Genomic DNA, 57,671 nt, shown 5'->3' with positions numbered 1-57,671 from the left:
CTCCTGGCCGGCGACGTCGACGTGCTCGTGCGCAATTCGAGCTGGACCATCACGAACGACACGCCGCCCGGCCTGCTCTTCACCAACGTCAACTATTATGACGGCCAAGGCCTGATGGTGCGCCGGAAGCTCGGAGTGATGTCGGCGATGCAGCTTGCCGGCGCGTCGATCTGCGTCCAGCGGGGCACGACGACCGAGCTCAACGTGGTCGACTATTTCAAGACCAACAATCTCAGGCACACGATCGTCGCCTTCGACACCGGCCCGGAAACGCTCAAGGCCTATGATGCCGGTCGCTGCGACGCTTTCACCACGGATGCCTCGTCCCTCTATGCCGAGCGCATGAAGCTGACGGCACCGGACGACCACATGGTTCTCGTGGAGATCATCTCGAAGGAGCCGCTCGGCCCTTTGACGCGCGATAACGACTCGCAATGGTTCAAGCTGGTGCGGTGGGTTCACTTTGCCATGCTGAATGCCGAGGAACTCGGCGTGACCAAGGCCAATGTCGACCAGATGCGGGGGTCGGCCAATCCCGAAATCAGGCGCCTGCTCGGCGTCGACGGCAAGTTCGGCGAGGGCCTCGGCCTAGCCAACGACTGGGCCTACCGGATCGTCAAGCATGTCGGCAATTACGGTGAGAGTTTCGAGCGCACCGTCGGCAGTCGCTCGGTGCTGAGGATGTCACGCGGCCAGAACGCGCTGTGGACCAAGGGCGGATTACAATACGCGCCGCCGATCCGGTGAGATTCTGTTAGTGTCTGGGCCGTTGCGGTCGGCGCGATCGTTTCGTCAGGCAAAGAAAGAGGAGAATGCGGCCGGCGGGGACTGGCCTGGAGCTTGCTAGCAAATCGAGAGCGGGAGAACCCGTTCCGCCAAACAGGGGACAGAAAACAACCATGAAACAAGTCATTGGGGCGGCGCTCATCGCCGTCACCGCTGCCATATGCGCGAGCGGAGCACTGGCCCAATCGCCCACTCTGGCGCAGGTCAAGAATCGCGGCATCTTGCACTGCGGCTCCGGCACCGGTCTCGCTGGTTTCGGCATCCCTGATCAGCAGGGTAATTGGGCCGGCATGGACGTGGACATCTGCCGCGCCGTCGCTTCGGCCATCTTCAACGATCCGGCCAAGGTCAAGTTCATTCCGCTCTCGGCCAAGGACCGCTTCACCTCGCTGCAATCGGGTGAGGTCGATCTCCTGTCGCGCACCACGACCTGGACGATCTCGCGCGACACCTCGCTCGGCCTGAACTTCGCCGGCGTCAATTACTACGACGGTCAGGGCTTCATGGTCCGCAAGAAGCTCGGCGTCGATTCCGTGCTGAAGCTCGCCGGCGCCTCGATCTGCACCCAGCAGGGCACCACGACCGAACTCAACCTCGCCGACTACTTCCGCAGCAACAAGATCAAGTACGAGGTGGTCGCCTTCGCCTCCAACCAGGAGACGGTCAAGGCCTATGAGGCCGGCCGCTGTGACGCCTTCACCACGGACGCCTCGGGCCTTTACGCCGAGCGCCTGACGCTCTCGAATCCCGACGATCACATGGTGTTGCCGGAGATCATCTCGAAGGAACCGCTCGGCCCCGTTGTGCGCCATGGCGACGATGTCTGGCTCGACATCGTCAAATGGTCGCTCTTCGCCATGATCAATGCCGAGGAGCTCGGCGTCACCAAGGCGAATGCCGACGAGATGCTCAAATCCGACAATCCCGAGATCAAGCGTCTCGTCGGAACCGAGGGCAAGTTCGGCGAACCGATGGGCCTGACCAATGACTGGGCCCTGCGCATCATCAAGCATGTCGGCAATTACGGCGAGAGCTTCGAGCGCAATGTCGGCTCAGGTTCGCTGCTCAAGATCGCGCGTGGCCAGAATGCGCTCTGGACCAAGGGCGGCCTGCAATACGCGCCACCGATCCGGTGAGAACTGCCGATGCGCGGCACTCGTCGCGCATCGGGCATTGAAGCTGTCTTGTTCCGGCGAACCGGATAAGAATACGGGCAGGCAGTGATCCGAATGGATCACTGCCGGACCCTCGGTCGCCAACACTCAGAAGGGCGTCAGACGTGTCGACTACTTCCGCCGAGATCAAACCGGGCAAAGCCTCGTTGCTCTACGACCCCAAGATTCGGGGTTACGTCTATCAGTTCGCCCTGCTCGCCGTGGTCGGCTTCCTGATCTGGTCTGCGGCCTCGAACGCGATCGAGAACCTGCGAGCCCAGAAGATCGCCTCCGGTTTCGGCTTCTGGCACAACGCGGCCGGCTTCGACATCAACCAGAAGCTGATCCCCTTCAGCGCATCGGGCAGCACCTATGGCCAGGCCTTCTGGGTCGGCCTGCTCAATACGCTGCTCGTTGCCTCGATCGGCATCGTGCTCGCGACCTTCCTCGGGTTCTTCGTCGGCGTCGCCAGACTGTCGAGCAACTGGATCGTGTCCAAGATCGCGATGATCTATGTCGAGGTCATCCGCAACGTCCCGCTGCTGCTGCAACTGTTCTTCTGGTACAATGCGGTGCTGAAGCCGCTGCCCAATCCGCGCCAGTCGATCGAGCTTCCGGCCGGCTTCCTGCTCAACAATCGCGGCCTCTATGTGCCCGATCCGCAATTCGGCCCCGGCGGCAACCTGATCATCTGGACGCTGCTGATCGGCCTGGTCGCGACCTTCGTCTTCCGCTTCTGGGCGCGCAAGCAGCAGGCCGCAACCGGCAAGCAGTATCCGGTCGGCCTGATTGCCTTCGGCCTGATCATCGTCCTGCCGCTGCTGGTCTATTTCGCCACCGGCCGGCCGATCACCTTCGTCTATCCGGAGCTCGCCGGCTTCAACCTGCGCGGCGGCATCCAGATCTTCCCGGAGTTCGTCGCACTGCTGGTCGGCCTCACGACCTACACCGCCGGCTTCATCGCCGAGGTCGTCCGCGCCGGCATCCTCGCCGTCTCGAAAGGGCAGACCGAGGCCGCCAATGCGCTCGGCCTGCGGGCGGGGCCGACATTGAAGCTCGTCGTCATCCCGCAGGCGATGCGGGTGATCATTCCGCCGCTGACCTCGAACTACCTCAACCTGACGAAGAACTCGTCGCTTGCGGTCGCGATCGGCTATCCCGATCTCGTCCAGGTCTTCACCGGCACGGTGCTGAACCAGACCGGCCAGGCGGTCGAGGTCGTCGCCATCACCATGGCGGTCTATCTGACTATCTCGCTGGTGACGTCGTTTTTCATGAACATCTACAACAAGCGCATGGCGCTGGTGGAACGGTGAGGGCGCCCCGATGACAGACGCAACCACCGAAATGGCTCCCTACGCCTTCGTCCGCAGGGAAACGCTCGAGCAACAGCCGGCGCCGCTCTCCGTCGCCGGGCCGCTGGCCTGGGTCAGGGCCCATCTGCTCTCCAGCCCGCTCAACATCGCGCTGACGCTGGTCTGCCTCTACCTTGTCGTCGACTCGGTGCCGGGGCTGATCCGCTTCTACTTCCTCGACGCGGTCTGGACCGGCACCAGTCGCGATGCCTGTCTCGCCGACAAGGTCGGCCGGCCGGTCGGCGCCTGCTGGGCCTATATCGCCGATCGCTTCCAGTATTTCATCTATGGCTCCTATCCGATCAGTCAGCGCTGGCGCGTGAACATCGTCTTCGTCATGTTCGCGCTCGGCGTCGTCTGGCTGCTCTGGAACCAGGCGCCGAAGAAGAAGCTCGGCATCTTCTTCTTCTTCGTGCTCCTGCCGATCTCGGCCTATGTGCTGCTGCTCGGCGGCCCGGGCGCCGAGCGCTTCCTCGGCTTCTGCCTCGCGGTGACACTTGCGCTCGCTGCGCTCTATGTCGTGCTCTCCTTTGTGCCGCAGCTGGTTCGCTTCAACATCGGTGACGCTGGTCTGGCGGTTGTGCAGCAGTTGCCGATCTGGAAGCGCTTCTTCGGACCGAAGCAGCTGGTCCTGTTCGCCCTCGCGATCTTCGTCTTCCTCAGCCTGCTGGCGAATAGCCCAGGTCTGCCCAGGGTCGACACCGGCCTCTGGGGCGGCATGACGGTGACCTTCCTGATCGCGGCGGTCGGCATCGTTTTCTCACTGCCGCTCGGGGTCGTCTTGGCGCTGGGGCGTCGCTCCAGGCTGCCGATCATCCAGTTGCTCTCGGTGATCTTCATCGAGTTCGTCCGCGGCGTGCCGCTGATCACCGTGCTGTTCATGGCCAACACCATGCTGCCGCTGTTCGTGCCGCAGGAGTATTCGCCTGACCGGCTGCTGCGGCCGCTGGTCGGCGTCGCGCTCTTCGCCGCGGCCTACATGGCGGAAGTGGTGCGCGGTGGCCTCCAGGCCATGCCCAAGGGCCAGTACGAGGGCGCGATGTCGCTCGGCCTCGGCTACTGGAGCATGATGCGGCTGATCATCCTGCCGCAGGCGCTGCGCATCGTGATCCCGGGCATCGTCAACACCTTCATCGGGCTGTTCAAGGATACGACGCTGGTCACCATCGTCGGCATCTTCGACTTCCTGCGTACCATCGAGGCGACCCTGGTCGATCCGACCTGGGCGACGCCGACGACCCGCGCGACGGGCTATGCTTTCGCCGCGGTTTTCTATTTCCTGTGTTGCTGGGGCATGTCGCGCTACTCGATTGCGGTCGAGAAGCGGCTCGCCGCCGGCCAGAAGCGTTGAGGGGACCAATCATGGCTATGGCAGAAACCACCAGCTCGCGCCCGACGGCGCTGAAGCAGACCGTGCTCAACACCGCGACGGCCGTCGAGATGATCGGCGTCAACAAGTGGTATGGCGAGTTCCACGTGTTGCGCGATATTAACCTCAAAGTGTCGCGCGGCGAGAAGCTGGTCATTTGCGGCCCGTCCGGCTCCGGCAAATCGACGATGATCCGCTGCATCAACCGGCTGGAAGAGCATCAGAAGGGCCAGATCATCGTCGACGGCACCGAGCTCACCAACGACCTCAAGAAGATCGACGAGATCCGCCGCGATGTCGGCATGGTCTTCCAGCACTTCAACCTGTTCCCGCATCTGACGATCCTGGAGAACCTGTCGCTGGCGCCGATCTGGGTTCGCAAGATGCCCAAGAAGGACGCCGAGGAAATCGCGATGCACTATCTCAGGCGCGTCAAGATCCCCGAGCAGGCGTTGAAGTACCCGGGCCAGCTTTCCGGCGGACAGCAGCAGCGCGTCGCCATTGCCCGCTCGCTGTGCATGAGCCCGAAGATCATGCTGTTTGACGAGCCGACCTCGGCGCTCGACCCCGAAATGGTCAAGGAGGTGCTCGACACCATGGTCTCGCTGGCCGATGAGGGCATGACCATGCTCTGCGTCACCCACGAGATGGGTTTTGCCCGCCAGGTCGCCGACCGGGTGATCTTCATGGACGCCGGCCAGATCGTCGAGACGAACGAGCCGAACGAGTTCTTCAAGAATCCGCAGCACGAGCGTACGAAGCTCTTCCTCTCGCAGATACTGCACTGATCTCCGGCAGCCAGTCTGCTGCTACTGCAACGGCGCCTTCACGGGCGCCGTTTGCATGTCGGCTGCGTCGATCGAGGCGGTCCTGCCGGCTCCCGGAGCAGCCTTTTGGAACTTTTCGTGGTGATTGCGGTTGTTTCCCTCGAAATCGGAGGAGACACCATGAAACTCGTTATCACGACTGTCGTCGCCGGATTGCTGCTCGGCAGTGCCGGCGCCTATGCCCAATCGGTCGACATTGGGCCGGGTGGGGTCAGTATCGATACGCGCTCGCCGCGTGATCGCGCGATCGACCGGGATATCCGCCGCGAGGACCGGATGCGCGAGCGTGATCGCTGGGAGCGCCGCCGGGCCTATCGCGCCGAGCGCGATTGCCGCACCGTGACCGAGGTTCGCGAGACCCCGCGCGGAGAGGTGCGTCGCACGACGCGTGTCTGTGACTGAATATGAGTTTGACTGAGTGTGAGTTGAGTTGCGTCAGGTAAGGCAAGACCGCCGCCCCCAGTCGGGAGCGGCGGTCTTGCGTTGTAGATTACTTGGCGTTGCGCGCCTTCACCGCCGCATCGGGGAAGTCCGAGAACAGCCCATCGATGCCGAGCGCCAGATAGGCCTTGTACTCGGCCGCCGGATCGCCCTTGAAGTCGGAGGCGAGGCGCTTGGGCTCGCTGCGGAACGTCCAGGTGTGGACGAAGAGCCCGACGGCGTGGGCGTTCTTCACGACATCGGTCGGCGGCAGCAGCACGCGGTCGCGCTCGTCGATCGTCCCGTCGCCGTTGAGATCGCGCGGCTTGCCGTCGTCGCCGAGCACCTGCTTGGCCGGCATCAGATAGGGCTTCCAGGGACCGACGCCGTCGGCATAGGTCTTGATCTCCTTCAGGCCCTCGGCGGTGACGAGGTCCTTGAAGGTGCGTTTGTCGCCGGTGACGGCGAAGTCGTAGGGCTTGTCGAACGGAGCGGCGAGCACGATGCCGCCGTCCTTGTCGACATCGTCCGCATCGACCAACTGGATCAGGCGCAGCTGCGTCTTGCCGCGCAGATATTTGAGGTTGGCGGTCTCGAAGCTCTGGATGAACACCGGCGAGGTCTTCTCGGTCCAGCCAGCCGCCTTGAGCTGATCGAGCAGCTTGTCCTCGATCGCAAGGCCGGTAGCCGAGTGATAGGTCGAGTGCTTGATTTCCGGATAGATGCCGATCGTGCGGCCGGTCCGGGTGCTCTCGGCCTTGGCGAGGTCGATGACCTGCTGCAGCGTCGGGATCTCGTACTTGCCGTTATGCGATTGGTCGCGGTCGGCAAAGGCCTGCTTGGCCCGCAACGTCTTGATCTCGGCGAGGGTGAAGTCGGAGGCGAACCAGTCGGTGGTGTCGACGCCGTCGATCTTGCGGGTCGTCTTGCGCGCGGCGAATTCCGGCCGGGTCGAGACGTCGGTGGTGCCCGACAGCATCGGCTCGTGACGAACCACGAGGTGGCCGTCCTTGGTCGAGACCAGATCGGGCTCGATGAAATCGACGCCATGCTCGATCGCGAGCTTGTAGGCTTCGAGCGTATGTTCCGGCAGATAGCCGCTGGCGCCGCGATGGCCGACGATCAGGGCCGGCTTGCCGTCCAGCGTCGACGCCGGGCTCTGCGCCAGGGCCGGCGCGGCCAGCGCGAGGACAAAGGTCGCCAGCATCGTGGCCGGCTGCAACAGGGGCTTCATCTCGTCCGATCCTCGTGTCCCGTGGAAGGTCGCGAAACTGCTCGGTCGATATGACAGGCCGGTGAAGGCCCGCTTGCTCCTTCGCGATGCCGGGAAACCGGCACCGCGAAGGTGTCTCTTAGGCATTCCAGGCGCTCACTTGCCAGTGGCGGCGAGCGCGGGAGGCAGGAGGCTCAGCGGCGGCCTTCGAGCGTGGTCTTGGCGTCGAGGCGCTTGGACGGCGGCGGCGTGGTGTCGACCGGCTGGGTGGCGCAGGCGGCCAGCGACAGGCAGAACAGGCCGGCGAGCGCGAGACGGGCGAAGGTGGTCATTGCAGGATCCCTAGGCGGTTGCGTTACGGAAGGAGTTGTATCGTCTTGCGCCCTGTGGGACGAGGGCGTCAAGGGTCCTTTCGCGCTTCGGAATCGTTCCAGATCGCGTCTGGGACAAGTGCCAAGACCAAGAGCAATCACAGGAACTGCCGGACATGACTCCTGCTGCCCGTATCAGCGCCGCCATCGAGGTTCTGGCGGACCTGATCGAGCGTCGGCGCCCGGCCGCCGATGCGCTGAAGGATTGGGGCCTGTCGCGTCGTTTCGCCGGCTCCAAGGACCGCGCCGCGGTTGCCTCGCTGGTCTATGACGCGTTGCGCCGCCGGGCCTCTTCCGCCCATGCGCTCGGTGAGGAAACGCCGCGGGCGCTCGTGCTTGGCATGTTGGTCAGCCAGCGCGGCATGGCGGTCGAAGAGATTTCGGAGCTCTTCAACGGGCAGAATCATGCCCCTGCGCCGCTGACCGAGTTCGAAGTCGCGGGGCTCGTTGCCTTCGATCTCAATGCGGCGCCCGGCTGGGTGCGCGCCGATGTACCGGACTGGCTCTGGCCCTCTTTCATGACCGGTTTCGGGGATGACGCGGTCGCGGAAGGGCAGGCACTGGCGGGCAGGGCGCCGGCCGATATCCGCACCAATCGACTGAAGACGGATCGCGACAGGCTGCGCGCAGCGCTCAGCCATCTTCAGCCGGAGCCGGGCGCCTGGTCTCCCGATGCCCTGCGCTTCCTGCACGGCCCCGACGGGCGCGGGCCATCGCTGCAGAGCGAGCCGAGTTTCTTCGATGGCGAATTCGAGATCCAGGATGAGGGCTCGCAGCTCGTGACCCTGCTCGCCGGCGCGCAGCCCGGCATGACAGTCGTCGACCTTTGCGCCGGCGCCGGCGGCAAGACGCTGGCGCTGGCCGCGATCCTGAACGGCAAGGGGCGCATCTTTGCCACCGACCTCGACAGCCGCAGGCTGGCGCCGCTGCACGACCGGGTCGCCCGCTCGGGCGCAGGCAATGTCGAAGTGCGCGTACCCAAGAGCCGCGGCCATGATGCGCTTGCCGATCTTGCAGGCACTGTCGATCTCGTGCTCGTCGACGCGCCCTGCACCGGCTCCGGTACGTGGCGGCGCAATCCCGATGCGAAATGGCGGGTGCGTCCCGGAGCTTTGGCCGAGCGCATTAAGGAGCAGGCGCAGGTACTCGATCGCGCCGCCAGCCTGGTCAAGCCGGGCGGGCGTGTCGCCTACATCACCTGCTCGATGCTGCCGGAGGAGAACGACGTCGCGGTCGACGCCTTCCTGGCGCGGCATGCCAGCTTCGCGCCGGTCGCGACGCGGTCCCTGCTGAACACCGGCGAAGTCGATTTCGGCCTGCTCGCCCGTTTTGCCACGCGTTTTGGCCTGCAGCTCTCGCCGCGCCGGACCGGGACCGACGGCTTCTATCTCGCTGCACTTGCCCGGCACGATCCGGCTTGAGGGCGCTGCCGCCGGCGAACGAGCAGTATCAGTCTTGTCCGTAAGGGGCGGATTTGTGCGTTCTTGCGCTCGGCCGCCCGCGCCGACACCTGTTCCCCGTACACCCTGGGGCAAAGGTGCCGACCATGAGCAAGACCGAAGAGACCTTCATTTCCATCGCCGTGCTGAAGGCGAAGGCTGGCCAGCGCGAGCAACTGCGCCGGAGCCTGCTGACGTTGATCGAGCCGACGCGAGCCGAGCCGGGCTGCCTCGACTATGTGCTGTTCGAGCTGCGCGACGAGCCCGGCACGTTCTACATGCGCGAGGCGTTCACCAGCGCGCCCGCGCTCGAGGTTCACAAGGCGACGCCGCATTTCCAGGCGTTCGCCGCGACAGCCGGTGATTTGCTGGCCGAGCCGCTGCGGCTGGTCGTGCTCGACCGCGTCTCCTCCTGAGCTGCCTGGCGATGCCGACCTGATCCGCTCTCAGCGCCGTTGCGCGCTCGCGCGCGATGGCGTAACCGGGCGCGATGAGCGCCCAGCCCCAAAACTCCGTGCCGCACGACTCCATCCTGATCATCGACTTCGGTAGTCAGGTGACGCAACTGATCGCGCGCCGCGTGCGCGAGATCGGCGTCTATTGCGAGATCGCGCCATTCCAGTTGGCCTCCGAGGCCTTCCAGCGCATGAAGCCGAAAGGCGTGATCTTTTCGGGTGGCCCGGCCTCGGTCCCGGATGAGGGCTCGCCGCGGGCGCCGCACGAGGTGTTCTCGTCTGGCCTGCCGGTGCTCGGCATCTGCTACGGCCAGCAGACCATGGCCCATCAGCTCGGCGGCAAGGTCGAAGGTGGCCATGCCGCCGAATTCGGTCGCGCCGATGTCGAGATCGTCACGCCGTCGGCCTTGTTCGAAGGCGTCTGGGAGGAGGGCGGGCGCTATCCGGTCTGGATGAGCCATGGTGACCGTGTCACTCAGCTTCCCGCTGGCTTTTCCGTCAAGGCGACCTCCGAGAACGCACCCTACGCGGTGGCGAGCGACGAGGGCAGGCGCTTCTACTCGACAATGTTCCACCCGGAGGTGGTGCACACTCCCGACGGGGCGAAGCTGCTACGCAATTTCGTCGTGACGATCTGCGGCTGCACGCCGGATTGGTCGATGTCAGCTTATCGTGCCGAGACGATCGCCAAGATCCGCGCCCAGGTCGGCACCGGCCGGGTGATCTGCGGCCTCTCGGGTGGCGTCGATTCGGCGGTTGCGGCCGTGCTGATCCACGAGGCGATCGGCGATCAGCTCACCTGCGTCTTCGTCGACCATGGCCTGATGCGCATGAACGAGGCGGACGAGGTGGTGCGCCTGTTCCGCGACCACTACAATATCCCGCTGGTTCATGTTGAGGCCGAAGAGCTTTTCCTCTCGGAGCTCGCCAAATGCGGCGCCGACCCGGAAGCCAAGCGCAAGACCATCGGCCGGCTCTTCATCGACGTCTTCGACGCCGAGGCCGCCAAGCTGGGCGGCGCCGATTTCCTCGCCCAAGGGACACTCTATCCCGACGTGATTGAGAGCGTCTCTTTCTCCGGCGGGCCTTCGGTGACGATCAAGAGCCACCACAATGTCGGCGGCCTGCCCGAGCGCATGAAGATGAAGCTCGTCGAGCCGCTGCGCGAGTTGTTCAAGGACGAAGTCCGCGTGCTCGGCCGCGAGCTCGGCCTGCCCGAGGCCTTCGTCGGCCGCCACCCCTTCCCGGGGCCTGGTCTCGCCATCCGCTGCCCCGGAGAGATCACCAGGGAGAAGCTCGACATCCTGCGCAAGGCGGATGCGATTTATCTCGAAGAGATCCGCAAGGCCGGCCTCTATGACGTGATCTGGCAGGCTTTTGCCGTGCTGCTACCGGTGCGCACCGTCGGTGTGATGGGCGACCACCGTACCTATGACCATGTCTGCGCCCTGCGCGCGGTCACCTCGGTCGACGGCATGACGGCCGATTTCTACCCCTACGACATGGCCTTCCTCGGCCGCACCGCGACGCGGATCATCAACGAGGTCAAGGGCATCAACCGGGTCGTCTACGACGTGACCTCGAAGCCGCCGGGCACGATCGAGTGGGAGTGAGAAGAGCGCCTCTCACACCCCGAAGACCATCGAGCCGCGGCGCTTCATCACCAGATAGAACCCCGTCGCGATGCTGCTCATCAGCAGCGACCAGAGCAGGCCGAGTGCCGCGACCTCGCTGAACTCGCCATTGACGGCGTGGTCGAAGATCGCGACCGCGATCGTCTTGGTGTCAGGGCCGGCGAGGATGATCGCGGTCGAGAGGTCGCGTGAGGCGTTGAGGAAGATGAAGACCCAGCCGGCCATGATCGCCGGCCAGAGCAGCGGCACCACGATCTTGAGCAGGGTCTTGCCGGGTGAGGCGCCGCAGACGCCGGCCGATTCCTCGAGCTCTTTGTGGATCTGCAGTACGCCGCCATAGGTGTAGCGCATGCCGAAGGGCAGGAAATGGATGACGAAGGCGATAATCACGATCGTCAGCGTCGAATAGAGCGGGATCGGTGAGCGCAGCGCGACATCCATCATCGCGACGCTGAGCACGATGCCGGGCAGGATCATCGGCAACGTAATCAACTGGTCGGTGACGGCGTGGAAGGCGTGGCGGCGCGCGACGAGCCAGCCGCAGACCACCATCAGCGCCATCGTCACGCTCGCCGCCGCTGCGGCCGTGATCAGCGTGTTTACGATCAGCTCAAGATAGCCCTTGCTGCTGAGCACGATGGCGAAATTGTCGAGCGTCAGCGACTTGAAGGCGGCGAGCCGGATCGGGCGGACGAAGGGCGTCAGCGCCACCCAGAGCAGGGTCAGGATCGGCAACACCAGCACGATGATGCAGTTGGCCCAGATCAGCGCGCCGCCGAGCCAGCGCAGCCGCCCGAGCGGCAAAGGCCGCGGGCGAAAGCCCTTGCCGGTCACCGTGGCGAAGCGCGAGGCGTTGAGCGAGAGCCGGCTATAGAGATACATCAGCCCGGCGACCAGCACGGTCAGGACCACCGAATAGGCGCTGGCATGGCCGACCCTGGGCGGCACTGCGGCCCGGATGTCGTCGTAGATATCGGTGGTCAGGAGCTTGATGCCGGCCGAGGTGCCGACGAGCTTGGGCACGTCGAAAGCCTGCAGCGTCTTGATGAAGATGAACAGGCCAGTCGCCAGGGCGGCCGGCGCGGCCAGCGGGATTGAGATGCGCAGCACCATGGTCAGGATGCCGGCGCCGCTCATCCGCGCCGCTTCCTCCAGCTCGGCATTGGCGGTGCGGAAGCTCGCGGCGAAGAGCAGGAACGACATCGGCAGCCAGCCGAGCGTCTCGATCGTGACCATGCCGGCGATCGAATTGACGTTGAACAGGTTGCCGCCATTGCCGGTCAGGTTGCGATAGAGCTCGTTGAGCGGGCCGATCGGGCCGAGCAGGAAGAGCCAGGCAGGGACGTAGATGATCAGTGGGATGCCGAGCGACACCACCGTCATCAGATAGGCAAGCGAGCGGTTCGGCGCGTCCGTCCGCTCCACCACCCAAGCGAGCGAAGCGCCGAAGACGAGCGAGAAGACGGTCGACAGGGCGGCGAACCGGACCGAATTCCAGGCGCTGGTTAGAATACCCTTGTCGCTGATCAAATGCGTGAAGTTGTCGAGGGTGAAGGCGCCGTGTGAGCCGTCGGCGTTCATTACGAACAGGCTGTTCTGGACGAGCGCGATCACAGGCGGCAGCACCAGGCAGGCGATGACGAGCAGCATCACCAGCGCCAGGAGCTGCGTCTGCGTCGGGCGGCTGATCAGCCCGGCACGGCGTTGCCGCGGCAAGGTTGCTGCGGCGTCGATCACCTCGGTCATTTGAAGAGCTCGTCGTAGATCTTCAGCCAGCCCGCCAGCGGCTCGCTTTCCTGCGAGGAGATTTCCGGCGCGAGCAGGGTGGAGGTGAAGCTGCCGGTCACCGGGCCGATCGAGGGGTCTTTCGGTGACACATCTGGATTGCCCGGCGGATAGCCGGCCTCGGCGATGATCTTCTGGCCGTCATCCGAGAACATGAACTCGAGGAAGAGTTTGGCGGCGTTCGGATGCGGCGCGTTCTTCACCAGCGCGATCACGCCGAGATTGGCGACGAGCGGCTCCATCTTGACCCAGGCGATCGGAGCTTCCTTGGCCCGGCTGATCACCGCGTGATGATTATAGGTCATCAGGCCGATCGCGTACTGGCCGGAAATGACCTTGTCGAGAATGACGCGCTGATTGCCGGGCTCACGCACGATCTTTTGCTTCGAGAGCTCGCGCAAATAGGCCATGCCCTTGTCCTGCCCCATGACGGAGAGGACATTGCCGATGAAGCCGGCCGGGCCAGAAATGGCGCGGGTGTCGGTCCAGACCATCTTGCTCTGCCATTTCGGGTTGAGCAGATCCTCGAAGGTCTTGGGCGCCTCGGCCGCCTTAACCAGGTCCGTATTGTAGGTCGTGGTCAGGTAGAGCGCATAGATACCGGAATAGAGTTGGCTCTGCGGCTTGAAGGTAGGCGCGTATTTGGCGAGCGCCTCGGGCGCGAAGGGCTCGATCAGCCCGGCCTTGCTCAGCGGCGGAATCGAGGTGCCGGGCGAGTCGAACAGGTCGGCCTCCATCCGGCCGGCCCGCGCCTGGCTGGTGATCTTGAGGACTGTATCGGAATCGCCGGTCGTCGTGAAACGCACCTCGATTCCATACTTGGCCTGGAATTTCTCGGCGAGCGGACGCACCACCTGGCTCACCACCATGCCGGTGTACCAGACGAGCTGGCGCTCGGCCTTGGCCTTGGCGATCAGCTCGGCAGCGGGTTGGCTCTGGGCGAAGCCGGCGCTTGGCAACAGCGCAAGCGTGCCTGCCCCGGCGATGAAGCCGCGTCTGGTCTGCATGTCCTTCCTCCCAATCCTCACGCTGCGCCGCTGCCGGCGCATGAGTTCCTGGCGGTCTGTCGCCGCCATCCTGCGCCCCGGTTGAGCGGGGAGCATGCTACGGAATCTGCCGGCCTGGCCGTGACGGGTCAAACGAGTAAACGAAACAGGCGCGTGAGGAATTCTCAACGATCCGGAGGTTGAGCGATAGCGCTTTGCACGCTGACGAAGCCGGCCCGGTTCAGGAAATCCAGGAGCGTTTCGGCGACGAGATCTGGCGTATCGATCGCCATGACGTGACCGGTCTCCAGCACCATGAATTCGGCCCCGCCGATCTTGGCGGCAACGCCTGCAACATGATCGGGCGGGCGCGCCGCGTCGTGGCGCCCGGCGACGACCAGAGTCGGGCAGCGTATCGCCGACAATGCCGCATCGAGATCGAGTCCGGCCAGCATTCGCCAGGTCGCTGCGAGCCCGGCCGGGTCGGCGGCGAGGCGCAATTCCTCGTAGCGCGAGCGCGGGCTGGCGGCATCGTCGGCGAAAGCGTGGCGGATGCCGAGGCGCTCGATCGCCGCGATACGCTGTTCGGTCGCCGGCCGCTTCGCTTCGTCCAGCACGGTCGCCGGCGCAAGCAAAGCGAGAGCGGCTATGGCGCCCGGATGGCGCGCAGCGAAGGTAGCCGCCACGGCCGCCCCGACCGCGGCGCCAACGACCGCGACCGGTTCTGCTATGGCAAGCGCGCTCAGCAGCGCTGCGAGATCATCTGCCGCCTGTCCGACCGAATAGGGACCAGGTGGCTTCTCTGACAGCCCGGCCCCGCGCTGATCATAGCGAAGCACGCCGATATGAGGTGCCAGCAGCGGCACGACCGCGTCCCAGCTCTCCAGCATGCCGCCCATTTCATGCAGCAGAACGACGGTCCCCGGCGGCCTCGATTGCAGCTCGTAGCGCAGTTGGACGCCGTTGGCTTCGATCCAGCGGTTCGCCATGAAGTGCACCTCCCGCCGCGAGCCTTGGCGTTGCCCGCTCCCCTGGTCAAACGAGGGAATCTGAGCCCGGTTTGAGGAATGCTGCGGCATCGGCTCTTGTGAGCATTGCTCAATCGCCCTTTCGGTTAAGTCGTTTGACCAGGCCACGGCCTTGCGAAAAACCTCCGAAGCGTCACCGGCGATTAGTCCAGTGCGTCTTTGCGTAGTCAGAATGAGGTTTCCGCATGACGGGTTCGCTGTCCGGGGTCGCTTCGGTGATTGGCATCGGCCAGAGCGATTGGGTCGGCGACCATGCGCGGGTCCGGGCCGGCGAGCGGCCGCACGATTCCTATGGCTATGGCGCGCAGGCTTTCCTCTCGGCGCTGGCCGATTCCGGCATCACGCGTGATGAGATCGACGGGCTGATCGTCGGTCCGACCACCGCCTATGAGCGCGTCGGCGAACTGCTCGGTCTCAATGTTCGCTGGGGCGGGCGGGCTGATGCGATGACGGCGGTGATGGAAGCCTGCATGGCGATCCATGCCGGCCTCGCCTCGGTCGTCGCGCTCGTCTACGGCAATGACCAACGCTCGGCGCAGGTGAACTATGGTGGCCCCGACGCCCAGGGCGGGGCGGCCTTTCTCGCCTATGTCTATCACGCACCCTGGGGTTTCACCTCGCAGGGCGCGCTCTACGCGATGATGGCGCGCCGCTATATGCACGAGCGCGGCCTGTCGGAAGCCGAGCTCGGCGAGGTCGCGGTGGCGCAGCGTCTGGCCGCCTCGCGCAATCCTCGCGCGTTGATGCGCAAGCCGATCGGTATCGAGGATTATCTTGCTTCGCCCCTCATCTGTGAGCCGCTGCATATCTTCGACTATTGCCTGATCAACGATGGCGGCGTCGCCCTCATCATCGCGGAAGCCGGCAAGGCACGCCGCATTGGCCGCGCGCCGGTCCCTATCAAAGGCGTCGGCCGCTACGATCTCAATCGCGGCGCCACCAGCCTCGAGCCACGCCTGCTCGATTATTATCTACCGGCGCAGCAGACGGTCGCCGCCCAGGTCTTCGAGATGGCCTCGCTCGGCCCGAAGGATATGGACGCGCTGCAAATCTACGACAGCTTCTCGCTGCATATCCCGCTCGCGCTCGAAGGTTACGGCTACTGCCCGCTCGGCGGGGCCGGACAGTTCATGCGCGAGACCGGCATTTCACTCGCCAAGGGCCTGCCGGTGAACACCAGCGGCGGACACCTCTCCGAAAGCTACATGCAGGGCTGGAACCACCAGATCGAAGCCGTCCGGCAGGTGAGGGGCGAGGCCGGGGGCCACCAGGTCGAGGGCTGCCGCCACGTCCACTACAGCTCCGACGTCGCCGGCAAGGCGATCTCGATCATCTACGGAGCCTGAGCCATGGCGAACAGCCAGCCCGTCGTCACACTCTACGACGTCCCGATGTGGCAAAGCCTCGCTCGTGAGCGCATGCAGCTCCAGTCCTGCGGCCGTTGCGGCACGCTGCGTTACCCGCCCGGGCCGATCTGCTCCGCCTGCACCAGCATGGACTATCAATGGGCCGATCTCTCCGGCGGCGGCGAGATTCTGTCCTGGGTGCGCTTCCACCGCGCCTATTTCGACGACCATCCACCGCCCTATAACGCCGTCGCCGTGCGGCTCGACGAGGGGCCGATCGTCGTCTCCAACCTGATCGGCACCGAGCCGGAGGGCGAGTGGATCGGGCGGCGCGTCATGCTGACCTATCGCCGCCACCTTGATCGCACGCAGCACGCCTTCATGCTGACGGAGCAACCCTGACGGCGAGCCGTCGCGCGGAGAAGAGCATGTTCGAAAAAGACGTCGCCATCGTCACCCGGCACGGCCTGATGCCGGCCTTCGCCGTCCGGCCCGATGGCGAGGGGCCCTATCCGGTCGTCATCCTCTATATGGACGCGCCGGGCATTCGCGAGGAGCTCCGCCATATGGCGCGCCGGATCGCCTCTGCCGGCTACTACTGCCTGCTGCCCGACCTCTATTACCGGCTCGGCACGGTGCGTTTCGATCTGCCGCGGCGCGACGAGCGTATGTCGGCCGTGGTCGTCGCCTGCCTGCGCTCGATCGACAATGAGCGGACCACCGACGACACCGCCGGCATGCTCGCCTTCCTCGATGGCGAGGCCGAAGCCAATGCCCAGAAGGTCTCCTGCCTCGGCTTCTGCATGAGCGGGCGCTACGTCGTCGCAGCCGCGGCGAAGTTCGGTCCGCGCATCGCGTCGGCCGCCTCGCTCTATGGCGTCGGCCTCGTCACCGAGGATGAGGGCTCGCCGCACAAGCTGGTCGCGAAGGTGCCGGGCGAGCTCTATTTCGCCTTCGCCGAGACCGACAGCGCCGCGCCGCCGGCGACGATCGCCACATTGCAGGAGGCGCTTGCTGCGACCGGCGTCGTTCATGATGTCGACATCTTCCCGAACAGCGAGCACGGCTACTGCTTTACGGCTGGCCGCTGCTACCAGCCTGAGGCGGCCGAGGCGACCTGGGCCAAGCTCTTTGCGCTCTGGAAGAGGACGCTGGCATAGCCATGGCCGATGCGGCGCGCCTGATGACGAAGCGATTGCAGCGATGACGGCGCGACGCCCCTATGCCGGCCTTGTCGTCGCGGAGGTCATCTCCGACGCCGCCGACAATGCGCTGGTACTTGCCGCCGGCATGGCCGGGCGCATCCTCGCCGACCTTGGCGCAGAGGTGGTCTGCCACGCAGGTCGCGAGCGTGGCTTCGAGAGCAGTACCGAGCTGTTCCTGGCGCGTGGTAAGACCAAGTTGACCGCAAATCCGGGCGAACTGCTTGACCGCGCCGATGTTGCGCTCGTCGACGGTGGGCTGCTGCGCGAACAGGGGCGGGCGGGTCTGCCGCCGGTCACGGCGGTGCTCAGCCTGTTCGGCGGGCGTCTCGCCGACAGCGACAGGCCGGCCGGCGCCTTCACACTGGCGGCACTTGGGGGATTGCTGGCGATGGTCGGCGATCCCTTGCGGGCGCCCTTGCGCCTCGGCGGGCACCAGGAGGCCTTCGCGCTCGGCCTGTCCACCTATTGCGGTGTGGCGGCGGCGCTGGCCTCGGCGCGCCCGCAGGGCGCTCCCGTCACGATCCGGGCGAGCCTGCTCGAAACCCTCGTCTGGCTGAACTGGAAAGCCGTGCCGCTGGAGGGCTACGATGTCCTGCCCGGTCGAACCGGCGCTGCCTCCGAATGGCAGGTGCTGCGCTGCGCCGACGGCTATGCCGTGCTGGTCTATCAGGAGCCGGACTGGTCGCGGTTGAAGGCGGCGCTGGCCGAGCCGGCTCTGGAGGAGTCGCGCTTTGCAACACGTGCGAACCGGCTCGCACATCTGGCCGAGCTCGCCGCGATCATCGAGCGGCGCTTCCTGACGCTGACCCGCCGGGAGATCCACGCTTTGGCGCGGCAGCACCGCCTGCCGCTCGGGCCGGTGTGGAGTCCGGCCGACGCCTTTCACGACGCGCACAATCGGGCGCGCGGCCTGTTCGCGCCGCTCGGTGCGGATCCGGAGGTCCAAGCCCCGCGCCTGCCGCTCATCTGGCTCGACCAGGTAGCGGCCCGCCGGGCCGATATCGCGGTGGGAGCAGCCTGATGAGACTGCTGGAAGGCTGCCGTGTTCTCGATCTAGGCATCATCACTGCCGGCGCCGCGACGGCCGCGCTGCTCGCTGATTTCGGCGCCGAGGTGATCAAGGTGGAATCGCCGACCTATCGCGACCCTTTCCGTGCCTGGAGTGCGCAGGACGAGCCCGATGCGATGCCGCCGCTGTTTCGTGCCACCAACCGCAACAAGCGCGCGATCAGCATCGATCTGAAGCGGCCGGAGGGGCAGGCGATCTTCCTGCGCCTGGTGCGACGCGCTGATGTCGTGGTCGAGAACTTCCGCCGCGGCGTCATGGAAGGACTCGGCCTGAGCTTCGCCAGGCTGCGTGAGGCCAACTCCGATATCATCCTCGCCTCGATTTCGAGCCAGGGCGAGACGGGCCCCGATGCCGGCCATGTCTCCTATGGCTCGACGCTCGAGGCGCTGAGCGGCCTCGCCTGGGTGACTGGCTATGAGGGTGGCAAGCCCGAAGTCTCCGGGCGGGACGTGAACTATCCCGACCAGATCGTCGCGCTGTTCGCCGCCGGGGCGATCGCGACCGCGCTGCGCTCGGTGCGGAACGGCGAGGGCGGCAGTCATCTTGATTTGTCGCAGCGCGACCTTGCCGCCTTCATGATCGGCGATCGCTTCGCCGCAGCCTCGCAGGGCGAGGCCGTCACGCGCCAGGGCAATGCCCAGCATCAATGCCCGCTACAGGACTGTTTCCTCGCGGCCGATGGGATCTGGGTGGCGCTCTCGGTGCCGGCCTCCGTGCTGCGGCTCCTGTCGGATGCGCTCACGGCTGGCGATCTCGACTGCCCGGGCGCCCTTCGTATTGCGGTCGCGGCGGCAATCGCGGCGCAGCCCGCCCGGCAGGCCGTGGATTTCTTCTTGGGGCTCGGCGTGCCGGCTGCCTTGGTCAATGACGGCAACGGCATGATGTCTGGCTGGGGCGAGACATGGCAGCACGCCTTGCAGCGCGATGAGCAGGGCCTGATCGTCAAGGGCTTCCCGCTCCAGGTCGACGAGGCGCTACTCGCGATCGATCGGCCGGCCCCGCAGGTCGGCGCCGACACCTATGCCGTTCTCTCGGAGATTGCCGGCTACAGCCGCGGCGAGATCGCCGCACTCGCCGAAGCCGGTATCGTCGAGAGCGCGGGCTGAAAGGCTCAGGCCGGCACCAGGCTCTCGCCGCCGGGCAGCCGCATATGCCGCAAAGCGGCCTCGTACTCGATCGATTGCCCGAGGATCCAGTCGCGGAACTCAAGCACACCCGGCTTCTTCACCGCATGTTCGACATAGGTGAGGTAGTAGGCGACGCCGTTGTCGTGAATGAAGTCGAACGGCGCGACCAGCCGGCCGGCGTTGAGGTCCTCCAGCACCAGCGCCATCTGCCCGATGGCCATGCCGATGCCTTCCATCGCCGACTGGTAGGCGAGGGTCGAGCTTTCGAAATAAAGGCCGCGGTCGCTCTCGATATGCTGGCCGCCGGCGGCGTCGAGCCATTCACGCCAGTCATCCGGGCGGACTGTGGAGTGCAGCAGGGTCTGATCGGCGAGGATGTCGATGCCGATCTCGGGGCCGAGCCGCTCCAGGAAGGCCGGGCTGCACACCGGAATCAGCGCGCTGCCGGCGAGGCGATGCGAGACCAGCCCCGGCCAGTCGCCGGTGCCCTGCTGGATCGCGATGTCGATATCGCCCATCGAAAGCTGGTTGATCGGCCGTGGCGAGAGCGAGGTCGCGAGCTGGATCTCCCGTTTCGGATAGAGACGATGAAACAGCGGCAAGCGCGGAACGAGCCAGCGCAAGGTGAAGGTCATGGCACAGTGCACCCGCAGCGAACTCTCGCGCTGTGCGCCCATCAGGCGTTTGGTGGCGCGCTCCATCTGGTCGAAGGCGGTGCCCAGCGCCGTGACGTAGTCGTTCGCCTCAGCGGAGATGCGCAGGTCCCGGCCGGTGCGCTCGAACAGTTCCACGCCGAGCACGTCCTCCAGAAGCTTGATCTGGCGGCTGATCGCGCCGGGCGTCACCGAAAGCTCGTCGGCCGCCTTGGTGAAGCTGACATGCCGGCCGGCCGCCTCGAAGGCGCGCAGCGCGTTCAGCGGCGGCAGGCGGCGCAGCATGGCTCGGTCAATTGATGATTTCTCACAGATGGCCTCCCATTTAGTCGATTGACGGTATTGCGCTTTTCGCGTTGCTTATTGGCCAAGGGCAATGATGGATCAAATCGCCTTCAACATCAACGGGATGAAGCATGTTTTGCCGCGATTTATCGCCGATTTCGATGCGAAGCGACGTAGCACGGCCGGGATTCGCGAGAGTGCATTCTCGTGTGATTTTTCCTGAGCCAAAGCGGGCGATGAAATGAGGCTTTATTGGTCGCCTCGCTCGCCTTTTGTCCGCAAGGTTCTGGTCGTCGCGCACGAGGCTGGTCTCAACGATGTGATCGAGCGCCTGCCGATGGTCATCCTCTCGACCCAGCCGAATGATGGGCTGCTCGCGCTCAATCCGCTCGGCCAGATCCCGACGCTGGTCACCGAGGAGGGCGAGGCGATCTACGATTCGGCGGCGATCTGCCATTATCTCGACGTCGTGTGCGGCGACGGCCGGCTGCACCCGGCAGCGCCCGCGGCACGCACCGCTGCTCTCCGGCGCCAGGCCCTCGGCGACGGCCTGTCGTCGTTGCTGCTCAATTGGCTGAGCGAGCGCTCGCGCCGGCAGGGCGAGCAATCGGCCATGCGCATCGCGGCCGTGCACAAGAAGCTGCCGCATATCTTCCAGGCACTCGAGGCGGAGGCTGGGGCGACGGACGCCGCATCCTTCGATGTCGGTCACGCCGCGATCGTCGCGGCGCTCGGTTATCTCGATTTCCGCTTTGCGCCGGATTTCCTTTGGCACGAGCGCTATCCGCGCCTCGCGCAATGGTGGGAGGCGGCGCAGCAGCGCCCATCCGTCGCGGTGACGGCGCATTACGACGAACTCGCGACGGCCGGCTCCGCCCTGTCGCGCCAGAAGGGCAGGGCATGAGTATCAACGGACAAGCGTATATCGTCGGCGCCTACGAGCATCCGCTGCGCAAGGCGCCGGACAAGTCGCTGGCGCAGTTGCACGGCGAGGTCGCGCTTGGCGCGCTCGCCGATGCCGGCCTGAGCAACGACGATGTCGACGGCTATTTCTGCGGCGGCGACGTGCCGGGAACCGGCCCGTTCTCGATGGTGGACTACCTCAATCTCAAGGTCCGCCATGCTGATTCCACCAATATCGGCGGCGCTTCCTACATCCTGCACGTCAATCATGCGGCGCAGGCGATCGCGGCGGGGAAATGCGACGTGGCGCTCATCACGCTGGCCGGCCGCCCGCGCAGCGAGGGCGTCCCGAAGGGCGGGCTGAAGCGGGCCGACAGCCCGGTCCAGCCGGATTATGCCTGGGAAACCCCGTTCGGCATGACGATCCTCAACGTCTACGCCATGTGCGCGATGCGCCACATGCACGAGTTCGGGACGACCAGCGAGCAATTGGCCTGGGTCAAGGTCGCCGCCTCCCATCATGCCCAGCACAATCCCAACGCCATGCTGCGCGATCTCGTCACGGTCGAGGACGTGCTGAATTCGACGCTGGTCGCCGACCCCTTGCACAAGCTCGATTGCTGCATCGTCTCGGATGGCGGCGGCGCCGTTATCGTCACCCGGCCGGAGATCGCCCGCAGCCTCAAGCGCCCGCTGGTGCGTATCCGTGGCGCGGGCGAGGCTGTGAAGCACACTGCCGGCGGCGCGATCGACCTGACCTATTCAGCCGGCCGCTTCAGCGGTGCGGCCGCCTTCGCCGAGGCCAATCTGACACCGGCGGATGTCAAATACGCCTCGGTCTATGACAGCTTCACCATCACCGTGATCGTCCAGCTCGAGGATCTCGGCTTTTGCGCCAAGGGCGAGGGCGGTCGCTTCGTCGCCGACGGCAACCTGATCGCTGGTGTCGGCCGCCTGCCGGTCAACACCGATGGCGGCGGCCTCTGCAACAACCACCCGTTCAATCGTGGCGGGATGACCAAGATCATCGAGGCCGTCCGGCAATTGCGCGGCGAGGCGCATCCGGCCGTCCAGGTCGGGAATTGCGACATCGCGCTGGCGCACGGCACCGGCGGCATGCTCGGCACCAGGCACGGCGGCGCCACCCTGATCATGGAGCGGGAGTAAGGCCCATGTCGACATTGCGTGAGGCGCTGGATCACCAGCCCGAGACCAGGGCGTTCTGGAGCGAACTCGCCGAGGGACGTTTCACATTGCGCCATTGCCGCGCCTGCGACCGGGCGCACTGGTACCCGCGCGCGATCTGCCCGCATTGCGCCAGCCCGGAGACGGAATGGAGGGCGGCGAGTGGGCAGGGCACGATCTACTCCTACAGCATTGCCCGCACGGCGGCCGAGCCCTTCGCCATTGCCTATGTCACCCTCAAGGAGGGGCCGACCATGATGACCAACATCGTCGGCAGCGACTTCGCGGAGATCGCGATCGGCAAGCCGGTCGAGATCGCCTTCGGCCATAAAGCCGAGGACGGCATCACTTTACCGGTCTTCAGGCTCGCCTGAGGCGCTCTCTCCGCCTGACCTATTTGCGCGGCGTGCTCGATCACACCGCGCGCGACCACAACGATATCAGAGGAAACGACCATGCCGACAGCCTTGTCACGCTCGCTCGCCGGTTTCGCCTCCGGCTTGCGCTATGAGCATTTGCCGGCCCGCGCGCTCGAAGCCGTCCGGATCGGCATGGCCGATACGGTTGGCGTCATGCTCTCGGGCGTCGACATGCCGGTCTCGCGTCATGTCCTCGCTAGCCTCGGCACGCGCGGCCTGAAACACGAGGCGCGCATCCAGCTCGGCGCCGAAACAGCTTCGGTCGCCGATGCGACGCTGGTCAACGCCGTGACCACGAGCAGCGTCGTCTTCGACGACGTCGCCTTCGCCGGCTGCCATACCAGCACGGTGCTGATGCCTGCCTTGCTGGCCGAGGGCGAGCGGATCGGCGCCAGCGGCAAGCAGGTCGTGCAGGCCTATGCCGCCGGCTACGAGCCCTGGGCGCGGCTCGCCGAGCGCGATCCCGATAGCTATTCGAGCAAGGGCTGGCATGCGACCGCCTGCTTCGGTCCATCAGCTGTGGCGCTGGCGCTCGCCAATCTGCGCGGCTTTGACGAGGCAACGACCGTGCGCGCGCTTGGCATCGCCGCGTCGATGTCGGGCGGCATTACCGCGAGCTTCGACACCGATGTCGGTCCGTTCCAGATCGGGCGCGGCGCCGCCGGGGGCGTGCTGGCGGCACAGCTCGCCGAGGCCGGCATGTCGGCGCCGGCCGATGCGCTGGAGCGTTCCGGGCGCGGCATGCTGGTTGCGCTGTCGCCCAAGGGCGCCGTCGATCTGGAGAGCCCATTAGACGATCTCGGCCGCGCCTGGCGCCTCGAAAGCATCGGCATCAACGTCAAGCAGTACCCGTTCGGCAATATAGCGCAGCGGGCCGTGGACGGCGCGCTCGATCTTGCGATTGCGAATGACGTCAAGCCGCAGGAGGTTACCCGGGTCGAGCTGCTGATCAGCGAGGCGCAATATGCGGTGATCTCGAAATCGCCCTCGGTGCTGCATTTCGTGCCCTCGCACAGCGTGCCGCTTGCGGTCGTCGCGGCATTGTTCGAGCGGCGCGTCACCTTCGATGCGCTCGATGAGAGCTTCTATGGCCGCCCCGAGGTCCAGGCGCTGCTGAAGCAGGTCGAGACCGTGGCCGACAGCCGCGTTCCGGCCGACACTCAGCCCAATCTCGGCTTCAGCGGTGGCGTCCGCCTGCATCTCAACGATGGGCGCGTGCTCGAGAGTCCCAGCGTCGACTACGCCCGCGGCCACTGGACGCGGCCGATGAGCGAAGCCGAGCTCTGGCAGAAGTTCTGGTCCTGCAGCGGCAAGCAGCTCGCCCAGCCGCAGGCGGAAAAGCTCTTCGCCAGCCTGATCAGGCTCGACGAGGTCGCGAACGTCGGAACGCTCAATCGTTGAGTGATCGCGATGGTGAGCGGCCGCAAAGAGCGGCAGCATCGAGCTTTCGATTGAGGAAAGCTCACTCGATCGCGCCGTTAACTCGTTTGACCGGTCATGGCGTCGGTCCTACCTCGACTGCAGTCAGCGTTTGATCCGGCGGAGAGACTAAGATGGTCCCCGACACCCCATCGCTACGGTTCAGCCAGACCGGTCATGTCGCGACCATCGTGCTCGACCGGCAGCAGGTGCTGAATGCGATCGACCCCGAGACCGGAGCGGCGCTCGCGGCCTGCTTCGAGCGGATCGCGACCGATGACAGCATCCGCGCCGTAGTTCTGACCGGGGCGGGCGAACGAGCCTTCAGCGCCGGCGCTGACCTCAAGAAGACGGCCGAGATTACCGGCCCCTACGCAGCCCAGGCCTTTGGCGGGGGCGGCGATCACAGCTTCGCCGCGGCGCTCGATTGCGAAAAGCCGTTGATCGCCGCGGTCAATGGTTTGGCCCTGGGCGGCGGGCTGGAGCTTACCCTTGCCTGCGATATCAGGCTGGCTGCGCCGCAGGCGCGCTTCGGCCTGCCCGAGGTCAAGGTCGGCACGATCCCGGGAGCCGGCGGTACGCAGCGGCTGCCGCGCAGCATCGGGCAGAGCGATGCGATGCTGATGCTGCTTTCGGGCGAGATGATCGATGCAGAGGAAGCTCTGCGCCTCGGGCTGATCAGCCGGATCATTCCCGCGCCGGACCTGCTGTCGGAAGCACAGGCGCTCGCCGCCCGTATCGCGGCGAATGCCCCGCTCTCGGTCCGGGCGATCAAGCGCCTCGTCCGCAGCGGCGGCGAGTTGCCATTGCCCGAGGCGCTGCGACTGGAGCGGCTGGTCTGGGGCATGCTGCGAGATACGCAGGACAGGGCGGAGGGCCGTCGGGCCTTCGCCGAGAAACGCCCGCCCGTCTTCACCGGGTGCTGAGACGAGAAGTGAGAGGTCTATGATCGACAAGCAGGTTCCGGACATGGCCGCGGCGCTGGCGGGCATAGGCGACGGCGCCTCCGTCCTGGTCGGCGGCTTCGGAGCGGTGGGCCAGCCCAACGCGCTGATCGACGCGCTGGCACTGAGCGGCGTGCGTGGCCTGACGGTGATCGCCAACAATGCGGGCTTCGAGCCGCAGACTGGGCTCGGCAAGCTGATCGGCAGCGGCGCCGTGGCGAAGCTGATCTGCAGCTTCCCGCGCGGTTCCTCCGCCTTCGATACGCGTTACGAGAAGGGCGAGATCGAGCTCGAGGTCGTGCCGCAGGGCACGCTCGCAGAGCGGATCAGAGCGGCCGGCGCCGGGATCGGCGCCTTTTACACGCCGACGGGAGCGGGCACGCGTCTCGCCGAGGGCAAGGAGACAAGGCGGATCGGCGATCGCGACCATGTGCTCGAATATGCGCTGGCCGCCGATGTCGCCCTGATCCAGGCCTACACCGCCGATCGCTGGGGCAACCTGACCTACAAGGGCAGCGGCCGGAATTTCAATCCGATCATGGCGATGGCTGGCAGGCTCACCATCGCCCAGGTCGCGACCGTTGTTCCGCTAGGCGAGATCGAGCCCGATATCGTCGTTACCCCCGGCATCTTCGTGAACCGCGTGCTGCAGGTCGAGGGCGGCGATCCGCCCTTGGCGACAACCGCCGCGAGCAAGGAGGGCGCCCGATGAGTGCCGCACTGGATCATGCCCCGTTCAGCCGCAAGGAGATGGCGAGCCGCGTCGCGAACGACATCGCCGAGGGCTGGTACGTCAATCTCGGCATCGGCCTGCCGACGCTGGTCGCCGATCACATCCCCGCCGGGCGCGAGGTGGTGCTGCATTCCGAGAACGGCATCCTCGGCATGGGGCCGGTGCCGGGCCCGAACGAGGCCGATCCCTGGCTGGTCAATGCCGGCAAGGAGAACGTCACCTTGGTGGCGGGCGCTTCGCTGTTCCACCATGCCGACAGCTTCGCCATGATCCGTGGCGGCCATATCGATCTCTGCGTGCTCGGCGCCTTCGAAATCGGCGAGACTGGCGATCTCGCCAACTGGTCGACCTCCGGCAGCGATCGCACGCCGGCGGTCGGCGGCGCCATGGATCTGGCGGCGGGTGCCCGCAATGTCTGGGTGATGACCACCCATGTCACCAAGTCGGGCGAGCCAAAGCTGGTGCGCCAATGCCGCTATCCCTTGACCGCGGCGCGGGCGGTGAACCGCGTTTACTCTGATCTCGCGGTCATCGACGTGACCGAGAGCGGCTTCGTGGTGCGCGCGATGGCGCCGGGGCTGACGCAGGCCAGGCTGCAGGAATTGACCGACGCGCCCCTCGCATTTTCGCTGAGGTGAGCGCGTGTCGCGGGAGGATGGGGTAATGACGGTGGAAACGACCGCAGCGATCGAGGTCAAAGGTCTCGAGAAGATCTTCTTCAACACGCAGGACGGTCCGGCCGGCGGCGTCCGCGATGTCGCGTTCACGCTCAAGCCCGGCACGTTCTTCACGCTGCTCGGGCCGAGCGGCTGTGGCAAGACCACGACTTTGCGCTGCATCGCCGGACTGGAGCAGCCGGACCACGGGCTCATCCGCGTCGGCACTCAGCCGCTCTTCGATGGTGCCGCTGGCGTCAACGTGCCGCTCAACCGGCGCAATATCGGCATGGTCTTCCAGTCCTACGCGATCTGGCCGCATATGAGCGTGTTCGAGAACGTCGCCTTTCCGCTGCGTGTCTCAAAGGACAGCAATTTCGACCGGTCGCAGATCGAGCGAATGACCAACGATGCGTTGAAGCGGGTCGGTCTCGATGGCTATGGCAGCCGCTCGGCGACGCGCCTTTCCGGCGGCCAGCAGCAGCGCGTCGCGCTCGCCCGCGCCATCGTGCGTCAACCGAAGCTGCTGCTGCTCGACGAACCGCTCTCCAATCTCGACGCGACCTTGCGCGAGGAGATGCGCACCGAGCTGAAGCGGCTGCAGCAGGAGGTCGGCGTCACCACGATCTACGTCACGCATGATCAGGCCGAGGCGCTGGAAATGTCCGATCTCGTCGCGGTCATGGATCGCGGCCGGATCGTCCAGCTCGACCATCCGCGCGAGATCTATTTCCGGCCGGCCAATCGCTTCGTTGCGGGCTTCGTCGGCGCGACGAACCTGCTCGACGGCACGCTTGCCGCGGGGCCCGATAGTCGTGGCATCGCCCGGGTGAGTCTCGGCGCAGCCGGCGAGGTCGGCTGCCTGCTGCAAGGCGGCGTCACTGTGGGCCAGCCTGTCGCCGTCTCGATCAGGCCCGAGGCCTTCGCGCTGCGGACGCCGCAGGAGCCGGTGGCGGACGGTTCGAGCCGGCTCACCGGCACGGTCGAGCTCTCCGGCTTCCTTGGCAACATGATGCGCTATCGCGTGCGGGTGGCAGGCGGTGTGCTTCAGGTCAGCGCAGGCGCCGAGACGGTGTTCGACAACGGTACCATGGTCTGCCTCGACGTGCGCGACGAAGCGGTGCTGGGCCTTGCCTCGGAAGCACGAGCCGAGGCCGCCTGACGGGACCAGGGAGATGCTGGCGAGCCGTGTCGGGCTCGCCGATGCTTTCTCAGATTTGAGTTTTGATCGCCTCTCGATGAGAAAATTGGCATGGATGCAGAGTAGATAATTTGCATTGATTGCCCTTGTGATTGTCATAACAAGAAGAGGGCGGCCATGATTTCTAACGATAACGTTTCTGCGGGCGACCAGCAGCCATGTGTGCCGGCTCGGCGGAATATTCTGCGGGCCGGTGCTGCCCTTGGTCTGGCTGCGTTCGCTCTGTCTCAGGCGAGCGGTGTCGGTGCGGCGCCCGCAAATGCGGACCAGGGTGTAAAGCCAACGCCGCTGCCGGCCCCGATCAAGGCCACTGAAGGACTGGTGGAGGTCGGGGACGGCCACAGCCTCTGGTACTTCGACACCGGCGGCGACGGCGTGCCGGTCATCTTCCTTCATGCCGGGACGGGCAGCGGACTGGTCTGGCCCTACCAGACGCCGGTCTTCGCCAAGGCCGGGTATCGCGTCATCGGCTATTCCAGGCGCGGCTATCACGGCTCGGTCGTCGGCGATAAAGCCAAGCCGGGCACCGGGGCGGGCGACCTGCTCAAACTGGTCGATCATCTCAAGCTGACGAAGTTCCACCTCGTCGGCACTGCGGCCGGCGGCATGGTCGCGACCGATTTCGCCGTGTCGCATCCGCAGCGCCTGCGCAGCCTCGTGCTTTCCAATACGATCGTCGGCATCCGCGACGAGGACTACCGCGCCATCTACAAGCTGATCTGGCCGAAGGAGTTCGACGACCTGCCGCACGATTTCAAGGAACTCGGCCCGTCCTATCGCCATCTCGACCAGGAGGGCCGCCGCCTCTGGAACGAGCTGGAGCACAAGGCCAAGACGACGAAGATGGAGAGCCAAGCCTACGAGAACAACGTCACCTGGAAGTCGATCGCAGCATGGCGCATGCCGGTGCTGGTGACGACCGGCGATGGCGACCTCTACACGCCGCCCTCGATGGCGCGCCTGGTCCATTCCCGCATCCAGGGCGCGGAGTTCAGCCTGATCCCCGATTGTGGCCACTCCGCCTATTGGGAGCGCCCGGAGCTCTGGAACGATCTGGTGCTGGGTTTCATCGGCAAGCACAATTCCTGAGCGCGAAAGATTGTCTCGGGAGCCGGGGCGGTCCTGGTTCCCGAGTCTCGGCCCGTTTTGAAAGACCGCGTGCTCGCCACTATGTCTAATCGACGCTGGGCATCGGGATTGGGACACTCCGGAAAAGCGGAGGAACACCAGGAAGGCTCGCACCGCGCGCGATCCTGGCCTCAGGCGGGCGCAACGTCAGCTGGATTGTAGCCCGTTCTGTAACGGGAGGCCGGCGAGCGACGGATTGCAGCCGCCGAGAAAATCAAGGCAAGAAGGAGCGTACTGAATCGTTCGAGCTTGTCGGATTGCCGAGCTGGCGGTCCGGCGGGCGACTGGATGTTCTGATGGTTACACGTGTGGAGCTCGTGGCACGGCTGGAACGGGCGTTCCTCGACCATGGCTACGAGCACTTGACCATGACCGGCCTCGCCAAGGCCGTCGATGTCACGCGGCGGACGCTTTACAACTACTTCAGCAGCAAGGAAGAAGCCTTTCGCTTCCTGATCCTGAACGTCAACGCGCAAGCGGTCGAGATCGGGATGGCGGCCGGGCGAGAGGCTCTGGCAGACGGGCGGGACGCCGTCGCGATTCTGGCGACCATCCTCGATACGCGATACGGCAATACGCGCCGGCGCCTGGCGACATCGCCCCACGCCATCGAGATCAACGATCAGGCTTTCCGGCGCTGCCGCGACATCATGATCGCCTCGGCGGTCGGGTTTCAGTCGGAGCTCGCGAGCTTCATCGTCGAGCTGGAGGGGAGAAGTCTCTTGCGGGTCAAGCCGGATGTCGGCCCCGAGGCCCTGGCGCAATTGCTTGCCGATGGTGCGCGCGGCACCAATCAGAGCCTGCCTCCGATCGATCCAGCCAAGCTCCACCAGCGCTATCACGGCATGGTCCGGGCGCTGCTTCACGGAGCGACGCGGCCCGCCAGCTGACGTGGCGGGCCGATTGGCCGGGACGTTGCGACGAAGACACGGCTGCGGCGCGAAACGCGTCTCGCTTCGCCCTGTTGTGAACAGCGGTTCAAAAGGGCCGGCAGCGAGGCCTCCGGCGCCGGCTGCGCGGCTGTACTGCACCTTGCCGAGCGAACAATAATGGCTCGGCGTGCGAGCGCAGCAGGCGGGGGATCGGATGCAGACGCTGGAAGCGGAGATCGAGCGGCTGCTCGCCCAGCCGCTGTTCGATCGCGCCGCGCATCGCCTGGCCCAGGGATTCTTGGCGGTGCAGACCGCGGCGCCCCGGCTGGCCTCGCAGTTCTCGACCCAGCAGCGCTGGCTGATGTCGCATGCGGCGCTGTCCCGCTATTTCCGTGGACTCGACCTCGGCCGGCCGGGATTGTCGCAGCGCGAGTTCGTCGAGGAGGTTCTCGCTCACGGCCTAGCGAGCCGAAACACCGCTGCCTCCTTCTTCACCGAGGCGCTGCAATACGGGCTCGTCCAGCCGACCAGGATGCATGCCGGTTTGGCGGAGCCTGCGCCCTCGACCCTGTGGGCGCTGACGCAGTGGTACGCCATTCATCTGACCGCGCTCGATTCACTAGATGATGGTGCCAGGACCTCGCGGTTGCAGGCCGCGGACGGTGCTCTCCTGAAGGGGATCGAGCCTGCCACCGTTGATGCTCTGCTGTCGTCCACGGTGATCCGCGTGCCGCCGCCAGGATATGCGGTGTTCGCCTCGGTCGACGAGGGCGGCAGCCTGATGGATCGGCTCATGGTGGGCGTAGACATCGCCGCAGCACGCGACGGGGAGAGGGCGTTGACTGACGTAAGCTCCATCTCTGCGCTTGCCCGTCCGTTCAACCTGTCCCGGACACATGCCGGCCGGACGCTTGCCGCAGCGGCGGCAATGGGCAATCTCGGCTGGAGCGGCGTGCGCGGGCGCTCTCCGATCTGGCTGTCGCGAGGCTTCCGCGACGAATACGCACGGTTTCAGGCGGCGAAGCTCGCGATCATCGGCGCAGCCTTCGCGCAAGCCGTGGCGACCGCGCCGCTAGAATTTCCGGACGAGAGCACCGCGGCGGGAGCTGTTCGCGAAATCTCGAACAGCCCGGCATGCTGACCAGGGCGGCAGACGCAAACGCGCCGGCGCGGGCGATTGCCGAGCGGCTCGACGCCTTGCCGTTATGCCGGCTGCGGCTTGCGCTCTTCGGCGTCCTGACGCTCGCACTCTTCGCCGACATCGCCGAGGTCGCACTCGGCAACGCCTTGGGAGCGGTGTTCCAGGCGCCGCCCCGCGCCATGACGCAGGCCGAGCTGTCTCTCTTCCTCGCGGCGATCTTCGCAGGCGGCGCTGTGGGAGCCCCCATCTTCGGCATGCTCGGTGACCGCTTCGGCCGCCGGCTCACATTGCAGGTCGCGCTGGTCGTGATCGCAGTTGGCTCGCTTGGCGCCGCTGCGAGTAGCGATCCCATTGCGCTTATAGGCTTCCGCTTCCTTTCGGGCCTCGGGATCGGGGCCTGCCCGCCGCTGATCGCTGCCTATATGGCCGATGTCATGCCGCCGCGCTGGCGCGGTACCCTGTCATGCCTGTGTGCCGGCCTCGCCTTTCTCGGTGCGCCAGCGATCATCTTCCTGATGCGCGCGACTTCACCGACGCTGTTTGCGATCGAGGGCTGGCGCTGGGCTCTCGGCTCGGGTGCGCTCGTCGCCGTCGTCGCCGCGGGCTTGCTCGCGCTTTTGCCGGAATCGCCGCGCTGGCTTGCCGCCGCCGGCCGCTTCGCCGAGGCCGACGCTGCGCTGCAGCGCTTCGGTATGCAAAGCAAGGTGCCGTTGGCCGCTCCGGAAGGAACTGGAGCGGCATCCCAAACGGCGCTCGATCGCCCGCAGATCGATCTGGGGCGCAGGTTGCTCCTGCTCTGCGCTCTCTACGCGCTCGCCCCCTGGGCGACGATCGGCTTTCCGCTGATGAGCGGGGCAGTGATGGTGGCAAAGCAGTTCAGCATCGGCGATTCCGTCATAGCGGCCGGCCTGATCATGTTCGGACCGGCGCTCGGCAACCTGCTCGTTGCGTCGGTGATCGACCGGATCGGCCGCAAGGCCAGCCTGATCGGCGCCGCGAGTGCGATGGCTGTGCTGGGCCTGGCCTTTGCCGCCGCCACCACCTTCCTGCCACTTGTCGCCCTTGGCATCGCCTTCGCGCTGGCCAGCGCCATCTATGCCAGCGTCCTCGCCATCTACGCCGCCGAGATCATCCCGACCGAGCTGCGGGCCTCGCGGACATCCATGGCGTGGGGGGTGGGCCGCTTCATCTCCATCTTCGTGCCGTTGGTCTTCTTCGCGCTGATCCACCAGGTCGGAGCCTGGAGCATGTTCGTGCTGATTGCGGCAGCCTTGGGTCTCAGCGCGGCGCTGGTTGCGGTCGCCGGACCGCAGGGCCGGTCGCAGCAGGCGGTCGCCTGAGGCCGGTCGGCAGGCCAGTCCGGCGCCAAGGTGAACGGCTGTTCGCATTCGGCCCGCTGCGCATTGATCAAAAGGGCCGATCGGGCAATATCCGATATGACCATTTTTGAAACTCGTATTGCGCAGTTTCGAGCAATTTGAGAAATCTGCGGCGTTCCGAGCACAGCGATCCTCTCGTTGGGCGACACGGCACGGCCGACAGGACATTGCGGATGAACTGGTCGGGCGACCCGTCGGTGTGAGGAGCTATCGCGGGGGCGAGGCGCCGGCGGCATGATTGGGGTGGGGGCGTGACAGCAGTGCACACATTGTTCGGTCCAGCGGTGCTGGGCATGGCTCTCGCCATGGGCGCGGGTTCCGCCATCGCGCAGTCGACGGCTCCGAAAACTGCCAGTCAGCCAGCTCCGTCGTCGACGCCCGCCGTTCAGCCGGTGTCGACGGAGCCCAGCAGCACCACGGCGAGCTTTGGTGACTGGACGCTGCGCTGCCAGCGCGTCTCGGACAATCCCAAGTCGGCCCGCATCTGCGAGGTCGCGCAAGTCCTGCAGAGCCAGGGGCAGCAGGCCCCGATCGCCCAGGTCGCTATCGGCCGGGCCGCCGCCGGGGAGCCGCTGCGGGTCACGGCCGTGATGCCGATCAGCATCTCCTTTCCCAGCGTCGTGCAGATTGCCATCGGCGAGAAGGACGCAAAGCCGCTCGAGCTCGGCTGGCGGCGCTGCATTCCGAGCGGATGCTTCGCCGATGCGGCGCTTGGCGATGAGGTGGTCAAGCAGTGGCGCAAGGCGAGCGAGCCGGGCCGGATCGTCTTCAAGGATGCCGCCGGGCGTGACCTTGCCTTGCCATTGTCGACCCGCGGCCTCGACCAGGCTGTCGAGGCCCTCGCCAAGGAACGGCTCTGACCATGGCCAGGCGCCGCGACGCTCGTTCACAGACCGCCACCCGCACGGACGGGGCGGTGTTGCGCTACGTTGCGGCTCCGAGCGAGCGTCGCTCCGTTCTCGCCGCCTTGCGGCAGCGTTGCCTCGTCGGGCAGGCGATGGCGCTCGCGCTCTGGAACGCGCCCGCCTTCGCCCAGAACGTTATCACGCCGGACGGACGCACGCAGACCAATGTCGCGGTCAGCGGCAGCACGACCACGATCACGACGAAGACGATCTCCGGCGGCGCCGGCTACAACTCGTTCTCGCGCTTCGAGCAGGGCGCCGGCTCGACCGTCAACATGCACTTGCCGCAGAACACCGGCGTGCTGGTCAACATCGTTCGCGATGGGCCGGTGGTCATCAACGGCATCCTGAATTCCTACCGGAACGGCCAGATCGGTGGCCATGTCTACTTCTCGGATTCGGCCGGCTTCACCGTCGGCCCGAGCGGCGTCATCAACACCGGCCGGCTGACAGTCAATACGCCGACACGTGAGTTCCTCGACCAGGTGATCGGCCCGGACGGCACCGTCAACGAGACCATGGCCGCCAGGCTCAAGGCGAACGATGTCCCGATCTCGCCCGACGGCAAGATCACCATCGACGGCGCCATCAATGCGCGTCGCGGCGTGTTGCTGAACGGCCATTCCGTCAGCGTCGCCGGGCAGATCAAGACGAACGCTGCTCCGGTCGACATTGCCGAGCGCCGCGAGCGGCACCGCACTGCCTTTTCGCAGAGCGTCAACACGGCTGGCCTCCGCCATGGCGCGGGCATGGTCGCGCGCAAGGGCGGTGGTATCGAGATCGTCGCCGCCGGCACTGTCGTTGTCTCTGGTCAGCTCAGTGCCAACGCCACGGCACGGCGTGCCGCCGGCACCGTCACTGTCCGCTCGGGCAGGGGCACCACGATCGCGCAGACGGCGAAGATCACGGCCACGGGCACTGCGCCGGCTCCCGTCCCGGCCGGCACGGCTCCATATACCCCTGTGAATACCGCGGATGGCGGCAAGGTCTCGATCACCTCGGACGCCGCGATCACGATCGCCCGTGGCGCCACGATCGACGTCAGCGCGGCCCGCGATACGGTCGGCAAGGCCGGCTCGGCGATCGTCTTCGCCGGCACCAATCTCGATGTCGCATCCGGCGCCGTGTTCCGCGGGGTGGCGGGGACGAGCGGCGATGGCGGCTTCCTCGAGCTCAGCGCCAGGCAGACCGTCAGGCTCGGTGCCGTCGACGTCGACCTCTCGGCCCGCAACGGCAAGGCCGGCCTGCTCTATATCGACCCGACCGATATCGTGATCGGGACCGGCGGCAGCGCCAACATGATCACCAACGGCACGAACGTGTCGTTGCAGGCGACCAACACCATCACCATCCTCGGCGACGGGATCATCGATACCCGTAACTTCAACCGCTCTGCCAATGGCGGGGCGCTTTCGGTTGCGAACCCCTCGCTCGGCAACTCCGGCAGCATCACGCTGGAGGCGCGGCAGATCAACGTCGCCGGTCAGCTGCTGGCCGGCGTCAGCGCCGGCAGCTTCTATACAGCCGGCGACGTCACGCTGACCGCGAGCGCCTCCGACACGCGCAATTCCGGCAAGGCGACGGCCGAGGCGACGATCGACGTCAGCGGCACGATCACCGGGCGCGACGTCAAGCTCCTGGCGGATGCGACCGGCATCTCCTCCTTCATCAATCCCGGCCCGGGCCTCGCGCTGTTCGCCGGGCTGACGAACCTGTCCCTCCTGACCGGTCTCAATGGCGGCTATGTCGCCAGCGACATCACCGCCCGCGTTTCGGTCAAGAACGGCGCTTCGATCACCGCGACGCGCGACATCGTCATCAGCGCGACCGGGACGCAGGAAGCGACATTGCCGGCCATCTCGGTCACAGCGGTGTCGCCGTTGGCGGCCGCAGTGACTTATGCCGACCTCAAGGCGCGGGTGACCGCCGAGGTCGAGTCGGGAGCGTCGCTGACGATCGGCCGCAACCTGACGGTCGAGGCGAAGAACGAGGCGACTTTGGGGGCGACGGCGCTCGCGGCGTCAGCCGGGCAGACCCTGGCCGCCTTCGCCGTCGCGGTCGGCACCACGGACATCGAGACCAAGGCGATCGTCAGCTCCGGGGCGACTGTCACGGTCTCGTCCTCGGCGAGCAATGTCCGGGTCTCGGCGATCAACGAGAACGCGTTCTCGACCTCGGCCACGGCGATGTCGATCAGCGGCGGCATGGTCGGCCTGTCCGTCGCCTATTCCGACACCAAGGCGAGTGCCGAGGCGAGGCTCGGAGCCTCGCTCGGCTCGAGCAGCGGCCGGATCGGCAACGTCACGGTCGAGGCGATCTCGAACAACAGCAAGAACGCGACCGCCTCGGCGGTGACGCTCGGGCAGAATCTGATCATCGAGTCGCTCCAGGTCGCCAATGCGATGGAGACGCTCTTCGCGCCGCTGACCTCCCGGCTCGGTTCGCGCGAGATCGGCAAGTTCGGCAGCACGCTCACTTTGGCGAAGAGTGATCTCTCGGCGATCGCCTCGATCGCGGCCGATGCCGGTGGCACGGCCCCGACGATCTACGCGACCAAGGCAGCCGTGGTCAGCGATGTCCGTGATTTCGCCCTGCGCGCCGCGGCCGATGCCGGCCTCAGCTCGAATTCGAAGGACCCGACGGCCGTCAATCCGGAGGCGACGGTCGCTATGTCCGCGGCGGTGGTCTACGGCGACTTCCGCCATACCTCGCGGGCCTCGATCGGTGCCGGCGTCACGCTCGACGCCAATCGCATCGGCGTCTCCGCGACGACGGCAGTGCCGATCTCCAACACCTGGACCGATTGGGGTGGCTTCGGCGAGACGCTCTCGCATCTGAACGGCACCTTCGGCGTCGCCGGCAACATCCTGACCAGCTATGCCAGCGCCACGGCGGAATCGAGCCAGCTCGGCCTCGCCGGCGCCGTCGACTACTACAAGATCGCCAACCAGACCGAGGCCTATATCGGCCCCGGCGCGATCTTGCGCCAGAACAGCGGCCTCGGCTCCTGGGACATCGCGCTCGGCACTGGCGTGTTGCAGAGCTTCGACAAGGCCGTCACGGTCGCCGCCAGCACGAAGACGGAAACGATCGACGTCGCCGGCAATTACGGCATCTTCTCCGGGACCGGCACCTCCGGCGGCGCCGGCTCGGCAGTGGGCGGCGGCTTTGCCGATCTGCAGCGCGAGAGCCGAACCGTCGCGGCGGTCGGCGCCGGGGTCACGATCACCGCGCTCGAACTCGCGGTCACAGCGAAGACCGAAGACAAGATCTTCGTGCTCGCGCCGACCTCGGGCAAGGCTGCCGGTGCCTTCGCCGCCAACGGCATGGTCGTGCTGGTCGGCATCGACAATCATACGCTTGCTTCGATCAGCAACCAGGCGACGATCGACGTCACCTCGATCGATGTCACGGCCCGCCAGTTCGTCTCGCTTTTCGCGCTGACCGGTGCCGTCACTTACGGCGGCGCCAACGCGATCGGCGTCTCGGTCGCGGCGCTCGATACGGCAGGGGTGACGCGGGCCTATATCGGCGACAACTCCGCCGATCTGTCCGATAATCGGCTGGGCAGCGGCTACGCACGAGGGCTCATCACCACCCGCTCGCTCGATGTCGAAGCGGTGACGGACGGGCGCATCACCGTCGCCTCGATCGCCGCGGCGATCTCCGATCCCAACGCCTCGAAGCTCAGCTTCTTCAAGGGCATCGCCGCCCAGGGCAAGACCGATGCGGCGGTGCTGCGCTCCGGCGCCGGCAGCGGCATCAGCCTGACCGCGGCCGGCAGCGCCGCCGTCGCCACGACGACGCTGGGCACCTCCGCCTGGATCGATGGCGCGGTCGTCGTCGCCAAGGCCGGCGGCGCGGTCATCACCGATGTCGCCGCGACGAACGCCATGGTCGCGGAGGTTGCGTCCGGCTCGGCGGCCCTCAACCTGACCGGTGCCTCGAGCCCGCTCAGCGGCGCGCTCTCGGGCGCGGTCGCGATCGGCCTCTTCGACAACAGCACCGACGCCCGCATCACCGGCACGACCATCACCGGGGCGGGCGACACCATCGTGCAGGCGCTGGCCGGCGGGCGCCAGACCGTGGTCGGCGTCAGCATCGCCGCGGCTCGCGCCAACAGCGGTGCGGCCGCCGTCTCGGCCGCAATCGGCATCATCACCGACAGCGTCAGCGCCCAGATCCGCAATTCGGCGATCAACGGCATCTCCGGGGCGTCGTCCGGCAACGACGTGCTGGTCAACGCCTATCGCGCCACGGATATCGGCATTGGCGGCGGCGCCGCCTATTTCGGCGCGCAGGCCGGCCTCGGCGTGGCGCTCACCTATGTCTCGATTGGCGACCCCTCCGGCCGCGACGCTGTGGCCGCGCTGATCACGGATACGTCCCTCTCGGCGGTCGACAAGCTGACTGTCGCGGCACGGACCTCGAGCCGCATCGTGTCGAGCGCCATCGCCGGCGGCGGCGGCCCCGATTCGAACGGCCTGGCCGGCGCCATCGTCATCACCGAGATCAGCCCGACGACGCGCGCGGCCATCACGGATGGTTCGGGCGCCCCGTCGCGCATCGCGATGGACGGCGATGTCCTCGTGGTCGCCGATAGCGGCAAGGACGGCACGCTCGACGCAGCAATGGATAGCCGGCTCGCCAACACCGACCCGGGCCAGATCGACTTCACCGGCAGCGCCACGAATGCGAACCAGGCCGCGAACCCCATCGGTGCCTCGATCCTCGCCATTGCTGGCGCGGTCCAGGCCGGCAAGAACAATATCGGCTCCTCCTTCCTCAGCAACACGATCAGCCAGTCTCACATCGCGCTCATCGAGAACGTCGACCTGACGAGCTCGACCGGCGTCACTGTGCGTGCGCAGGACGGTTCGCTGATCACCTCGGTGGCGGTCGGCCTCGGTGTTGCGACCGGCCAGTTCGCCGGCGTCGCCTCGGTTGCGCAGCAGACGATCGACGCCGTCGTCACCGCCCGTATCAGCGGCGGCAGCATCATGAGCCGCGACGTTGCGGTCCAGGCGCAGGCCTCCTCGACGATCCGCGGCAGCGCCGGCTCGCTCGGCATCGGCATTGGCGCCGCGGCCGCTGGCCTGTCGATCGTCGAGAGCAGCATCGCCAACGACGTCGCGGCGGAGATCGAGGGGACGCAGATTCGCGCAACTCGCGACGTTGTGCTGACTGCCGGCTCGACCGCGACGATCGACACGATCGCCATCGGCCTTGCCATGTCGCGCAATGTCGGCCTCGCCGGCTCGGTCGCCAACAACAGCGTCGCCACTGATGTCGGTGCGACGATCACCGGCGCCGATATCATCGCCGGCAACAATCTCGGCGTCTTCGCTGCGAATACCGACCGGATCACGGTCTCGGCCGGCGCGCTGGGCGCCACGGTCGGAGCGCCCAGCGTCGCGGGCGGCGTCTCCGTCGTCAACAACACGATCGGTGGTGACACCACCGCTGCGATTGCAAGCAGCAGCGTCGATGCGCGCGCCGGCGGCACCGGCTCGCTGAGCTATGATGCCGGCCAGCTTCTCAACGCTTTCGACCTGGGCACGGCCAACGGCCCGAGCGCGGCACAGCCGTCGCTGGCGATGACGGCGCGCAGTGTCCATGGGCTTGGCGTCATCGCGACCTCGCAGCAATCGGTGCTGGCGAATGCGGTCACCGGCGGCGTTGCTGGCTTCCCGATCTCGGGCGCGGTCGCGATCGTGCCGATCCGCAACGTGCTCGGCGGCAGCACGAGCGCCACGATCGATTCCAGCCAGGTCGACACCCGCCTGACCGGTACGGACAGCACTGCGGTCGCCGTCGAGGCCGCCAGCCACTCCTATGCCGCGACCTTCATCACAGTCGGTGCGATCGGCGGCGTCGCCGCCAGCGGCGCCAATGCCAGCAACCTGATGGAGCGCAGCACGAAGGCCGCGCTGACGCGTTCGACCACCGGTACGACGACCCCCGGCTACACCGGCCCCGGCGTCGGCGCGCTCGACATCGCCGCGACCTCTTCGCAATCGGCGGCGAGCAATGTGATCGGCTTTGCCCTCGGCCTCGGCGGCGCGGCGGCGATGGGCATCGTCAACAGATTCGAGGCGCTGACGAGCGCTTCGCTGGATCAAGGCCTGGTCACGGCCGGACGGGTCGGCGTCACCGCTGATGGTCGCAGCGGCTTCTACGCCCGGACCGTCGCCGCCGTGGCCGGCGGCGTCGGTGTCGGCAGCGCCTTCATCGTCGGCACCAGCCGCAATGCGACATTAGCGACGATCGGCGGTGGCTCCGGCCAGACCGTGCTCAACCTCAATGGCGGCATCGCCGTCGCTGCGACCAGCCGCAATGCCTTCACCACGCTCGCTTCGGGCGGCGCGGCGGGCGGCTTCGCCGGTGTCGCCGGCATGGTCAGCTTCGTCGATGTCGACAATGAGACGCGCGCTGGACTTTACGGCGCCCGGGTCACGATCCAGCCGGGCGCGACGCAGACCGTCGGCGGCGTCACCAGCGCGGCCGGCATCAGCGTTACCGCTCATGAGGCGACCAGTATCACACCGACGACGGCCGCCGGTGCGACCGGCGCTATCGGTGCCGGCGCAGGCGCCAACATTGCCAGCCTGGACGGCCTTGTTCAGGCCGATATCCAGGGCTCGACCCTGGTTGCGCCGGGCACGGTTTCGGCCTCCGCCACCTCCGAGCGCGATGTCACCGCGCTGACCGTGACCTATGGTGTCGGCGGTTCGGCCGGCATCGGGGCGGCAGTCGCGCTGATCTCGGTCGGCACTGGCATGCCCTCGGGCGCATCGGGAGAGCTCATGGCCGGCGGCAGCGGGACGCTGTCCCGCATCGGCCAGCTCACCGCCGGCAATGCCGATCTTGTCCTGAGCACCGCCGGGCTCGCCAGCTATCGCAGCTATCGCGGCGCCGCCGGCGTGGGAATGAGCGAGAGCGAGCTGCGCGAAGCCGCGCGGACCGACTACAATCTGCTGCTGGCCAACGGCACTGTCTCCGGCGGCGCGTATACGTTGACCGATGCGGGTGTCACGGCGCTGCGCAGCAACGCAGCGACGGCGCTCGGTATCACCAATCCATCCGACGCGCAGGTTCGCAGCTGGGCGGCGACGCGTTATACGGCCTTCAGCGGCGGCGCGGTCAGCTATCTCCTCAGCGACACCGGCCTCAGCACCTACCGTTCGCAGGTGGTCGCGACGCCGCCGGGCGCGAGCGACGACCAGGTCCGCAGCGCCGCCAACGACGCCTATGCCCGCCTGCTCGCCAACGGCGCCGTCAGTGGCGGTGTCCTGACCTTGTCCACGGCTGGTCTCGAAACCTATCGGGCCGAAGCCAACGCCAGCCTTGGCCGTACGGCGACCGATGCCGAGATACGGAACCACGCCGCCCAGCAATACGGCTTCTTCACCGGCAATCGCAGCCGCATCGCGGCTCCGGCGGCGCAGAGTGCTGCTGCCCTGCTTGAAAGTGCCGGCTCCGCCACCACCGCCAGCGTCAGTGGCGGCAGCATCGCGAGCGGGTCCGTCTCCGTAGCGGCGCTGTCGCGGACGAAGACGACCAATACCGCTGATGGTGTCGGGGTGGGCGGCGGCGGCGTCGGCGCGGCGACCGCCTATACCGATATCGGCGACAAGGTCTCGGCGCGTCTCGACCAGATCAGCGTGACCACCGGCTCCATCGCGGTGACCGCGAACTCGACTGACGGGACGGGCTCCGCCGCCCGGGTCGAAGCGACTGCGGGAGCCGGCGGCCTTGCCGCCGCGGCCGGCGCTGCGGTGGCCGATGGTGCGATCTCCAACCAGGTCACGGCGACGCTCGGTGGCACGCTGACGGTGACCGGCGCGACGAGCGTCAATGCAAGAAACAGCCAGACCAGCCGGTCGGACGCGTTTGGCGCCACGGTGGCGGGCGGTCTGGCACTCGGTGTCTCGCTCGCGACGAGCAGCGCCGAGAGCACCGTCGCGGCGCGATATGCCAATGGCTCGAGCCTCACCGGAACCGGACTCACCATCGGCGCGCAAAGCACCGGCGCGGCCCATGCAGCGGCCGTCGCCGGCGTCGGCGGCCTGCTCGTGGCCGGCTCGGGCGCGGCGGCGAATGCGACCGACAGTTCCCACGTCTCCGCGGTGATCGGTGCCGGCGCCAGGGCGAATGTCGGAACCGGCACGATCAGCGTCACGGCGACGGCATCGCCCGATGCGAAGGCAGCAGCCTTCGGCGTCGCGGTTGGCGGCGGCCTTGCGGTCGGCGTCGCCGTCGCCAACGCCACTGTCGGCACGCAGGTGCTCGCAGCGATCGAGGGCAATGCCAGCCTGATCGCGAGCCAGTTCACCGCCGGCCTCCTCTCGGTCGCAGCGACCGGCTCGGTGTTCGGCACGGCTGCCGGCGACGCCGTCAGGCTGGCGGATTCGACCTCCGGCTTCGCGCGCGGCGGCTACTCCGCCGCCGCCTCGGCGGTTGCCGGCTCGGGCTCCTATTATGTCAGCGCCACCGGCACCGATGCGCGGGCGCGCAACACCAGCTCGGTGACGGCTTCGGTCGGCGACTATGTCCGCCTGCCGTCCGGCACGGTGACCATCACCGCGACGAACACCACGCTCCAGGCCGCCAAGGCGACTGGCATCACCGTCGGCGGGACGGGGGCCATCGGCGCCGTCAACGCCCAGGCCGATGCCGCTACGACGACGACGGCCTCGCTTGGCGCCTCGTCCACCATGGTCGGGAGCGGTACCGGCAGGTTCACCCTAACCGCGGGCGGCGAGGATACGCAGATCGTGCATACGGAGGCCGGCACCGGCGGTGGCCTCTATGCGGGCTCCGGCGCGACCGGCTCGACCTCCAACACCTCGGATGTGACTGTCTCGATCGGCGCCAATGCAGTGATCCAGACCGGGCTCGCGACGATCGGCGCCAGCCACGCCGCGCGCTATGCCGCGCTGGTCGACAGCCTGCAGGCCACGGCGCTGGGCGCCAGCGCCGCGCTCGCCCGCAACAGCGCCAATGTCGACGTGCTGGTCTCGCTGGGTGCCGGCGTCCGGATCACCGCTGCTGGGCCAGGCACGGCCGGCTGCTATCTGACGAGCTGCCTGCAGGCGATCTCGCTGACCAGCCGCAATGCGTTTACCCAGCTCGAGCTCGGCGATTCCGTGCGCGCGGCCGCCGGCGGCGGCATCAACGGCGCCGGTGCGACCTCGAAAACCGAGATCGACGGCACCTCTCAGGTGACGCTCGGCAACGGCGCCATCCTGATCGCCGGGACCAGTCCGACGGCGGCACCCGGGCCGATCCTGGTGCAGGCCTGGACGGAGTTGACGGGGAACGACACCGCGACGCTGACCACCGGCGGCCTTCTGCAGGGCGCGGGTGTGTCGGCGCGCTATCGTGCCGATGTCGACAACACGGTGACGCTCGGCAACAACGTCGTCCTGAACTCCTTCGGCGTCATCAATATCGGCACCTATACGATCGCCGATGTCAGGGCGAACGCCTATGTCAGCACCTATGGGCTAGCCAGCGTTGGGCTCGCCGACGCCGATGTCACCATCCGCACCGACAACAATGTGCTGATCGGCACGAACTCCGAGTTGCTCGGCCTCTACGACGTCAACGTGACCGCCGGTCGCGACGGCTCTGGGCTGCGGACGAACAGGCTCTCCGGCACGGCGACTGCGCTCGGCTATGTCCGCGGCCTCATCGCCGTTCCCGACGCCGACGCCTCGACCAACCTGCAGAACCATGCCCGCGTCGAGGTTGGCAGCGGCACCACGATCTCCAGCGCCCAGAACGTCACGCTCGGCGCCTATGACGGTGTTCTCGACGCCGATGCCGACGGCACCGGCCACGGCTACCAGCTCTATTTCATTCCGGTCACCTCCGGCTCGAGCAGCCCGGGCCGGTCCTCGACCTCGACACTCGTGATGAACGGCACCGCGACGGCCGGCATCTACAACACGCAGCGCATCGAGATCGGCTGCGGCGTGAACGCCTCGGTGCAATGCGGGTTGAATGAAACCCCGACGATCCGCTTCATCAGTGGCGCGCCGGTGACCGCCAGCTACACGACGGCCTTCGATCCCATTGCCTACATCAATGCCCGCTATGACGCCGCGGTCGCGAGCACGCTGATCTCCGGTGTCAGCGCAGGCCCGGTCAAGGCGGTGCGGCTCGGCCAGCTCTATGCGGCGGGCGGCAACGTCTTCGTCAATGCCAGCACGGTCCAGGGCACGGGCTCGCTCATCGCCAATGGCGGCCCCTCGATCACTGTGATCAACCGCAGCGCCGCCTATCTGGTGCTCGACAACGGCGCCTATATCCCGGAATCGACCGGTGGCCAGATCGTCGGCGCGAGCGGCACCCTGACACGCCACAGCAATCCGGACGCGACACCCCGGATCATCATCGACAACGCCTATGGCGGCCAGCTCGACGCCAGCAGCAACGGGCCGGCGCTGCTGATCGCCGGCGATCTCACCAATCTCGGCGGTCTGGTCTCGATCAACAATACGCTGGGATCGTTCGGCTTCTCCGGCCAGCGCATCGACGCGCTGCAGTTCAACGCCACCGTGCCGAACGGCGCAGTCGCGGTCTCGTCGAACGGGCCGAACGGCATGTACACGCCCGGCGCCTCGCCGCAGGCCGAGTACGGCTCCTACATCTATTATCCGGGCGGGGGACCCGGCTCGACCAGCTTCAACGCCGATGAAGCGGTCATCGCCGCAGCCAACGCGCTCGCCGCCGGCATGGGTGCAACGGACCTGAACTACTTCCTGTATGGCCGGCAGAGCGAGGGCGCGACGCGCAATTACTCGCTGCAGTTCTTCGGCAATTGCGCCGGCTACATCGCCGATTCCGGTTTCAACTGCACCGGCGGCTATGACATGGGCAACAATATCCGGTTCATGGTCATTCCGACGGTCCCGACCTACCGGGAGAGCAATCCGGTCGCGCAGGGCGGCGGCACGCAGATCTACGGCGCCCAGGTCGCGATCAAGGCGACGACGATCAACGTCAACGCCTCGATCGAGGCCGGACGGATCACCAACTGGTCGGGCAATATCGGCGGGAACGTCGGCGACATCCTGCGCGGTTCCCGTCAATCCTGGCTCGATGCCGGCTACACGACGGTGAGCCTCGCCAGCATATTCGGCGGAGGCTGGTCGGCCGCTGGCGCGGCTCCGGTCTCCTACGACCTCGTCAATGATCGGCTGGTCATGGCCGACGTCAACGCCTCCTCGGGCGGCGGCTCGGTGCTGCTCGACGGCCAGATCATCAGCACGAACACGCTCGGCCGTATCAAGATCAATGGCGGCTTCGGCGATGTCAGTGTCAACAACCAGTCCGGGCTCGATTTCGTCGTCAACCGCATCAACACCGGCACGGCAGCCGGGGTGAACGCCAGTGTCAGCAAGATCACGATCGTCGACCGGCTCGTCACCTCCGGCGCGAACACCACCGTCTACGCCTACACGCCTGGCTCCGGCATCGCGGTCTACAAGACGCATAATGGCGCCCAGCCGACCTTGAGCGGCGCCGGTGCCTCGACGCCTGTCGCCTTCATCTCCGGCGATACGACGAGCTACAACCCCGTCACGGGCACGCGCTACGAGTGGACGCAGCAGGCTATCCTGCAGAAGGAAGGCCTGACCGTCGCGAACCGCAATCAGCGCGACATCCCGGGCGTCTACTGGCGCTTCGATTCCGGCACGTCGGGCAACCCCTGGGTCTATGTCGATGCGCAGTCGCCCAGCGTCGATCCGGGCCGGGAATCGGAATGGGTCAACTGGTGGTCGCGCAACGTGCAGGCCCCGAGCGCGACGCAGGTGTCGGGACGGCTCACGAACGACACCAGCCTGACTCATGTCGGGCTGACGCAAGAGATCACCGGCGGTCATCTCGACATGATCCACAACCCGGCGAGCTATGGCGGCTGCAACGGGCAGGCGATCAACCATTGCGATCGCGACTTCGTCGCCCAGCCCGGGGCGTCGCAGGCGCAGTGGGCCTACAACTACGCGACCCGGGCCTTCGTCCAGGTCACCGCCTCGGTCAAGGCCGACAACCCGTTCGCGGTCAGCTTCGCCGGCAATGCAGCCGGCCGCGTCAGCATCACCTCGAACAGCTCGGTCATCCAGCAGGGCAACATCGTCAATCCGAGTGGCACGACGACGATCGTCGCCTCGGGTGGCAGCTTCACCCAGGTGGCGAACGCCACGATCCTCAGCAACAACCTGACGCTGACCGCGCGCGATTCGATCGGCACGCAATCGGCGGCGATCCAGGCGACCCTCACCCCGGGCGCGCAGCTCGACGCCAGGACCGGCAGCGGCGGCATCAATATCGACATCACCGGCAGCGCCCGGGTCATCGCCCTGCGCGCGGACCAGAATCCGGGTGCTTACGGCAACATCAATGTGCGCGCCACGGGCAGCCTCGAGGCCGTGGCCACGGGGTCGACGAATGTCGTCGGTCGCAACATCACGCTGGTGAGCGACGAGGGCAGCATCGGCTCGCTCTCGAACCTGATGACGATGCGCGCGGTCGCGACGCAGCTGCCGAACGGCAGCTATGTCGATGGCGTCGTCAACCTCTCGGCCCGCGGCGATATCGGCATCGCCCAGGTCGCCGGCGATCTCCGCGTCGGGCAGATCGAGAGCAGGGCGGGCGACGTCCGCATCGACGTCGCCGCCGGCAGGCTCGTCTCGGCCACGGGGCAGACGGCAGCGCAGGCGCTGAGCGCCGACCAGCTCTCGAAGGTCTCGCGTGCGCTGAAGCTCACGGCGGCTGATGGTGCCGATGCCGCGGCCTTGGCAAGCATCACGGCATTCGAGAAGCAGGTGACGCAGACCTACGCGCAGTATTCCGCGCTGCTCGGCAACGGCAGCGTCGTCCTGGTCGACACCAACAATGACGGGGTGCCGGACAAGCGCGTCTTCACACTCAACACTGCCGCTATCCCGCTCTATCAAGCCTTCGCCGATGCCGAGCTCGGGCGCACGGCTGGGACTGACGAAGTCGCGGCCTATGCCGCGCGGCGTTACGCCGCCTATTCGGGCGTTTTCGAGTCCGCCTATGGCGGCGAATGGGCGGACCAGGCTCGCTTCAAGCCGGCGACGCTCGAGAGCAATTACAGTTTCAGCGCGAACGCGGCCGATGTCGCCCCGGGACTTGCGAACCGCATCGCAGGAGACGCGGTCTGGACCGAGCGGCAGCTTGTCTCGGCGATCAACACATCGGCGCTGCAGCCGGATCCCGGCGTTGTCGGCAACGGCAGGGCCTTGGTCATCGGCCACGACGTCACGCTCAACACCGCCGGCAGCATCGGTTCGCTTGCGCCCGACGTGCAGGTCGCGCTGGCGGCTATCCGCGATGGCTCGGTCACCAACCCCCAGCTGGCCGCGCTCGCGGTCGCCACCACGCCCGGCACGGTCAAGCTCATCGGACAGAGGCAGGATGGCAGCCTCGTCGAGGTCACCGATCTCAACCATGTCCCGAACGGCGTCACGCTCATCCGCGTCGACGTCAAGCAGACCGCGCCGCTCTTCATCAACGCGACCGGGACCTTCTCTGCCGCGGCGCAGGGCGACGTCTATGTTCAGTCGACCGGGGCACCGAACTCGGCTGGTGGCACGCTGACGATCGGTCACATCACCGCAACGGGTACGGTCAGCCTGCAGGCGCCGCAGGGGATCGCCGTCGGAACGCAAGCCGACGGCACGACGCCGCGCAACCCGGTCCAGATCCAGACCAATGGCGACCTGATCCTGGTCGCAGGCGGTGGCGGCATCGGCTCTGCCGCGACGGCGCTGACCTACCAGATCGGCGGCAGGCTCGTCTCGGCCTCGGCTGCCGCCGGCGATGCCTACCTCGTCGCCAACGCCGGCAATGCCGAGATCGGCCGCATCTTCGCATCGGGTACCGCCTCATTGACGGCACGGGCCGGCGGCATTCAGGGCTATCTGCCGGGTGTCGCGATCTCGGCGAGCTCGATCCGGCTCAGCGCGACCGGCAATGTCGGGTCGGCTACCGCCGCGCTCGGTCTGCGGGTCGGCTCGACGGGGGATGTGTCCGCTACCGTTGGCGGCTCCGCCTGGCTCTCCGGCCCGACCGTCTCGGGCCAGACACCATCGGCGTTCCGCATTGGAGACATTGCTGCCGTCAACGGCCTCAACCTGGTCGCCGACGGCGAGATCGACATCCTGCGCAGTGCGCGCTCCAGCGCCGGAGCGGTCTCGCTTACCGGCGCCAGGATCACCATGGCGAGCGGCGCGGAAGTCAGCGCCACCGGTCGCGTCAGCCTCGCGTCCGACAGCGCCATCGTGCTTGGGCGGGTTGCAAGCACGCTTGCCGCACCGGCTGGCGGCGCCTCGATCGTGCTGACCGCGACCGGCGCGATCACCGGCAACGGCGACAGCGGCCCCTTGCTCGATGCTCGCCAGGCGGGCGGAGTGATTTCGCTCTATGCCGGCAACGGCATTGGTACACAGAACGCGGCGCTGAGCTTCGCCGCTCCGACGATCTCGGCGCGCAGTTTGAATGGCGATGTCCATCTTGCCACGGCGGGCGCCACTCACGTCACCAGCCTTACGGCAGATGCGGGTGCGGCTGTCCTGATCGGTGGCGGCGACCTTGTCTTGGACACCGTCGTCAGCGGCTCGGGCGTGCGGCTCTCGGCCAGCAATGGCAGCCTGACGCTTGGAACATTGACGGCTGGCGGCGACAGCACTCTTTCGGCGAGCGGAGCCGTCGCGATTACCTCCGCCACGACCACGGCGGGCGATCTTTCCGTGACATCGACGGGCGCCGGCATCACCGCCACCAATGTCAGCGTCGCTGAAGATGCGACGCTCACGGCGGCGACATCGGTCTCGGTGACGAATGGCGTGACGGCGGGCGGCGCGGCCAGCGTTACCGCGAGCGGTGGGACGCTTGGTCTTGGCAGCCTGAGCGCCGGCGCAAGTTCGACACTGACAGCCTCGGGCACGATCACGCTCGGCACTGCGACGACAACGGCCGGCGACCTTGCAATCACCTCAAGTGGCGCCAGCATCAGCGCCACCGGCATCGATGTTGCCGAAGATGCGACGCTTGCCGCCGCGACCTCGGTCTCTGTGACGAACGGCGTGACCGCGGGCGGCGCGGCCAGCGTCACTGCCAGCGGCGGGGCACTCGATCTCGGCAGCCTGAGCGCCGGCGCGAGTTCCTCGCTGACGGCCTCGGGCGCAGTCACGCTCGGCAGCGCCACGACGACGGCAGGTGATCTTTCCATCACTTCGACCGGCGCGGGCATCAGCGCCACCAGCATCGATGCAGCCGACGACGCGACGCTTGCCGCCGCGACCTCGATCTCGGTCACCAACGGCGTGACCGCAGGTGGTGGAGCCAACCTCACCGGCAGCGGCGGGACGCTCGACCTCGGTAGCCTGAGCGCCGGTGCGAACTCGTCGCTGACCGCTTCGGGCACGATCACGTTCGGCAGCGCGACCACGACGGCGGGCGATCTGGCCGTCACCTCGACCGGCGCGGGCATCAACGCCGCCAGCATCAGCGCCGCCGAAGACGTAACGCTTGCGGCTGCGACCTCAATCTCGGTGACGAACGGCGTGACGGCGGGCGGGGCGGCCAGCGTCACGGCCAGCGGCGGGACGCTTGACCTCGGCAGCCTGAGCGCCGGCGCGAGTTCGTCGCTGACGGCTTCGGGCGCGATCACGCTCGACACCGCGACGACGACGGTCGGCAACTTGTCCATCAACTCGAGCGGTGCGGGGATCACGGCGTCAACTATCAACGTCGCCGCGGACGCGACTTTGACTGCCGCAACCTTGATTTCCGTCACGAACGGCCTGACGGCGGGCGGCGCGGCGAACATCGCAGCCAGCGGTGGGAGCCTTGCCATCGATACGCTGAGCGCAGGGGCGAGTTCGTTCTTGTCCGCTTCCGGGGCGATCACGCTGGGGCGCGCCGGAACGACAGCGGGCGACCTCTCTGTCATGTCGACAGGCGCTGGGATCATTGCGGCGATCGTCAATACCGCCGGAAGCGCGACCCTTGCGGCTGCGACCTCGGTCTCGGTAACGAACGGGTTGAGCGCCGGGCGCGGCGCCAATCTCTCGGCCAATGGCGGAGCCCTGGCTGTCGATCAGTTGAATGCCGGGGCGACCTCGACGCTGACGGCTTCGGGGGCGATCGCAATCGGCAGTGCGAGGACCACTGCAGGCGATCTCGCCATGACCTCGACCGGTGCCGGCATCACCGCGGCGAGCATCGATGCAGCCGAAGACGCGACCCTGACTGCCGCCGCCTCGATCTCGGTGACGAGCGGCCTGACTGCGGGCGGCACGGCCAGCGTCACCGCCAATGGCGGGACATTGGGCATCAATACCCTGAGCGCCGCGAGCGCGATCTTGTCCGCTTCCGATGCCGTGACGCTGATCAGCGCCAGGACGACGGCAGGCGATCTTTCGGCCAACTCGATCCGCGCCGGCATCACCGCCGCCACCATCGATACCGCTGGCACGACGACGCTGCGGGCCGCAACGGATCTATCGATCGCGCGGCTCGTTGCCGGCGCTTCGGCGCGGCTCTCCGCGGGCGGTTCAGTCGTAGTTGGCAGCCTTGATGCCGAACAGGACCTTGCCCTTGTGGCCGGCGAAAACCTCTCGCTCGGCACCGGGCGGGCGCGGTCGGGCGCGATCTCGCTCATCTCCCAGCGCGGTGATATCCGGGTCGACCTGCTCGAAGGCGTCGGCACGGTGGCCGGCTCTGCCGCTGGCGATCTCTCCTTCGGCACAGTGCATAGCGGCACGGACATCCTGCTCCAGTCCTCCGCCGGTATGATCCGCAGCGGAACGCTGACCAGCGGGCGCGATATCGGCCTGCAGGCACGCGGCATCGTCTTCGACCGCCTCGATGCTGGCCGCTCGGCCTCGCTCGCCGCCGATGAGAATATCGCCGGCAGGCTCGTGGTTGCCAGCGATGCGCTGGTGCTGCAGGCCGGCCGCAGCGGCTATGGCTCGATAACGATCGAAACCGGCGCAGCGCGCAGCACCAATGCCAGCGCCGACGAGATCAAGCTCGGACGGTTCGGCGCGGGCGACAGCATCGTCATCCTGGGGACGCGCATCGCCGCCGACATCGTGCAGCTTCCTACTGGCGCGGGATTGCCGCTGAAGCTCGACATTGCCGGCTTCCGCGAACGTACCGCCCAGACAGTCGACCTGCGCATCGATACCGATCGTTTCCAGATCGGCCGCTTCGAGAGCATCGACGGTATGCTCACCACGACCTCGAATAATTTCGCGATCGCCGAAGCCTTCGTCCCCGGGGCGCTGCGGGTCGCAACGCCGATCATGACGATCTTCGCCAACAACCGCAGCCTTGCTCCGGTGGCCGGCTATGATGTCCAGCTCTATCAGAGGGATCGGGGCTTCTCGTTGGCCGTCAACGGCAAGCGGCTGGCGACGAGCGCCTTCATCGTCGGACTCGACTCCGACGTCGTCGATGCTCCGGAAGGGATGCATCTGGGCCGCGATCTGGCCCGGCTCGGCGCTCTATTGTCGAGCGGGCCGTCCTTCGGCGAGATCGCGCGCGGCTTCGTCTTGGGCACGGATGGTCGCTGGCGTAGCACTGCTGGCTCCGACGAGCCTGCCACCACCGCCAGCACAGGCGCTCCGCCGAAGCCGCTCGTCAACCTCGCCGGCTTCGAGGAGCAGCCTTGAACCGCGCAAGACGCGTCGCCGTCGGTTGTGTCCTGACTCTCGCGGCTGGCTTCGCCGCGAGCCCCACGCTTGCGCAGGTCCTGCCGCAGACCCTGGAGAACGAGGCCGCGCGCCAGCGGCGCGAGATCGAGCGCCAGACTGCACCACCTCGTCAACGTGGTCCGGGCGTGGTCGCGCCGACGCCGGGGCCGCGGCTCGAATTTCCCGCCGGCGGCGCGACCGTGGTGCTGACGCGGGTCGACTTCGACGCATCGAAGTTCATCAGCCCGGCCGAGCTCGATGCCATCCGGGCCCGCTATCTCGGCAAGCGGGTCGATCTCGCCGAGATCGGCAAGCTCGTCCAAGAGGTCAACGACCTCTATGCCGCGAAGGGCCAGATCACGGCGAGCGCCGTACTGCCGCCGCAGAAGCTCGACGGCGGCGTTCTCAAGGTCAAGCTCGTCGAGGGCAGGGTCGGAAAGGTCGGCATCAGCGGCGCGGTGCAGACCTGGCCCTGGTATGTCCGCTCGCAGGTGCCGATCGCTGAGAACGACGTCGTCGATGCGCCGGCGCTCAATCGCGAAGTCTCGATCTTCAACCGCCTCAATGAGTTGCAGATCCGGGCCCAGCTTGCGGCAGGCGCGGCCTTCGGGCTGACGGATGTCGAGCTTTCGCTGACCGAGCCGCTGCGCAACACCGCCCAGATATCCTACGACAATCAGGGCGTGCTCTCGACCGGGCGTTATCAGGGCACGCTCTTTCTTCGCCACCACAATCTGCTTGGGATCGACGATAAGCTGGTGCTCTACGGCTCGCGGGCACGCGGCAGCATCCTCGGCAGCAGCAGCTATACGATCCCGGTCTCGCCCTGGGGCACGCGGCTCGGTGTGACCTATACGCGTTCGGCCTATCGCATCGTTGGCGGCGCGATCCGTGAACTGCGCCCCGAGGGCATATCCGAGAGCGGAGCGCTCACGCTTTCGCAGCCCATCTTCGCCACCGACACCATTCTGCTGCAAGCGACGGGCGCACTCGGCCGCGGGCGCGGCCGCAGCAAGCTCCTCGACATCACCACGGTCGACACCAACTACATCAAGACCTCGGCTGGCGGCTTGCTGACCGTGAACCTGCCGAACCTCACGCATTCCACGAGCGTGAACTGGACGCAGGTGGCGCACGAGGACACCCTGTCCGGTACAAAGCGCAACTACACGATCTGGACCGGCAACAGCGCCTCGCTCTGGCGCATCACCGATGACATCTACGGTTCGCTCGTCGGCGCCGGGCAATACACGACCGAAACGCAATTGCCGGGCGACCAGATCTTCCAGATCGGCGGCCCGACGACGGTTCGCGGCTATCCGATCGGTAGTGCCTTCGGCAATTCGGGCTTCTACGGCCAGGCGGAGCTGCACTACGCGCTGCCCGAACCGTTGAAGCTCGAGAGCTTCGTCTTCCTCGATCACGGCCAGACGTATCTCAACGGCGCGCGGGTGACGCACGCCACCTCGGTCGGCGCGGGCCTGATCTGGCGCCCACTCGACTGGGCATCGCTCGAAGGCGGCGTCGGGCGGCCGCTCCAGCGCGTCTCGCCTGCGCAGCGCGATGTCGAACTCTATTTCCGGCTCACTTTGCGCGCGAGCATCTGAGCTTTTCTGACGAGGATCCGATCATGGCGCCCCTGCCGCTGTTCTATTCAAGCATCATCGTGCTCGACCGCAACGAGCATCGCGAGGCGCGCATCGCTCCGTCGGAGGCACCCTACGCCTTCGCGTCCGGAGCCCATGTGCTGCCGGCGCTGATGCCGGAATTCGCAGTCGCTTGCCGCGACATGCCGATCCTTTTTCTCGATGAGGCCGGCCTCGTCTCGCCGTTGTTCATGGTCGGGATGCGTCCCGGCGAGAGCTGTTTCGTCAATGGCGAGGGGCGCTGGCGTGGCCAGCATGCGCCGGCCTATCTGAGGCGCTACCCATTCGTCGGCGGCGAGGTCTCGGCGGAGCAGCAGGTCATCTGCGTCGATGGTGGCTTCTCCGGCCTGCAGAACGAGCAGGGCGAGCGTCTCTTCACAGAGGAAGGCGAGCCCGCGGAAGCCTTGCAGCGGGTCATCACCTTCGTCGGCGAATATGCCGATGCCGCCAAGGCCACGGCCGCCTTCACCGCCGAGCTCAAGACCCTCGACCTGTTCCATACGATCAACATCGACATACGCTCGGCCAGCGGCGCGAGCTCGAGCTTCTCCGGCTTCATGGCGGTGAGCGAAGAGCGCCTCAACGCGCTGTCGGACGAGATCTGGCTCGATCTGCGGCGGAAAGGCTATCTGGCGCCCATCCACGCCCATCTGATCAGCCTGGCGAACTTCGCCCTGCTCGGCGAGCGCTCATAAACAGACTTCACATCCTACCAGCGCGGAGGGCGGCAGGAGCGAAGGCCAACGGCTATACCGGCGGATGGGGGTGAGGCCTTATCTTGCTCCAGCGCAGTAATCCCGATGGCCCGCGGATATATCTCCATTTGTCATTGATGGAGATGGTCGTGGGTCTAGCGTCAGGTCAGTGATCGACTAGCGGCCAATCTGCTGGGGATGTGCAGATGACCATCGCGCTCATCATCATCGTGGCGGTGTATCTCGCTGTCGCAAGCCTGACTGTGCTCAATTCGGTGTTCGAAACCGAACGTTGCGTCCTCGCCACCAAAGACCTCGCCGTTATTGCTCTGGTCAGCCTGACCTGGCCGGTCGTTGGCTGCGCGCTGCTGTCGGCGCAGGCATGTCGAAGCCTGTTTCCAACCAAGCGCTGGTTCCTGCCTGCAGTGCGCTGACGCGCTCTGGTCGCTCGGAGCCGGGCCGCCTTGGCGGCACAACTCGACGTCGCCGATCGCTGTTTCGAAGCAAGCTCGATCTCGCGTAGCGGGCCTCAGAAATGCGCCTTTGGCTGGAGCTTTAGGGTGGTCCGCGTCGAATCCGCCATCTTCGACAACAACCAATCGGGGTTGCCGAGGTTGAAATAGGTCTTCAAGGCCAAACGCCAGAACAGACGCTCCGCCTGCGATGACGGCCCGTGTTGCGCGAATATCCTGGCGCATTCGGCCGTCGTGCGGCTTCCGTGGATCGCGCTGTTGTTGACGCCCGTTCTCCGGAAGCAGGCAATCGGCCGCTCGATCCGCCCATAGGGTTCCTTCTTCAGTGCCCGGCAAAACATGTCGTAATCGCCGGCGTCCCTGTAGGAGATGTCGAACCCACCCAGCTCCTCGAAGAAGGTCCGGGAGAAATACGTCGCCATGTGCATGATCGGGTTCCAGCCCAGGCAGACCAGCATCGCCGGTGTCATCCAGTTCGGAGGCGCCGCGAGCCCGCCGAGGCCGTGCCCACTTGAATCGATCCATCGAATGGCACCGACCACCCAGCGCCGGCGGCTCCTGCGGTAGGTATCCACGACCGCGGCAGCGGCCCCCGGCAGCATGACGTCATCGGCGCCAAGGAAGCCCAGTAACTCGCCTGACGAGTTGAAGGACCCCTTGTTGATGGCGTCGAAGATGCCGCTGTCCTTGCCTTGCATCACACGCAGCCCGAAGCTGCGGGCGAGCTCGACGGTTCCGTCGGTGCTGCCGCCGTCGACGATCACGTGCTCGATCTCGATGTCGCGCGTCGCGTTACGGCGCGCGGACTCGATGCATTCCTTCAGATAGTCGACGGCATTCAGCGTCGGGGTCACGATTGTAACGATCATGGATGCAGCTCCGTCGCTGAGGCCGGTCTGTTCACGAGAACCGGGGCGAATTCGCCATTTCCAGTCTCGCAGCGATCATCGGCAGGTGCTCGTCTTCAGCCGTGCCGGGCTCTTCGGCCACCGGAATCCGGGTCACCGCATTCTGCATCGCCCACATGGCCGCCTGGGTGCGGTTCCTGACGCGGACCTTCCGCAGGATCGCCTTGACGTGGACCTTCACAGTGGCTTCGGCGATCTCCAGCTTGCGCGCGATCACCTTGTTGGATTCGCCCAGCATCAGCCCCTCGAGGATGCTCACCTCCCGGACGGAAAGACCTTGGAACGGAGATCCGTCCGCCCGCCGCTGCACGCCCTGAAGGAGGCGCTGCGGCTCGACCGCAATCTCGGAGAGTTGCGACAGAAGCTCGGGCGGGAAGACGGCGCCATTGGCGATGACGACCTCCAGTGACGTGATGAGATCCTGCGCCGAAATGGACTCGACGAGATAGCCCACTGCACCGAGCTGGATGGCGCGACGCATCAGTTCGCGGCTGTCGCGGAGGGCGAGCGCCACGATCTTGGCGCCCTTGAACTGCCTTTTGATATCGCCGACGATCGAGCAGGACATGTCGTCGATCACGACGATGAAAAGGTCAGGAGCTTGGTGGCTGACTTCCGGCCTGTAGAGATCACAACTCGTTGTTCGCTGACTTACATGGAAGCGTGCACCATCCAATAGCTTGGTTATGCCTTCCCGAAGCAGGGCGTTGTCGCTCAGTACAGTGGTTTCGATGATTTCAGGCATCGGTACTCCCCTTTTACTCGGCACAAAACTATTGCGACAAATGCAACAAGGAGCGTGAGCTCCTTGTTGAATCAGCGATGAGATTTTTTTGTTATGTCAGAGAAATTCGGAGGCGGGTTACGTCTCAGATCGTCGATTTATAGACACCGGGCGGCGCAGCGGGATGTGCGCACCCAGAATTTCATCGTTAATAATTAGTTCATTCGGATGGGTTCGTCTTGTCGGGAATAATACGATACTGTCAGGATAATCCTGACAAGCGAGAGCTTTCCCCTTGGTCGTCGAGCTCGATATCGCTCTCAGGCCAACAGTTTCAGCCCGTCGGATCAACTTTGAGGATACGAAGCAGATCCTTCGCGAGCACTGCCGCTTCGGTCCGGTTGCGGACATTGAGCGTGCGCATCAGCGCGGAGACGTGAATTTTCGCCGTTGGCTCCGCGATGTGGAGTGCCTGGGCTATTTCCCGGTTCGAGAGCCCGTCAGCGATCAGTGCCAGGACATCTTTCTGTCGGCGCGTCAGCCCGAATGGGTCCTGTTGTGAGCCAATGACACGACGCTGTGTCGTTTCACGAGCGCTATGCCCGTCCGTGGAGGAGCCGAACGAGGTCAATCCGCGCGGGACCGCTAGTCGTCCGGCCAGAACCTCCTTAACCGCTTCGACGATCTCGTCATCCCGCTGCAGTTTCGAGATGAAGCCGTGGAAGCCTTCGGCGATGTAATGCAGAACCTGGTCGAACGTGCCGTTGCTCGAGATGATGACATAACGCGTCGTTGTCGAGGCTCGCTTGAATTCCCAGATGATCTGTGGGTCGGTGGAACCGCTGAGGTTCTGGCTGACGAGCACGAGATGGAGGGGCTGGTCTTCCATCAGGCTGCGCATCAGGCCGTTGAAATCTGCAGCCTCGAGAAACTCGGCTTCTGGCAGCGCGGCCTGCAGGATCGTGTGCAGACCCGTGCGGTAGAGCGCGTGTTCGTCGGCAACGAGGATCCTTGTCATATTCGCGCCGCCGGTCTGGTCGCTTTACAATCGGGAGACTCGACCGTGCTGGGGGCTCCGCCGGTTGCCGGCGGACCCTAAGCGCGGGCTCCTGGGCCCCCGGCATTGTCGTACCGGCAAAGGTCCTGCAAGTCGCCCCGCTCTTCAGGAGATGCGATTGCATGGCGCGTGGCGATTATTGTTTTGGCCACGCCAAGTTGAGTACTCCGCACAAGCCCGAACGCGATGTCTCAGCGCATCGATGGCTTAGCCGGTACCGTCAAACGTCGAGGATCCAGCCGTGATTGGCGCCATATCTGATGATGTCTAGGCGCGAATGCAGCATCAGCTTCTTGCAGGCTCTGTAACGGTAGGTTTCGACCGATTTGATGCCGAGTCCGACGCGCCGGGCGATCTCCTTGTTGGAGTGGCCGACGGCGGCAAGGCGCAGGACCTGGGTCTCACGATAGGTCAGCGTGCCGTTCGCGGCTGCCGGGGAGGGGCCGGAGGCGGGACAAAGCTTGCGAATCCATTCCGAGCGGAAGTCTTCCAGATCGGAATCGATGTAGACGCCGCCGCTCAGTACCGTTCTGATCGCCTGTACGACCTTTTCGCTTGCCGAAGCTTTGAGGACATAGCCGCAAATGCCTATCCTCAGCGCCTTCTGGACATAGCTCGGCTCCTCGTAATGAGTCAGCATGACGATGCGCGTGTCGGGCGCTCCTTCGAGGATGCGTTCGGCCAGCATCAGACCGCTCATGCCCGGCAGTCCCATGTCGAGCACCACGATCTCGGGGCATTGGCCGCGGACAAGTGCGAGCGCTTCGGATGCGCAGGTCGCCGTTCCGACGAGTTCGAGATCAGGCAAACCGAGCACGAGGGCTTGCAGGCCGGCGAGAACGACCGGATGGTCATCGACGAGGATGAGACGTGCCGTCATGACGGAACACCTCCAGGCAAGTCGCAGGTCAACGGAGCAATCGCCGTGACGATCGTGCCCTTGCCGAAGCGCGGGCCGATCGCCAGCGTCCCACCGATGTCGGACAGGCGTTGCCGCATCCCGCGGAGTCCGATGCCGGCGTCGCTACCTTCCGGTGG

General features: G+C 66.3%; 42 protein-coding genes (2 of these 42 only partly in view). 31 read left to right on the top strand and 11 right to left on the bottom strand.

Going from position 1 to position 57,671, the window contains the following annotated elements; translation table 11 throughout:
* The 6 genes from ACSQ3M_RS05520 to ACSQ3M_RS05495 all read left to right on the top strand — a co-directional run.
* Window positions 1-747, top strand: the 3' portion of a protein-coding gene (locus ACSQ3M_RS05520) for an amino acid ABC transporter substrate-binding protein (RefSeq protein WP_436149044.1). Its footprint begins 273 nt before the window's first position; 747 of the gene's 1,020 nt are visible here — the last part of the coding sequence; its start codon lies off the left edge, out of view; the stop codon is at window positions 745-747.
* Window positions 748-899: 152 nt separating this feature from the next.
* A complete protein-coding gene (locus ACSQ3M_RS05515; protein ID WP_436149043.1) occupies window positions 900-1,922 on the top strand; it encodes an amino acid ABC transporter substrate-binding protein in 1,023 nt (340 codons plus the stop codon).
* Between the two features lie 143 nt (window positions 1,923-2,065).
* Entirely contained in the window at window positions 2,066-3,256 is a 1,191-nt protein-coding gene (locus tag ACSQ3M_RS05510) for an amino acid ABC transporter permease (protein WP_436149042.1), read from the top strand.
* A 10-nt stretch (window positions 3,257-3,266) separates the two neighbouring features.
* Window positions 3,267-4,646, top strand: a complete 1,380-nt coding sequence (locus ACSQ3M_RS05505; protein WP_436149041.1) for an amino acid ABC transporter permease — start codon at window positions 3,267-3,269, stop codon at window positions 4,644-4,646.
* Window positions 4,647-4,663: 17 nt separating this feature from the next.
* Complete coding sequence (locus ACSQ3M_RS05500) at window positions 4,664-5,452, top strand: amino acid ABC transporter ATP-binding protein (RefSeq protein WP_436149295.1); 789 nt, start codon at window positions 4,664-4,666, stop codon at window positions 5,450-5,452.
* 159 nt (window positions 5,453-5,611) lie between these two features.
* A complete protein-coding gene (locus ACSQ3M_RS05495) occupies window positions 5,612-5,893 on the top strand; it encodes a hypothetical protein (RefSeq protein ID WP_436149040.1) in 282 nt (93 codons plus the stop codon).
* An 88-nt stretch (window positions 5,894-5,981) separates the two neighbouring features.
* On the opposite strand, the gene ACSQ3M_RS05490 is transcribed toward ACSQ3M_RS05495, so the two are convergent.
* A complete protein-coding gene (locus ACSQ3M_RS05490) occupies window positions 5,982-7,145 on the bottom strand; it encodes a glycerophosphodiester phosphodiesterase (RefSeq protein WP_436149039.1) in 1,164 nt (387 codons plus the stop codon).
* 173 nt (window positions 7,146-7,318) lie between these two features.
* Entirely contained in the window at window positions 7,319-7,456 is a 138-nt protein-coding gene (locus tag ACSQ3M_RS05485) for a hypothetical protein (RefSeq protein WP_164547439.1), read from the bottom strand.
* Window positions 7,457-7,611: 155 nt separating this feature from the next.
* On the opposite strand from ACSQ3M_RS05485, the gene ACSQ3M_RS05480 reads away from it, so the two are divergent.
* From ACSQ3M_RS05480 to guaA, 3 genes are all read left to right on the top strand, one after another.
* Complete coding sequence (locus ACSQ3M_RS05480) at window positions 7,612-8,916, top strand: RsmB/NOP family class I SAM-dependent RNA methyltransferase (RefSeq protein ID WP_436149038.1); 1,305 nt, start codon at window positions 7,612-7,614, stop codon at window positions 8,914-8,916.
* Window positions 8,917-9,041: 125 nt separating this feature from the next.
* Window positions 9,042-9,350: a putative quinol monooxygenase gene (locus tag ACSQ3M_RS05475; RefSeq protein ID WP_436149037.1), complete on the top strand. Its 309-nt coding sequence runs from the start codon at window positions 9,042-9,044 to the stop codon at window positions 9,348-9,350.
* A 98-nt stretch (window positions 9,351-9,448) separates the two neighbouring features.
* The gene (gene guaA / locus ACSQ3M_RS05470; protein WP_436149036.1) at window positions 9,449-11,002 is read left to right on the top strand and encodes a glutamine-hydrolyzing GMP synthase; all 1,554 of its coding nucleotides are present in this window, start codon (window positions 9,449-9,451) and stop codon (window positions 11,000-11,002) included.
* 12 nt (window positions 11,003-11,014) lie between these two features.
* Here guaA and ACSQ3M_RS05465 read toward each other — a convergent pair whose 3' ends face one another.
* The 3 genes from ACSQ3M_RS05465 to ACSQ3M_RS05455 form a co-directional block, all read right to left on the bottom strand.
* Window positions 11,015-12,769 (bottom strand): ABC transporter permease, encoded by a 1,755-nt coding sequence (locus tag ACSQ3M_RS05465; RefSeq protein WP_436149035.1) that lies wholly within the window; start codon window positions 12,767-12,769, stop codon window positions 11,015-11,017.
* The gene (locus ACSQ3M_RS05460; RefSeq protein ID WP_436149034.1) at window positions 12,766-13,815 is read right to left on the bottom strand and encodes an ABC transporter substrate-binding protein; all 1,050 of its coding nucleotides are present in this window, start codon (window positions 13,813-13,815) and stop codon (window positions 12,766-12,768) included. Before ACSQ3M_RS05460 ends, ACSQ3M_RS05465 begins: the two co-directional genes overlap by 4 nt.
* Before the next feature lie 164 nt (window positions 13,816-13,979).
* Window positions 13,980-14,783 (bottom strand): alpha/beta fold hydrolase, encoded by an 804-nt coding sequence (locus tag ACSQ3M_RS05455; protein WP_436149033.1) that lies wholly within the window; start codon window positions 14,781-14,783, stop codon window positions 13,980-13,982.
* A 224-nt stretch (window positions 14,784-15,007) separates the two neighbouring features.
* Between ACSQ3M_RS05455 and ACSQ3M_RS05450 the strand changes: the two genes are divergently transcribed.
* Genes ACSQ3M_RS05450 through ACSQ3M_RS05430 form a run of 5 tightly spaced genes read left to right on the top strand, consistent with a single transcriptional unit; the run spans window position 15,008 to window position 19,548 of the window.
* Entirely contained in the window at window positions 15,008-16,168 is a 1,161-nt protein-coding gene (locus ACSQ3M_RS05450; protein WP_436149032.1) for a thiolase family protein, read from the top strand.
* Window positions 16,169-16,171: 3 nt separating this feature from the next.
* Window positions 16,172-16,570, top strand: a complete 399-nt coding sequence (locus ACSQ3M_RS05445; protein WP_436149031.1) for a Zn-ribbon domain-containing OB-fold protein — start codon at window positions 16,172-16,174, stop codon at window positions 16,568-16,570.
* Between the two features lie 26 nt (window positions 16,571-16,596).
* Window positions 16,597-17,328, top strand: coding sequence for a dienelactone hydrolase family protein (locus tag ACSQ3M_RS05440; RefSeq protein ID WP_436149030.1), 732 nt, complete (start codon window positions 16,597-16,599; stop codon window positions 17,326-17,328).
* A 43-nt stretch (window positions 17,329-17,371) separates the two neighbouring features.
* Window positions 17,372-18,394, top strand: a complete 1,023-nt coding sequence (locus ACSQ3M_RS05435; RefSeq protein ID WP_436149029.1) for a CoA transferase — start codon at window positions 17,372-17,374, stop codon at window positions 18,392-18,394.
* Window positions 18,394-19,548: a CoA transferase gene (locus ACSQ3M_RS05430; RefSeq protein ID WP_436149028.1), complete on the top strand. Its 1,155-nt coding sequence runs from the start codon at window positions 18,394-18,396 to the stop codon at window positions 19,546-19,548. Before ACSQ3M_RS05435 ends, ACSQ3M_RS05430 begins: the two co-directional genes overlap by 1 nt.
* A gap of 5 nt (window positions 19,549-19,553) precedes the next feature.
* Here ACSQ3M_RS05430 and gcvA read toward each other — a convergent pair whose 3' ends face one another.
* The gene (gene gcvA, locus ACSQ3M_RS05425; protein WP_436149027.1) at window positions 19,554-20,507 is read right to left on the bottom strand and encodes a transcriptional regulator GcvA; all 954 of its coding nucleotides are present in this window, start codon (window positions 20,505-20,507) and stop codon (window positions 19,554-19,556) included.
* A 241-nt stretch (window positions 20,508-20,748) separates the two neighbouring features.
* Here gcvA and ACSQ3M_RS05420 point away from each other — a divergent pair, with 241 nt between their 5' ends.
* The 17 genes from ACSQ3M_RS05420 (at window position 20,749) to ACSQ3M_RS05340 (ending at window position 53,905) form a co-directional block, all read left to right on the top strand.
* Entirely contained in the window at window positions 20,749-21,411 is a 663-nt protein-coding gene (locus ACSQ3M_RS05420; RefSeq protein ID WP_436149026.1) for a glutathione S-transferase, read from the top strand.
* On the top strand, window positions 21,408-22,577 hold the full coding sequence (locus ACSQ3M_RS05415; RefSeq protein WP_436149025.1) for a thiolase domain-containing protein: 1,170 nt from the start codon (window positions 21,408-21,410) through the stop codon (window positions 22,575-22,577). Before ACSQ3M_RS05420 ends, ACSQ3M_RS05415 begins: the two co-directional genes overlap by 4 nt.
* Window positions 22,578-22,582: 5 nt before the next feature.
* On the top strand, window positions 22,583-22,969 hold the full coding sequence (locus tag ACSQ3M_RS05410) for a Zn-ribbon domain-containing OB-fold protein (RefSeq protein ID WP_436149024.1): 387 nt from the start codon (window positions 22,583-22,585) through the stop codon (window positions 22,967-22,969).
* An 81-nt stretch (window positions 22,970-23,050) separates the two neighbouring features.
* Complete coding sequence (locus tag ACSQ3M_RS05405) at window positions 23,051-24,415, top strand: MmgE/PrpD family protein (RefSeq protein ID WP_436149023.1); 1,365 nt, start codon at window positions 23,051-23,053, stop codon at window positions 24,413-24,415.
* A 152-nt stretch (window positions 24,416-24,567) separates the two neighbouring features.
* Window positions 24,568-25,359 (top strand): enoyl-CoA hydratase/isomerase family protein, encoded by a 792-nt coding sequence (locus ACSQ3M_RS05400; protein ID WP_436149022.1) that lies wholly within the window; start codon window positions 24,568-24,570, stop codon window positions 25,357-25,359.
* A gap of 22 nt (window positions 25,360-25,381) precedes the next feature.
* A complete protein-coding gene (locus ACSQ3M_RS05395; protein WP_436149294.1) occupies window positions 25,382-26,089 on the top strand; it encodes a CoA transferase subunit A in 708 nt (235 codons plus the stop codon).
* Window positions 26,086-26,748 carry a 3-oxoacid CoA-transferase subunit B gene (locus tag ACSQ3M_RS05390; protein WP_436149021.1) on the top strand — a complete coding sequence of 221 codons (663 nt, stop codon included), beginning with the start codon at window positions 26,086-26,088 and terminating at the stop codon, window positions 26,746-26,748. Before ACSQ3M_RS05395 ends, ACSQ3M_RS05390 begins: the two co-directional genes overlap by 4 nt.
* Window positions 26,749-26,773: 25 nt before the next feature.
* The gene (locus ACSQ3M_RS05385; protein ID WP_436149020.1) at window positions 26,774-27,928 is read left to right on the top strand and encodes an ABC transporter ATP-binding protein; all 1,155 of its coding nucleotides are present in this window, start codon (window positions 26,774-26,776) and stop codon (window positions 27,926-27,928) included.
* Window positions 27,929-28,288: 360 nt separating this feature from the next.
* The gene (locus tag ACSQ3M_RS05380; RefSeq protein WP_436149019.1) at window positions 28,289-29,056 is read left to right on the top strand and encodes an alpha/beta fold hydrolase; all 768 of its coding nucleotides are present in this window, start codon (window positions 28,289-28,291) and stop codon (window positions 29,054-29,056) included.
* 335 nt (window positions 29,057-29,391) lie between these two features.
* Window positions 29,392-29,985 carry a TetR/AcrR family transcriptional regulator gene (locus ACSQ3M_RS05375; protein WP_436149018.1) on the top strand — a complete coding sequence of 198 codons (594 nt, stop codon included), beginning with the start codon at window positions 29,392-29,394 and terminating at the stop codon, window positions 29,983-29,985.
* Between the two features lie 196 nt (window positions 29,986-30,181).
* On the top strand, window positions 30,182-31,108 hold the full coding sequence (locus ACSQ3M_RS05370) for a hypothetical protein (protein ID WP_436149017.1): 927 nt from the start codon (window positions 30,182-30,184) through the stop codon (window positions 31,106-31,108).
* A complete protein-coding gene (locus tag ACSQ3M_RS05365; RefSeq protein WP_436149016.1) occupies window positions 31,102-32,448 on the top strand; it encodes an MFS transporter in 1,347 nt (448 codons plus the stop codon). Before ACSQ3M_RS05370 ends, ACSQ3M_RS05365 begins: the two co-directional genes overlap by 7 nt.
* A gap of 290 nt (window positions 32,449-32,738) precedes the next feature.
* Window positions 32,739-33,347 (top strand): invasion associated locus B family protein, encoded by a 609-nt coding sequence (locus ACSQ3M_RS05360; protein WP_436149015.1) that lies wholly within the window; start codon window positions 32,739-32,741, stop codon window positions 33,345-33,347.
* 2 nt (window positions 33,348-33,349) lie between these two features.
* Window positions 33,350-51,109 carry a leukotoxin LktA family filamentous adhesin gene (locus ACSQ3M_RS05355; protein ID WP_436149014.1) on the top strand — a complete coding sequence of 5,920 codons (17,760 nt, stop codon included), beginning with the start codon at window positions 33,350-33,352 and terminating at the stop codon, window positions 51,107-51,109.
* On the top strand, window positions 51,106-52,737 hold the full coding sequence (locus ACSQ3M_RS05350) for a ShlB/FhaC/HecB family hemolysin secretion/activation protein (RefSeq protein ID WP_436149013.1): 1,632 nt from the start codon (window positions 51,106-51,108) through the stop codon (window positions 52,735-52,737). Before ACSQ3M_RS05355 ends, ACSQ3M_RS05350 begins: the two co-directional genes overlap by 4 nt.
* A gap of 23 nt (window positions 52,738-52,760) precedes the next feature.
* On the top strand, window positions 52,761-53,471 hold the full coding sequence (locus ACSQ3M_RS05345; RefSeq protein WP_436149012.1) for a SapC family protein: 711 nt from the start codon (window positions 52,761-52,763) through the stop codon (window positions 53,469-53,471).
* Between the two features lie 206 nt (window positions 53,472-53,677).
* Window positions 53,678-53,905, top strand: coding sequence for a hypothetical protein (locus tag ACSQ3M_RS05340; RefSeq protein WP_436149011.1), 228 nt, complete (start codon window positions 53,678-53,680; stop codon window positions 53,903-53,905).
* Window positions 53,906-54,000: 95 nt separating this feature from the next.
* On the opposite strand, the gene ACSQ3M_RS05335 is transcribed toward ACSQ3M_RS05340, so the two are convergent.
* The 5 genes from ACSQ3M_RS05335 to ACSQ3M_RS05315 form a co-directional block, all read right to left on the bottom strand.
* Entirely contained in the window at window positions 54,001-54,813 is an 813-nt protein-coding gene (locus tag ACSQ3M_RS05335; protein ID WP_436149010.1) for a glycosyltransferase family 2 protein, read from the bottom strand.
* A gap of 31 nt (window positions 54,814-54,844) precedes the next feature.
* On the bottom strand, window positions 54,845-55,597 hold the full coding sequence (locus tag ACSQ3M_RS05330; protein ID WP_436149009.1) for a LuxR C-terminal-related transcriptional regulator: 753 nt from the start codon (window positions 55,595-55,597) through the stop codon (window positions 54,845-54,847).
* A gap of 313 nt (window positions 55,598-55,910) precedes the next feature.
* Window positions 55,911-56,594 carry a LuxR C-terminal-related transcriptional regulator gene (locus ACSQ3M_RS05325; protein WP_436149008.1) on the bottom strand — a complete coding sequence of 228 codons (684 nt, stop codon included), beginning with the start codon at window positions 56,592-56,594 and terminating at the stop codon, window positions 55,911-55,913.
* A gap of 259 nt (window positions 56,595-56,853) precedes the next feature.
* Window positions 56,854-57,513, bottom strand: a complete 660-nt coding sequence (locus tag ACSQ3M_RS05320; protein WP_436149007.1) for a response regulator — start codon at window positions 57,511-57,513, stop codon at window positions 56,854-56,856.
* On the bottom strand, window positions 57,510-57,671 hold the 3' portion of the coding sequence (locus tag ACSQ3M_RS05315; protein ID WP_436149006.1) for an ATP-binding protein. 1,017 nt of this gene lie beyond the right edge of the window; 162 of the gene's 1,179 nt are visible here — the last part of the coding sequence; its start codon lies off the right edge, out of view; the stop codon is at window positions 57,510-57,512. The genes ACSQ3M_RS05320 and ACSQ3M_RS05315 overlap by 4 nt, the downstream gene beginning before the upstream one ends.

The organism is Allobosea sp. LjRoot90 (assembly GCF_964254315.1).
Taxonomy (GTDB): Bacteria; Pseudomonadota; Alphaproteobacteria; order Rhizobiales; family Beijerinckiaceae; genus Allobosea.
The sequence above is the reverse complement of the archived record's forward strand: the minus strand, read 5'-3'. Positions and strand labels throughout refer to the sequence as shown.

What these genes read in the sequence shown, in the direction of transcription:
- ACSQ3M_RS05515 (WP_436149043.1), top strand. Translation starts at nt 900, where the DNA reads ATGAAACAAGTCATTGGGGCGGCGCTCATCGCCGTCACCGCTGCCATA.
- ACSQ3M_RS05505 (WP_436149041.1), top strand. Translation starts at nt 3,267, where the DNA reads ATGACAGACGCAACCACCGAAATGGCTCCCTACGCCTTCGTCCGCAGG.
- ACSQ3M_RS05500 (WP_436149295.1), top strand. Translation starts at nt 4,664, where the DNA reads ATGGCAGAAACCACCAGCTCGCGCCCGACGGCGCTGAAGCAGACCGTG.
- ACSQ3M_RS05495 (WP_436149040.1), top strand. Translation starts at nt 5,612, where the DNA reads ATGAAACTCGTTATCACGACTGTCGTCGCCGGATTGCTGCTCGGCAGT.
- ACSQ3M_RS05490 (WP_436149039.1), bottom strand. Translation starts at nt 7,145, where the DNA reads ATGAAGCCCCTGTTGCAGCCGGCCACGATGCTGGCGACCTTTGTCCTC.
- ACSQ3M_RS05485 (WP_164547439.1), bottom strand. Translation starts at nt 7,456, where the DNA reads ATGACCACCTTCGCCCGTCTCGCGCTCGCCGGCCTGTTCTGCCTGTCG.
- ACSQ3M_RS05480 (WP_436149038.1), top strand. Translation starts at nt 7,612, where the DNA reads ATGACTCCTGCTGCCCGTATCAGCGCCGCCATCGAGGTTCTGGCGGAC.
- ACSQ3M_RS05475 (WP_436149037.1), top strand. Translation starts at nt 9,042, where the DNA reads ATGAGCAAGACCGAAGAGACCTTCATTTCCATCGCCGTGCTGAAGGCG.
- ACSQ3M_RS05465 (WP_436149035.1), bottom strand. Translation starts at nt 12,769, where the DNA reads ATGACCGAGGTGATCGACGCCGCAGCAACCTTGCCGCGGCAACGCCGT.
- ACSQ3M_RS05460 (WP_436149034.1), bottom strand. Translation starts at nt 13,815, where the DNA reads ATGCAGACCAGACGCGGCTTCATCGCCGGGGCAGGCACGCTTGCGCTG.
- ACSQ3M_RS05455 (WP_436149033.1), bottom strand. Translation starts at nt 14,783, where the DNA reads ATGGCGAACCGCTGGATCGAAGCCAACGGCGTCCAACTGCGCTACGAG.
- ACSQ3M_RS05450 (WP_436149032.1), top strand. Translation starts at nt 15,008, where the DNA reads ATGACGGGTTCGCTGTCCGGGGTCGCTTCGGTGATTGGCATCGGCCAG.
- ACSQ3M_RS05445 (WP_436149031.1), top strand. Translation starts at nt 16,172, where the DNA reads ATGGCGAACAGCCAGCCCGTCGTCACACTCTACGACGTCCCGATGTGG.
- ACSQ3M_RS05440 (WP_436149030.1), top strand. Translation starts at nt 16,597, where the DNA reads ATGTTCGAAAAAGACGTCGCCATCGTCACCCGGCACGGCCTGATGCCG.
- ACSQ3M_RS05435 (WP_436149029.1), top strand. Translation starts at nt 17,372, where the DNA reads ATGACGGCGCGACGCCCCTATGCCGGCCTTGTCGTCGCGGAGGTCATC.
- ACSQ3M_RS05430 (WP_436149028.1), top strand. Translation starts at nt 18,394, where the DNA reads ATGAGACTGCTGGAAGGCTGCCGTGTTCTCGATCTAGGCATCATCACT.
- gcvA (WP_436149027.1), bottom strand. Translation starts at nt 20,507, where the DNA reads ATGCTGCGCCGCCTGCCGCCGCTGAACGCGCTGCGCGCCTTCGAGGCG.
- ACSQ3M_RS05420 (WP_436149026.1), top strand. Translation starts at nt 20,749, where the DNA reads ATGAGGCTTTATTGGTCGCCTCGCTCGCCTTTTGTCCGCAAGGTTCTG.
- ACSQ3M_RS05415 (WP_436149025.1), top strand. Translation starts at nt 21,408, where the DNA reads ATGAGTATCAACGGACAAGCGTATATCGTCGGCGCCTACGAGCATCCG.
- ACSQ3M_RS05410 (WP_436149024.1), top strand. Translation starts at nt 22,583, where the DNA reads ATGTCGACATTGCGTGAGGCGCTGGATCACCAGCCCGAGACCAGGGCG.
- ACSQ3M_RS05405 (WP_436149023.1), top strand. Translation starts at nt 23,051, where the DNA reads ATGCCGACAGCCTTGTCACGCTCGCTCGCCGGTTTCGCCTCCGGCTTG.
- ACSQ3M_RS05400 (WP_436149022.1), top strand. Translation starts at nt 24,568, where the DNA reads ATGGTCCCCGACACCCCATCGCTACGGTTCAGCCAGACCGGTCATGTC.
- ACSQ3M_RS05390 (WP_436149021.1), top strand. Translation starts at nt 26,086, where the DNA reads ATGAGTGCCGCACTGGATCATGCCCCGTTCAGCCGCAAGGAGATGGCG.
- ACSQ3M_RS05385 (WP_436149020.1), top strand. Translation starts at nt 26,774, where the DNA reads ATGACGGTGGAAACGACCGCAGCGATCGAGGTCAAAGGTCTCGAGAAG.
- ACSQ3M_RS05375 (WP_436149018.1), top strand. Translation starts at nt 29,392, where the DNA reads ATGGTTACACGTGTGGAGCTCGTGGCACGGCTGGAACGGGCGTTCCTC.
- ACSQ3M_RS05370 (WP_436149017.1), top strand. Translation starts at nt 30,182, where the DNA reads ATGCAGACGCTGGAAGCGGAGATCGAGCGGCTGCTCGCCCAGCCGCTG.
- ACSQ3M_RS05365 (WP_436149016.1), top strand. Translation starts at nt 31,102, where the DNA reads ATGCTGACCAGGGCGGCAGACGCAAACGCGCCGGCGCGGGCGATTGCC.
- ACSQ3M_RS05355 (WP_436149014.1), top strand. Translation starts at nt 33,350, where the DNA reads ATGGCCAGGCGCCGCGACGCTCGTTCACAGACCGCCACCCGCACGGAC.
- ACSQ3M_RS05345 (WP_436149012.1), top strand. Translation starts at nt 52,761, where the DNA reads ATGGCGCCCCTGCCGCTGTTCTATTCAAGCATCATCGTGCTCGACCGC.
- ACSQ3M_RS05340 (WP_436149011.1), top strand. Translation starts at nt 53,678, where the DNA reads ATGACCATCGCGCTCATCATCATCGTGGCGGTGTATCTCGCTGTCGCA.
- ACSQ3M_RS05335 (WP_436149010.1), bottom strand. Translation starts at nt 54,813, where the DNA reads ATGATCGTTACAATCGTGACCCCGACGCTGAATGCCGTCGACTATCTG.
- ACSQ3M_RS05330 (WP_436149009.1), bottom strand. Translation starts at nt 55,597, where the DNA reads ATGCCTGAAATCATCGAAACCACTGTACTGAGCGACAACGCCCTGCTT.
- ACSQ3M_RS05325 (WP_436149008.1), bottom strand. Translation starts at nt 56,594, where the DNA reads ATGACAAGGATCCTCGTTGCCGACGAACACGCGCTCTACCGCACGGGT.
- ACSQ3M_RS05320 (WP_436149007.1), bottom strand. Translation starts at nt 57,513, where the DNA reads ATGACGGCACGTCTCATCCTCGTCGATGACCATCCGGTCGTTCTCGCC.